The 55492-nt window shown below is 59.5% G+C and carries 60 protein-coding genes and 1 tRNA gene (2 of these 61 cut by a window edge); 28 read left to right on the forward strand and 33 right to left on the reverse strand.

Annotation, left to right across the window (positions count from 1 at the left end; all coding sequences use genetic code 11):
- Positions 1-230 carry the beginning of a M3 family metallopeptidase gene (locus FHT92_RS20445; protein ID WP_183828779.1) on the reverse strand. Its footprint begins 1858 nt before the window's first position, so the window shows 230 of its 2088 coding nt (coding positions 1-230); it begins with the start codon at positions 228-230; its stop codon lies beyond the left edge, outside the window.
- 204 nt (positions 231-434) lie between these two features.
- Between FHT92_RS20445 and FHT92_RS20450 the strand changes: the two genes are divergently transcribed.
- Positions 435-881 (forward strand): hypothetical protein, encoded by a 447-nt coding sequence (locus FHT92_RS20450; RefSeq protein WP_183828782.1) that lies wholly within the window; start codon positions 435-437, stop codon positions 879-881.
- On the opposite strand, the gene FHT92_RS20455 is transcribed toward FHT92_RS20450, so the two are convergent.
- Together FHT92_RS20455 and FHT92_RS20460 are read right to left on the reverse strand one after the other, a co-directional pair.
- A complete protein-coding gene (locus FHT92_RS20455; protein WP_183749451.1) occupies positions 882-1523 on the reverse strand; it encodes a LysE family translocator in 642 nt (213 codons plus the stop codon). It abuts the gene before it with no gap.
- 136 nt (positions 1524-1659) lie between these two features.
- The gene (locus FHT92_RS20460; protein ID WP_183749450.1) at positions 1660-2883 is read right to left on the reverse strand and encodes an argininosuccinate synthase; all 1224 of its coding nucleotides are present in this window, start codon (positions 2881-2883) and stop codon (positions 1660-1662) included.
- Positions 2884-3071: 188 nt separating this feature from the next.
- Between FHT92_RS20460 and FHT92_RS20465 the strand changes: the two genes are divergently transcribed.
- Entirely contained in the window at positions 3072-3923 is an 852-nt protein-coding gene (locus tag FHT92_RS20465) for an SDR family NAD(P)-dependent oxidoreductase (RefSeq protein ID WP_183828785.1), read from the forward strand.
- A gap of 84 nt (positions 3924-4007) precedes the next feature.
- Positions 4008-4649: a LysE family translocator gene (locus FHT92_RS20470; RefSeq protein WP_183749448.1), complete on the forward strand. Its 642-nt coding sequence runs from the start codon at positions 4008-4010 to the stop codon at positions 4647-4649.
- An 8-nt stretch (positions 4650-4657) separates the two neighbouring features.
- Here the strand turns inward: FHT92_RS20470 and FHT92_RS20475 are convergent, their stop codons facing one another.
- From FHT92_RS20475 to FHT92_RS20505, 7 genes are all read right to left on the reverse strand, one after another.
- Positions 4658-5452, reverse strand: coding sequence for an ABC transporter ATP-binding protein (locus FHT92_RS20475; protein WP_183828788.1), 795 nt, complete (start codon positions 5450-5452; stop codon positions 4658-4660).
- Complete coding sequence (locus tag FHT92_RS20480) at positions 5449-6327, reverse strand: ABC transporter permease (RefSeq protein ID WP_183749446.1); 879 nt, start codon at positions 6325-6327, stop codon at positions 5449-5451. The genes FHT92_RS20475 and FHT92_RS20480 overlap by 4 nt, the downstream gene beginning before the upstream one ends.
- A gap of 123 nt (positions 6328-6450) precedes the next feature.
- Positions 6451-7404, reverse strand: coding sequence for an ABC transporter substrate-binding protein (locus FHT92_RS20485; RefSeq protein ID WP_183749445.1), 954 nt, complete (start codon positions 7402-7404; stop codon positions 6451-6453).
- Between the two features lie 92 nt (positions 7405-7496).
- Positions 7497-8732, reverse strand: a complete 1236-nt coding sequence (rlmN, locus tag FHT92_RS20490; protein WP_183828791.1) for a 23S rRNA (adenine(2503)-C(2))-methyltransferase RlmN — start codon at positions 8730-8732, stop codon at positions 7497-7499.
- Between the two features lie 242 nt (positions 8733-8974).
- Positions 8975-9484, reverse strand: a complete 510-nt coding sequence (locus tag FHT92_RS20495) for an invasion associated locus B family protein (RefSeq protein ID WP_183749443.1) — start codon at positions 9482-9484, stop codon at positions 8975-8977.
- A 560-nt stretch (positions 9485-10044) separates the two neighbouring features.
- A complete protein-coding gene (locus FHT92_RS20500; protein WP_183749442.1) occupies positions 10045-10437 on the reverse strand; it encodes a YkvA family protein in 393 nt (130 codons plus the stop codon).
- A gap of 51 nt (positions 10438-10488) precedes the next feature.
- Entirely contained in the window at positions 10489-10794 is a 306-nt protein-coding gene (locus tag FHT92_RS20505) for a 4a-hydroxytetrahydrobiopterin dehydratase (protein WP_183749441.1), read from the reverse strand.
- A gap of 35 nt (positions 10795-10829) precedes the next feature.
- Here FHT92_RS20505 and FHT92_RS20510 point away from each other — a divergent pair, with 35 nt between their 5' ends.
- Positions 10830-11330, forward strand: coding sequence for a low molecular weight protein-tyrosine-phosphatase (locus FHT92_RS20510; protein ID WP_183828794.1), 501 nt, complete (start codon positions 10830-10832; stop codon positions 11328-11330).
- Here FHT92_RS20510 and thpR read toward each other — a convergent pair.
- Both thpR and FHT92_RS20520 read right to left on the reverse strand, forming a co-directional pair.
- Positions 11237-11830 (reverse strand): RNA 2',3'-cyclic phosphodiesterase, encoded by a 594-nt coding sequence (gene thpR, locus FHT92_RS20515; protein ID WP_183749439.1) that lies wholly within the window; start codon positions 11828-11830, stop codon positions 11237-11239. The genes FHT92_RS20510 and thpR overlap by 94 nt on opposite strands.
- Positions 11831-11898: 68 nt before the next feature.
- Positions 11899-12543 (reverse strand): arylesterase, encoded by a 645-nt coding sequence (locus tag FHT92_RS20520; protein WP_183828797.1) that lies wholly within the window; start codon positions 12541-12543, stop codon positions 11899-11901.
- Between the two features lie 71 nt (positions 12544-12614).
- Here FHT92_RS20520 and FHT92_RS20525 point away from each other — a divergent pair, with 71 nt between their 5' ends.
- The 4 genes from FHT92_RS20525 (at position 12615) to FHT92_RS20540 (ending at position 17438) form a co-directional block, all read left to right on the forward strand.
- Positions 12615-13322, forward strand: a complete 708-nt coding sequence (locus FHT92_RS20525; protein WP_183749437.1) for an ABC transporter ATP-binding protein — start codon at positions 12615-12617, stop codon at positions 13320-13322.
- The gene (locus FHT92_RS20530; protein WP_183828800.1) at positions 13319-15862 is read left to right on the forward strand and encodes an ABC transporter permease; all 2544 of its coding nucleotides are present in this window, start codon (positions 13319-13321) and stop codon (positions 15860-15862) included. Before FHT92_RS20525 ends, FHT92_RS20530 begins: the two co-directional genes overlap by 4 nt.
- A 179-nt stretch (positions 15863-16041) precedes the next feature.
- Positions 16042-16770, forward strand: a complete 729-nt coding sequence (locus tag FHT92_RS20535; RefSeq protein WP_183828803.1) for a Bax inhibitor-1/YccA family protein — start codon at positions 16042-16044, stop codon at positions 16768-16770.
- Between the two features lie 110 nt (positions 16771-16880).
- The gene (locus tag FHT92_RS20540) at positions 16881-17438 is read left to right on the forward strand and encodes a GNAT family N-acetyltransferase (RefSeq protein ID WP_183828806.1); all 558 of its coding nucleotides are present in this window, start codon (positions 16881-16883) and stop codon (positions 17436-17438) included.
- Between the two features lie 6 nt (positions 17439-17444).
- Here the strand turns inward: FHT92_RS20540 and FHT92_RS20545 are convergent, their stop codons facing one another.
- The 3 genes from FHT92_RS20545 to acnA all read right to left on the reverse strand — a co-directional run bounded on the left by FHT92_RS20545 (position 17445) and on the right by acnA (position 21790).
- Positions 17445-17846: a DUF2794 domain-containing protein gene (locus FHT92_RS20545; protein ID WP_183828809.1), complete on the reverse strand. Its 402-nt coding sequence runs from the start codon at positions 17844-17846 to the stop codon at positions 17445-17447.
- 273 nt (positions 17847-18119) lie between these two features.
- Complete coding sequence (locus FHT92_RS20550; RefSeq protein WP_183828812.1) at positions 18120-18860, reverse strand: DUF1223 domain-containing protein; 741 nt, start codon at positions 18858-18860, stop codon at positions 18120-18122.
- 239 nt (positions 18861-19099) lie between these two features.
- The gene (gene acnA / locus FHT92_RS20555; RefSeq protein ID WP_183749431.1) at positions 19100-21790 is read right to left on the reverse strand and encodes an aconitate hydratase AcnA; all 2691 of its coding nucleotides are present in this window, start codon (positions 21788-21790) and stop codon (positions 19100-19102) included.
- Between the two features lie 261 nt (positions 21791-22051).
- Between acnA and ccmA the strand changes: the two genes are divergently transcribed.
- The 5 genes from ccmA to FHT92_RS20580 are packed head-to-tail and all read left to right on the forward strand — an operon-like array spanning position 22052 to position 24937.
- On the forward strand, positions 22052-22693 hold the full coding sequence (gene ccmA, locus FHT92_RS20560; RefSeq protein WP_183749430.1) for a heme ABC exporter ATP-binding protein CcmA: 642 nt from the start codon (positions 22052-22054) through the stop codon (positions 22691-22693).
- Positions 22690-23349, forward strand: coding sequence for a heme exporter protein CcmB (ccmB, locus tag FHT92_RS20565; protein ID WP_183749429.1), 660 nt, complete (start codon positions 22690-22692; stop codon positions 23347-23349). Before ccmA ends, ccmB begins: the two co-directional genes overlap by 4 nt.
- Positions 23350-23397: 48 nt before the next feature.
- Positions 23398-24159, forward strand: coding sequence for a heme ABC transporter permease (locus tag FHT92_RS20570; protein ID WP_183749428.1), 762 nt, complete (start codon positions 23398-23400; stop codon positions 24157-24159).
- A 2-nt stretch (positions 24160-24161) separates the two neighbouring features.
- Positions 24162-24332 carry a heme exporter protein CcmD gene (ccmD, locus tag FHT92_RS20575; RefSeq protein WP_183828817.1) on the forward strand — a complete coding sequence of 57 codons (171 nt, stop codon included), beginning with the start codon at positions 24162-24164 and terminating at the stop codon, positions 24330-24332.
- The gene (locus FHT92_RS20580; protein ID WP_183828818.1) at positions 24329-24937 is read left to right on the forward strand and encodes a DsbE family thiol:disulfide interchange protein; all 609 of its coding nucleotides are present in this window, start codon (positions 24329-24331) and stop codon (positions 24935-24937) included. The genes ccmD and FHT92_RS20580 overlap by 4 nt, the downstream gene beginning before the upstream one ends.
- On the opposite strand, the gene FHT92_RS20585 is transcribed toward FHT92_RS20580, so the two are convergent.
- The 6 genes from FHT92_RS20585 to FHT92_RS20610 form a co-directional block, all read right to left on the reverse strand.
- Positions 24934-25521 (reverse strand): DUF2585 domain-containing protein, encoded by a 588-nt coding sequence (locus tag FHT92_RS20585; RefSeq protein ID WP_183828819.1) that lies wholly within the window; start codon positions 25519-25521, stop codon positions 24934-24936. The two genes, FHT92_RS20580 and FHT92_RS20585, sit on opposite strands and share 4 nt — an antisense overlap.
- On the reverse strand, positions 25518-26162 hold the full coding sequence (locus FHT92_RS20590) for a septation protein A (protein ID WP_183749424.1): 645 nt from the start codon (positions 26160-26162) through the stop codon (positions 25518-25520). Before FHT92_RS20590 ends, FHT92_RS20585 begins: the two co-directional genes overlap by 4 nt.
- 60 nt (positions 26163-26222) lie before the next feature.
- The gene (gene ftsY / locus FHT92_RS20595) at positions 26223-27782 is read right to left on the reverse strand and encodes a signal recognition particle-docking protein FtsY (protein ID WP_183828820.1); all 1560 of its coding nucleotides are present in this window, start codon (positions 27780-27782) and stop codon (positions 26223-26225) included.
- Between the two features lie 15 nt (positions 27783-27797).
- Positions 27798-29072: a tRNA (N(6)-L-threonylcarbamoyladenosine(37)-C(2))-methylthiotransferase MtaB gene (mtaB, locus tag FHT92_RS20600; protein ID WP_183828823.1), complete on the reverse strand. Its 1275-nt coding sequence runs from the start codon at positions 29070-29072 to the stop codon at positions 27798-27800.
- Complete coding sequence (gene dapF / locus FHT92_RS20605) at positions 29069-29971, reverse strand: diaminopimelate epimerase (protein ID WP_183749421.1); 903 nt, start codon at positions 29969-29971, stop codon at positions 29069-29071. Before dapF ends, mtaB begins: the two co-directional genes overlap by 4 nt.
- A 168-nt stretch (positions 29972-30139) precedes the next feature.
- The gene (locus FHT92_RS20610; RefSeq protein ID WP_183749420.1) at positions 30140-30364 is read right to left on the reverse strand and encodes a hypothetical protein; all 225 of its coding nucleotides are present in this window, start codon (positions 30362-30364) and stop codon (positions 30140-30142) included.
- 482 nt (positions 30365-30846) lie between these two features.
- Here FHT92_RS20610 and ffh point away from each other — a divergent pair, with 482 nt between their 5' ends.
- From ffh to leuC, 9 genes are all read left to right on the forward strand, one after another.
- Positions 30847-32430: a signal recognition particle protein gene (gene ffh / locus FHT92_RS20615; protein ID WP_183828825.1), complete on the forward strand. Its 1584-nt coding sequence runs from the start codon at positions 30847-30849 to the stop codon at positions 32428-32430.
- 16 nt (positions 32431-32446) lie between these two features.
- Complete coding sequence (locus FHT92_RS20620; protein WP_037101839.1) at positions 32447-32767, forward strand: chorismate mutase; 321 nt, start codon at positions 32447-32449, stop codon at positions 32765-32767.
- Between the two features lie 48 nt (positions 32768-32815).
- Positions 32816-33184 carry a 30S ribosomal protein S16 gene (gene rpsP, locus FHT92_RS20625; protein ID WP_183749418.1) on the forward strand — a complete coding sequence of 123 codons (369 nt, stop codon included), beginning with the start codon at positions 32816-32818 and terminating at the stop codon, positions 33182-33184.
- 125 nt (positions 33185-33309) lie between these two features.
- Positions 33310-33879 (forward strand): ribosome maturation factor RimM, encoded by a 570-nt coding sequence (rimM, locus tag FHT92_RS20630; protein ID WP_183828827.1) that lies wholly within the window; start codon positions 33310-33312, stop codon positions 33877-33879.
- A 5-nt stretch (positions 33880-33884) separates the two neighbouring features.
- A complete protein-coding gene (gene trmD, locus FHT92_RS20635) occupies positions 33885-34586 on the forward strand; it encodes a tRNA (guanosine(37)-N1)-methyltransferase TrmD (protein ID WP_183749416.1) in 702 nt (233 codons plus the stop codon).
- A 199-nt stretch (positions 34587-34785) separates the two neighbouring features.
- Entirely contained in the window at positions 34786-35322 is a 537-nt protein-coding gene (gene rplS, locus FHT92_RS20640) for a 50S ribosomal protein L19 (RefSeq protein ID WP_183749415.1), read from the forward strand.
- 146 nt (positions 35323-35468) lie between these two features.
- On the forward strand, positions 35469-36266 hold the full coding sequence (locus tag FHT92_RS20645; RefSeq protein WP_183828829.1) for a basic amino acid ABC transporter substrate-binding protein: 798 nt from the start codon (positions 35469-35471) through the stop codon (positions 36264-36266).
- Between the two features lie 18 nt (positions 36267-36284).
- Complete coding sequence (locus tag FHT92_RS20650; protein ID WP_183828831.1) at positions 36285-37103, forward strand: amino acid ABC transporter permease; 819 nt, start codon at positions 36285-36287, stop codon at positions 37101-37103.
- Between the two features lie 242 nt (positions 37104-37345).
- A complete protein-coding gene (gene leuC / locus FHT92_RS20655) occupies positions 37346-38755 on the forward strand; it encodes a 3-isopropylmalate dehydratase large subunit (protein WP_183828833.1) in 1410 nt (469 codons plus the stop codon).
- Between the two features lie 83 nt (positions 38756-38838).
- Here leuC and FHT92_RS20660 read toward each other — a convergent pair whose 3' ends face one another.
- Together FHT92_RS20660 and FHT92_RS20665 are read right to left on the reverse strand one after the other, a co-directional pair.
- A complete protein-coding gene (locus tag FHT92_RS20660) occupies positions 38839-39669 on the reverse strand; it encodes an aldo/keto reductase (RefSeq protein ID WP_183828835.1) in 831 nt (276 codons plus the stop codon).
- A 144-nt stretch (positions 39670-39813) separates the two neighbouring features.
- Positions 39814-40362 (reverse strand): L,D-transpeptidase, encoded by a 549-nt coding sequence (locus tag FHT92_RS20665; protein ID WP_183828837.1) that lies wholly within the window; start codon positions 40360-40362, stop codon positions 39814-39816.
- A 138-nt stretch (positions 40363-40500) separates the two neighbouring features.
- On the opposite strand from FHT92_RS20665, the gene FHT92_RS20670 reads away from it, so the two are divergent.
- Both FHT92_RS20670 and FHT92_RS20675 read left to right on the forward strand, forming a co-directional pair.
- Entirely contained in the window at positions 40501-41184 is a 684-nt protein-coding gene (locus tag FHT92_RS20670; RefSeq protein ID WP_183749409.1) for a response regulator transcription factor, read from the forward strand.
- Between the two features lies 1 nt (position 41185).
- Positions 41186-41641 carry a cyclic nucleotide-binding domain-containing protein gene (locus FHT92_RS20675; RefSeq protein WP_183749408.1) on the forward strand — a complete coding sequence of 152 codons (456 nt, stop codon included), beginning with the start codon at positions 41186-41188 and terminating at the stop codon, positions 41639-41641.
- A gap of 4 nt (positions 41642-41645) precedes the next feature.
- On the opposite strand, the gene FHT92_RS20680 is transcribed toward FHT92_RS20675, so the two are convergent.
- The 6 genes from FHT92_RS20680 to tesB all read right to left on the reverse strand — a co-directional run bounded on the left by FHT92_RS20680 (position 41646) and on the right by tesB (position 49192).
- Positions 41646-42449, reverse strand: coding sequence for an exodeoxyribonuclease III (locus tag FHT92_RS20680; RefSeq protein WP_183749407.1), 804 nt, complete (start codon positions 42447-42449; stop codon positions 41646-41648).
- A 99-nt stretch (positions 42450-42548) separates the two neighbouring features.
- Complete coding sequence (locus tag FHT92_RS20685) at positions 42549-43232, reverse strand: outer membrane lipoprotein carrier protein LolA (RefSeq protein ID WP_183749406.1); 684 nt, start codon at positions 43230-43232, stop codon at positions 42549-42551.
- 135 nt (positions 43233-43367) lie between these two features.
- Positions 43368-46043: a DNA translocase FtsK gene (locus FHT92_RS20690; protein WP_183828840.1), complete on the reverse strand. Its 2676-nt coding sequence runs from the start codon at positions 46041-46043 to the stop codon at positions 43368-43370.
- A 238-nt stretch (positions 46044-46281) separates the two neighbouring features.
- Positions 46282-47715, reverse strand: a complete 1434-nt coding sequence (locus FHT92_RS20695) for an ammonium transporter (protein ID WP_183749404.1) — start codon at positions 47713-47715, stop codon at positions 46282-46284.
- A 28-nt stretch (positions 47716-47743) separates the two neighbouring features.
- A complete protein-coding gene (locus FHT92_RS20700; protein ID WP_007814595.1) occupies positions 47744-48094 on the reverse strand; it encodes a P-II family nitrogen regulator in 351 nt (116 codons plus the stop codon).
- Between the two features lie 213 nt (positions 48095-48307).
- Positions 48308-49192, reverse strand: a complete 885-nt coding sequence (gene tesB, locus FHT92_RS20705) for an acyl-CoA thioesterase II (RefSeq protein ID WP_183828843.1) — start codon at positions 49190-49192, stop codon at positions 48308-48310.
- Between the two features lie 84 nt (positions 49193-49276).
- Between tesB and FHT92_RS20710 the strand changes: the two genes are divergently transcribed.
- Positions 49277-50491: a ubiquinone biosynthesis hydroxylase gene (locus tag FHT92_RS20710; RefSeq protein ID WP_183749402.1), complete on the forward strand. Its 1215-nt coding sequence runs from the start codon at positions 49277-49279 to the stop codon at positions 50489-50491.
- 8 nt (positions 50492-50499) lie between these two features.
- Here FHT92_RS20710 and FHT92_RS20715 read toward each other — a convergent pair whose 3' ends face one another.
- The 4 genes from FHT92_RS20715 to FHT92_RS20730 all read right to left on the reverse strand — a co-directional run bounded on the left by FHT92_RS20715 (position 50500) and on the right by FHT92_RS20730 (position 53008).
- Positions 50500-50688: a Trm112 family protein gene (locus FHT92_RS20715; protein ID WP_112545684.1), complete on the reverse strand. Its 189-nt coding sequence runs from the start codon at positions 50686-50688 to the stop codon at positions 50500-50502.
- 8 nt (positions 50689-50696) lie between these two features.
- Positions 50697-51368: an LON peptidase substrate-binding domain-containing protein gene (locus FHT92_RS20720; protein WP_183749401.1), complete on the reverse strand. Its 672-nt coding sequence runs from the start codon at positions 51366-51368 to the stop codon at positions 50697-50699.
- A gap of 102 nt (positions 51369-51470) precedes the next feature.
- Positions 51471-52442, reverse strand: coding sequence for a thioredoxin (gene trxA / locus FHT92_RS20725; RefSeq protein ID WP_183828846.1), 972 nt, complete (start codon positions 52440-52442; stop codon positions 51471-51473).
- 56 nt (positions 52443-52498) lie between these two features.
- On the reverse strand, positions 52499-53008 hold the full coding sequence (locus tag FHT92_RS20730; protein ID WP_183749399.1) for a prolyl-tRNA synthetase associated domain-containing protein: 510 nt from the start codon (positions 53006-53008) through the stop codon (positions 52499-52501).
- Positions 53009-53266: 258 nt separating this feature from the next.
- Between FHT92_RS20730 and FHT92_RS20735 the strand changes: the two genes are divergently transcribed.
- The 3 genes from FHT92_RS20735 to FHT92_RS20745 all read left to right on the forward strand — a co-directional run.
- Positions 53267-53341, forward strand: a tRNA-Gly gene (locus FHT92_RS20735).
- A gap of 391 nt (positions 53342-53732) precedes the next feature.
- Entirely contained in the window at positions 53733-54866 is a 1134-nt protein-coding gene (locus FHT92_RS20740) for an ROK family transcriptional regulator (protein WP_183828849.1), read from the forward strand.
- An 8-nt stretch (positions 54867-54874) separates the two neighbouring features.
- Positions 54875-55492: the beginning of a M81 family metallopeptidase gene (locus FHT92_RS20745; protein ID WP_183828852.1), read on the forward strand. The gene runs 825 nt beyond the window's last position; 618 of the gene's 1443 nt are visible here — the first part of the coding sequence; the start codon lies at positions 54875-54877; its stop codon lies off the right edge, out of view.

Consider the following 55492-nt stretch of genomic DNA (forward strand, 5'->3'; position numbering starts at 1 on the left):
GCGGAAACCCGCGACAGCTCATCGCCGGCGAGCTCAAGCGCGACGACAGTATTATCGAAACTCGGTTCCTCCTTGTTGCCGGCGATCGCGTCGATCTCTCTTTCGTGCGAGGCGAGTGCGGACTCGAAGGCAGCAGCGAAATCACCGTCAGCGATCGCGTCAAAACGCGGCAGACCATGAAGGCCATTCCAGTTGACAAGTGCCTGATTGAATTGAGTGGGAGAAGACATATGAAAGTCCTTTATGCCGGCCGGTCGATCGATAATATAGAGAGGCCCCAACGGAATTGATATGTGGGCGGCTGGGGCTTTTGTCCGCCCGGCTAAATCTTGTGGGCAAGAATTGATACGTAAAAATTAACCAATCGTTAACGATTGACGCGAATCAGCCCGAGGCGCTAGTTTTCTTCGATCTTCAAGTAAGAGGACATGCGCATGGAAATTTTTTCCCTGCGGTCTTCTCAGAGTTTGCTATTCAAAAATAATACAAACAATAACGCAAAAAGTCCGAAGACCGCTGATATTGTAATTGAGCCCAAGCCGACCATAGGCCAGGGATCATTCCAGATCCAGGATTTTGACAGCCGGGAGGCGATTGATTTTACAGCCGTCAGTGCGGGTGAATTGCGCAGCTATGCCCGCCAGGGCTTCGACAGCGGCTTGATCGATCAAAATACTTTCGCCGCAATATCCGAACCATTGCCTATGCACGCGATCGATCCGCTCGGAAACGTTATCGACCTGTCCAATGTGACTGACGGCACGAGCTTTAACTACCTCGACTATTACAAAAATCAACTTCAGATCGCCATGTCGATCGGCGACCCGAATGAGGTTCAAACGCTGAAGTCGGTCGTCAGCTTTCTCGCCGGCGAAAACTGATCAGGCCTTCCTCCAACCCAGCAGGCCGGGCGTGGCATGCCATAGCGCCTGGACGGCAAAGCCTATGAAAAGCACTCCGGAGCAGCGGACGATTAGCCGCTCATGTGCGCGGTAGAAACGGCGCACCACGCCGGCGCCAATGATGCCGATCAGGATGATGTCAGCGGTGACGAAGCCGACGAAGGAAACGCTGAGCAGCATCGGCAGGGCCTGAAAATCGAGCGCATTTGCCGATCCCGCAACCAGCGCCGTGAACGTGGCAAGCGCCACCGGATAGCCCTTCGGATTGGTGACGCCGAAAATCAACCCGCGGCGGAATGGTCGCTCCACTACCATCAGCGCCTGCCCCTCGGCCTTCGGCTTGGCATTGACGGCACTCCAGCCGATCCAGGCGAGATAGAAACCGCAGGCAAGCCCCAGCAGGTCGAACACGAAGGTGCCGATCGTCTTGGCACCGACGATCGCGATCAGCGCCAGCCCCGACCAGATAATATCGCCAACGAGATGGCCCATCATGAAGAAAGCGCCTGCCTTGCGCCCCTGCCCAGCGCCAATGCCGAGAAGCTGCAGGAAGGCCGGACCGGGAATGAGCACATAAAAAAGCGCTGCCAGGAAGGCGCCGAGAAGCAGGGATTGCGGCATGGAAATGCTCCGGTGATGACGGCTCAGCTTAGGCGATAGCTTTGTCGCGTCAAGACGTTACAACCTGCAATAAGCGCAACAAAAAAAGGCCCGCGCGGCAGAACCGGCGAGCCTTTCAATATCGGTCCGGCGTGATTTATTTCTTCAGGTTACGCTTGCCGAGCGTGCGAAGACGCAACGCGTTGAGCTTGATGAAGCCGGCGGCATCCTTCTGGTCGTAAGCGCCCTGGTCGTCTTCGAAGGTGACGAGCTTGTCGGAATAGAGCGACTTTTCGCTCTCGCGGCCGATGACCATGACATTGCCCTTGTAGAGCTTAAGCGTCACTTCGCCTTCGACATGCTCCTGGCTCTTGTCGATGAGGGCCTGCAGCATTTCGCGCTCCGGCGAGAACCAGAAGCCGTAATAGATAAGCTCGGCATAACGCGGCATCAGCTCATCCTTGAGGTGAGCAGCGCCGCGGTCGAGCGTGATCGACTCGATGGCGCGATGCGCCGCGAGCAGGATCGTGCCGCCGGGAGTCTCGTAAACGCCGCGCGATTTCATGCCGACGTAGCGGTTCTCGACAAGGTCGAGGCGGCCGATGCCGTTGTCGCGGCCGTAATTGTTGAGGGTCGCGAGCAGCGTGGCCGGCGACATCTCGACGCCGTTGATCGAGACGGCGTCGCCCCTGCGGAATCCCACCTTGATGATGGTCGCCTTGTCGGGGGCAGCCTCCGGCGAGATGGTGCGCATATGCACGTATTCAGGAGCCTCCTGCGCCGGATCTTCCAGGACCTTGCCCTCGGAAGAGGAGTGCAGCAGGTTAGCGTCGACGGAGAAGGGAGCCTCACCCTTCTTGTCCTTGGCGACCGGGATCTGGTGCTTCTCGGCGAATTCGAGCAGATCGGTACGGCTCTTGAAGGCCCAGTCGCGCCACGGCGCGATGATCTTGATATCGGGGTTCAGCGCATAGGCCGAAAGCTCGAAACGAACCTGGTCATTGCCCTTGCCGGTGGCGCCGTGGGCAATCGCGTCGGCACCCGTCTTCCGGGCGATATCGATGAGGTGCTTGGAAATCAACGGACGGGCAATCGACGTGCCGAGCAGGTAGACGCCTTCGTAGACGGCATTGGCACGGAACATCGGGAAGACGAAATCGCGCACGAATTCCTCGCGCACGTCCTCGATATAGATCTCCTTGATGCCGAGCAGCTCGGCCTTCTTGCGCGCCGGCTCCAGCTCTTCCCCCTGGCCGAGATCGGCTGTGAAGGTGACGACTTCAGCGCCGAGTTCGGTCTGCAGCCACTTCAGGATGATCGAGGTATCGAGACCGCCCGAATAGGCGAGCACGACTTTCTTCACGTCTTTGTATGATGCCATGATGATGAGGTCCGTTGCATGAAGGCCGCGGCACACCCGCAAAGCCCGGTATCTCGGCACTTTTAGCGAGATTGGCGCGTGACGCAAGGGCAAGGAGGGCAGCAAACGGCGCCTGAGGGTTTGACAGCGCAAACCGTGAGCCCATATTCGGCAGCGTCCGAACAATGCTCCGAGGAGAGGCCAGTCCCGTGACAAATATTCAAGACATTTTCAAGCAATCCAATGTTGCCGTCATCACCGGCGGTGCTTCCGGCATCGGCCTCGCCGCTGCAAAGCGTTTTGCCAAGGCTGGCTTGAGCGTCGTCATCGCCGATCTCGGTGGCGAAAAGCTCGCGGAAGCGCGCGCCGAGCTGGAGGGGATCGTCGGCCAGGAACATGTGATGGCTGTCGAGACCGACGTCTCGCAGAAGGAGCAGATCGAGGCTCTCGAGCGCGCTGTCATCCAGCGTTTCGGCCGCGTGCACGTATTGATGAACAATGCCGGCATCGGCCCGGAAACCTCTATTTTCAGCTCTCAGGCCAATTGGGACAATATCCTCGCCGTCAATCTTCTCGGCGTCATCAATGGCGTCAGAACCTTCGGCCCAGGCATGATCGCCCATAGCGAACCCGGCCTCATCATCAATACCGGCTCAAAGCAGGGCATCACCACGCCGCCCGGCAATCCCGCCTACAACATCTCGAAAGCCGGCGTGAAGGTTTTCACCGAAGCGCTTGAGCATGAACTGCGCAACACTGCACGCGCAGGCATTTCCGCGCATCTGCTGATACCCGGCTTCGTCTTTACCGGCCTAACCAAGGGCGATCACCAGGAAAAGCCTGCTGGCGCCTGGACGCCGGAACAGACGGTCGATTTTATGGTTGAAAGCTTGGAGCGCGGCGATTTCTACATCCTCTGCCCGGACAACGACGTCGCCCGCCCGGTGGACGAGCGCCGCATGGCCTGGGCAATCGGCGACATCATCGAAAATCGTCCGCCGCTGTCGCGCTGGCACAAGGACTACGCCGACAAGTTCAAGGCCTTCCTTGAACAGAATTAATCGGCGCCATCAGAAGGTTTGATTGGTAATTTTCTGAAAGCCGGATAAGAGGTCGTCGGACCTTTCCGGCTTTCAGAGTACACCATGGATTTCCTGCCGAGCCTTCCGACGCTTCTTGCCTTTGCTGCCGCGACCCTGTTGCTTGCGGCAACCCCCGGCCCTGACATGACGCTGTCGATCAGCCGCGCGCTTGCGCAGGGCAAGAAGGCAGCGCTTTTCGTGGTTGTCGGCACCAGCCTTGGCATCGTCGCGCACACAATGCTGGTCGCCTTCGGCATCTCGGCGCTGATTACCGCCTCGCCGACCGCCTTCCTAATCCTGAAGACGGGTGGCGCCGCCTATCTGTTCTGGCTGGCGATTCAGGCAATCCGCTTCGGCTCGAAACTGACGGTCGCCAAGGTCGAAGGTCCTAAGGGGACGATCTTTTCGAACATTTCCACGGGTTTTTGGGTCAACCTCTTAAACCCCAAGGTCATCATCTTCTTCATGACCTTTCTGCCGCAGTTCGTTAGCGCCAACGACCCGGCTGTCACGCACAAGCTGCTTTTCCTTGGCTTTTGCTTCATCGTGATCGGCATGCCAGTCAATGCAACCGTCGTCATGGCAGCCGACTGGCTGTCGAGCTGGCTGCAGAATAACAGGAAAGTACTGCGCGGCATGGATTATACTTTCGCCGGCGTCTTCTCGGTCTTCGCCGCTAAGATCCTGCTCACTCAGGCACGCTGACCGTTCGATCAGCCGATCAGCAGGGCATCGTCGTCGAGCGTCTGGCCACGCATCTTGCGGAACATGGCGATCAGGTCTTCGACCTGCAGGTTTTTCCTGTTGTCGCCGGCGACATCGAGCACGATCTCGCCACCGTGCAGCATGATCGTGCGGTGGCCATAATCCAGCGCCTGCCGCATGGAGTGCGTTACCATCATCGTCGTGAGCCTGCGTTCAGAAACGATCTTCTGTGTGAGATTCATGACGAACTCGGCCATACCAGGATCGAGCGCAGCCGTGTGCTCGTCGAGCAGCAACACTTCGGAGCCGGCGAGCGTCGCCATCACGAGCGAAACCGCCTGCCGCTGCCCACCAGACAAAAGGTCCATGCGGTCCTTCAGCCGGTTTTCCAGCCCGAGGTTCAGCTCGGCGATCCGTTCCCGGAAATAATCGCGCCTGCTGCCGCCGAGCGCCGGGGCAAGCCCGCGCTTTTCGCCGCGGCGGCCGGCAAGTGCAAGGTTCTCCTCAATCGACAGCGCGCCGCAGCTTCCTGTCAGCGGGTCCTGGAAGACGCGTGCCACCAGACCGGCACGCCCTGCAGTCGACTTGCGAGTCACATCCGTCTCCCCGATCAGCACGGAACCCTCGCTCGGCAGGACATCGCCAGCGAGCACGCCGAGCAACGTCGACTTACCGGCGCCATTGGAGCCGATGACGGTGACGAATGAGCCTTGCTCGATAGTCAGGCTGACGCCGTTCAGCGCCTGTTTCTGCAACGGCGTGCCACGCCCGAAAACAACCTTGATATCCTTGACGCTGATCATGATGCTGCACCTCCGCGAAGGCGGGGAAGAACGAGCGCGACGGTCACGAGAACCGCCGTCACGAAATTGAGGTCGGAAGCCTGTAGGCCGATGACATCACTCGACAGTGCCAGCTGGATGGCGATGCGGTAGATGATCGAACCGAATACGCATCCGACGAGCGCAATCAGCAGCCCGCGGCGCCCGAGCAGGGTCTCGCCGATGATGACGGCGGCAAGGCCGACGACGATCGTGCCGACACCCGAGGTCACGTCGGCAAATCCGTTTGTTTGCGCAAAGAGTGCGCCGCCAAGCGCCACAAGTGCATTGGAAATCGCCATGCCCAGATAGATCTGCCGGCTGGTATCGACACCCTGGGCGCGGGCCATGCGGGCATTGGCGCCTGTCGCACGCATCGCCAGCCCGGCATCGCTTTCAAGGAAGCGCCAGACGACGATGACGGCGATAACAACGAGAGTGCCGACGAACAGCGGCCGGACGTAGAAATCCCTGAGCCCCTGGCCAAAGAAGGGACTGATCATCGTATCGGCATTGATAAGCGCGACATTCGGCTTTCCCATCACCCGCAGATTGACGGAGAAGAGCGCGATCATCGTCAGGATCGAGGCGAGCAGGTTCAGGATCTTGAAGCGCACATTGAGGAGCGCCGTCACCATTCCGGCTCCGGCCCCTGCTGCCATCGCGATCAGCGCTGCGAGCCACGCATTGACGCCGGCGATGATCAGCACTGCGGTCACGGCTGCACCAAGCGGAAACGAGCCGTCCACCGTCAGATCCGGAAAATCGAGAACGCGGAAGGCGAGATAGACGCCGAGCGCGACGAAGGAATAAACCAGGCCGAGCTCGACGGCCCCCCAGAATGCAATTTGGCTCAAGGCTTTCAGCCCCTTTTTGTTTCCATTCCGCCCGTCGCGAAACGGGAGCCTTTTAATATGATCAGCCGCCCCCGTGCAAACGGGAGCGGCTGATCATGACTAAGGCCTTGGGACGACAGTCGATTATTCAATGACCTTGTTGGCGCGCGAAACGACGCTTTCCGGCAGAGTCACGCCCATCTTGGCTGCGGCAGCCTTGTTGATGACGAGATCGCTGCCGGCCGCAGTCTTCACCGCGATATCGCCGGGATTCTCACCCTTCAGCACGCGCACGACGATCTCTCCCGTCTGCTTGCCAACATCATAGTAGTTGAAGCCAAGCGCTGCGATCGAACCACGCGAAACGGAATCCGTATCGGCGGTGAAGAGCGGCAGCTTGCTTTCTTCGGCAACGGCAACCGCACCTTCCAGCGCCGAGATGATCGTGTTGTCGGTCGGAATATAGATCGCATCGGCGCGGCCGACGAGCGCACGAGCAGCGCCCTGCACTTCGGCTGACTTCGTTGCAGCCGATTCAACGATGGTGATGCCGGCCTTCTCAGCTTCAGCCTTCAGTGCCGCCAGCAGCGAGACCGAATTCGCCTCGCCGGAATTGTAGAGGTAGCCGATCGTCTTCACATCAGGCAGGATTTCCTTAATGAGCGCGATATGCTCGCCGACCGGCGACATGTCGGAAAGGCCCGTCACGTTGCCACCCGGCTTGTCCATGTTCTTGACGAGCTGTGCGCCGAGCGGATCGGACACGGCAGTGAAGACAACAGGGATATCGCGTGTTGAGGAAACGACGGCCTGGGCCGACGGCGTGGAGATCGGCACGATGACATTGGGTCCGTCACCAGCGAACTGGCGAGCGATCTGGGCTGCCGTTGCCGGATTGCCCTGCGCGGATTCGAAGACGAACTTGAGGTTCTCGCCTTCCTTGTAGCCGGCAGCGGCCAGCGCGTCGCGCACGCCGTTGCGGGCTGCATCGAGCGCCGGATGTTCGACAATTGCGGTTACGGCAACGGTGACATCGTCGGCCTTCGCCGGCAGCGTCAGGGCCAGAGCTGCGGCAAAAGCCAGAAGAATTGAACGCATGGGTGTCCTCCAGGATGATTTTGGGGCACTTTTAGGAAAAGCGTCCCCTTTAATCAATCGCGGAGAATTGTAGTGAAGATCAAACTTGCTGATCAATCATCGGCGCCGTGGTTGGCGATCATCATCGCCTCGAAGGCAAGACGCTCAGTCTTGCGCATGCGCTCGGATTCCGACTTGAGCTGACCGCAGGCCGCGAGAATGTCGCGTCCGCGCGGCGTGCGGATCGGCGACGCGTAACCTGCCGAATTGATGAAATCGGCAAACTTCTCTATCTGCGCCCAGTCGGAACATTGATAATTGGTGCCCGGCCATGGGTTGAAGGGAATGAGATTGATCTTCGCCGGCACGCCCTTCAGCAGCTGGATCAGCCCCTTGGCGTCTTCCAGGCTATCGTTGACGTCCTTCAGCATCACATATTCGAAAGTGATGCGCCGCGCGTTCGAAAGCCCTGGATAATTCCTGCAGGCCTCGATCAGCTCCTTCAACGGATATTTTTTGTTGATCGGCACGAGGATATCGCGCAGGTCGTCGCGCACCGCGTGCAGCGAGATTGCCAGCATGACGCCGATCTCCTCGCCTGTGCGCAGGATCTCGGGCACGACGCCGGAGGTGGAAAGCGTCACGCGACGCTTGGACAGTGACAGGCCGTCACCGTCAGTGGCGATCAGCAGGGCCTGCTTGACGGCATCAAAGTTATAGAGCGGCTCGCCCATGCCCATCATCACGATATTGCTGACCTTGCGGCCTTCGGAAGGGACGACGGCGCCGACAGGCACGTCGCGATCGGGGAAGTCACCCAGCCGGTCGCGGGCCAACAGAAGCTGGGAGAGGATTTCTTCGGCTGTCAGGTTGCGTACCAGACGCTGCGTTCCGGTATGACAGAAGGAACAGGTGAGCGTGCAGCCGACCTGGCTGGAAATGCAGAGCGTGCCGCGCCCTTCCTCGGGGATGTAGACGGCCTCGATCTCGACCGGCCGGCCGGCACCGCGCGGCGGAAAACGCAGCAGCCACTTGCGCGTGCCGTCATTGGAAATCTGTTCTTCGACGATTTCTGGCCGGGTAATGGTGAAATGCTGCTTCAGCATCTCGCGCATGTCCTTGGCGACATTCGTCATGTGATCGAAATCGGAGACGCCGCGCACATAGATCCAGTTCCAGAGCTGCGAGACGCGCATCTTGATCTGCTTGTCCGGCACGCCCTTTTCGCGCAGCGCCGCACCCATTTCCTCGCGCGTCAGACCGATCAGCGAGGGTTTTGGCGAAAGCTCAGTGCCGAGAGGCGCCCTCACACCGGGGTTGGCAACGGTCATCGCATCCATAACGGACATAATCTTCTAATCCCGAACTCAACATGGCAACCATCCCGGAAAGACGGAAGACTTACGGGCCGCTGACGCATGATTGCAGAAATGAATGGGCGGAGCGGCGATAAATCGCCATCCTTCCGCAGTTGCGCGCCGCTTTAGCATCATTTTCCCCCCACGTCACTAGACATGGAAGCGTCACTGTAGATGGAAACGACAAAGGCCGGCGAAAGGCCGGCCTTTGAAACATTGCTCGAAGTGCAAGCTTACTTGCAGCTTTCGATCTGCTTCAGCGCAGCAGAAATGCCCGACAGCGAATAGCTGTACGAGGTGCCAGTACCCTTGCGCGAGGTGGCGTTGACGGTCATCGAATGACCGGTCTTCATGGCTGCGACAAGCGCCGGCTCCTGAGCCGCATTCTCGACCCATCCAGCCTTGTCCTTGGTGAACATTACGAAGGTTTTGTTGTCAATCGTAACATTGATCTTCGAATTCTCCTTCACCGTATAGCCCATCATCGCCTGAGGCTCATAGGAGATGTTCTGACCCGGACGCTGGGAGACGATAAAGAAGTTGTCACCATGGTCGACGCTGGCCGGCTGCTTTGTGGTCGGCACCGAAAGCACATAGCATACGGTCGCATTGCCGGACTTGTAAGAATAGGCTCCCCATGCCTGGAACTGCTGGATGCGGGTCGGAGCCGCCTGCTGTGCTTCCGCCACTCCAGCCATGACGATGGTGAGGGCGAGAGCGGATACGATACTTTTTACGAACATGGAATTCCTGCCGGTTCTTGCGGTTCAAGGCCCGAAGCGATCATTGCGGGCGGCGCATAATCACGATCTGCTTTATTTTGACTTAATTCAGGTTACCAAATGGTCAACAATGGCTACGAATTGTTTCTGCCTGTTTCATTTTCGCCAACTGTCAACCTTTCGAACCTGACAGCGGCGCCTGTGCCGCGCTCTGTCGGGATGGGCTGAGCCATCGGTTCGGGTGAATTTAAGACACAAAGATTCAGGCAAGAGTTTGACCTTTCTCAAATCCTTCGCACCCCGTTAAGATGTGGAAATTCAGGACGAAATTTTGCCGCAGGGACTGCGCGAAGAGATGTGGACGTCGAAGAAAGACAGCATTTCACTGCTCTCGCAAAAAGGTTGCTGATCAGCGCGAGGAGTCCGCATTCTCTCTTCCGTTCGGCTACTTCGCGCCGCGCCTGAACTCCTGGCTGATACGCGACCGCAATGCGCAGAAAAAGGCAAGCTGCCCTTTTCGACACGATCAAGTCGCGTATGCGGCCTCAGCAAGCTCCGAAACCGCTGGAGGGGGAAGAACCCTAGATCGTTTTCATGCCGTCTTCGGTACGCTCAGCAAGAACGCGATCGGCCGCCTCGTAATGGCTTGCCCGGATATTGCCTCGTACCATCGCAAAGGCTGCCGATAAGACGGCTATGTCATCCGAAAAGCCGATTACGGCAAAGATATCGGGAACTATGTCGACCGGCATCACGAAATAGGCAAGTGCCGCCAACAACACACCACGCACCTTGGTCGGTGTCTGCGGATCAAGTGCGCAATAGAAGCCAGCGACCACATCACGAGAAAACGGAATCTGCCGTACGGCGCGACGAAAGGTCGGCCAGAATTTCTGCCTCACCGTCTTTTCACGGCGATCCTGCGTGTCCTCGTCGCCCGGCAGCAGGATTTCCCCGTATTTGACCTCGTCCATCCCGATATCCTTTGTGGTCGCCCCGAAAATATGGTGACGGCGTGAGCCGTTTCAATCGCCTCGCCGCGCCGCAGCCTTCTCCATGGCCCTTGCGAGCTTGAAATCCAACTCCGTCAAACCGCCGGCATCGTGCGTGTTGAGCTTCACCTCAACGCGGGAATAGACGTTGAACCATTCAGGATGATGGTTGAGTTTTTCGGCCGCAAGCGCCGATTCCGTCATGAAACCGAAGGCTTCCACGAAATTCGCGAATTTGAATGTCTTCGAAATCGAACCTGCCGCATCGTCGAGCGCCCAGCCCGTGAGTTCGCCGAGCAACTGGTTAATCGCCGGCCTTTCCAGCTTTTCCATTTTCATGCCATGTTCCTTTCATCCTTCAGTCGGATCCTCAGATGAAACGTATCAGCATCCTCTTTGTTTGCATGGGCAATATCTGCCGCTCTCCGCTTGCCGAGGGAATATTCCGCCATGTTGCTGACGAGGCAGGCCTTGGTGAGGCTTTCCATATCGATTCCGCCGGTCTCGGCGGCTGGCATCAGGGAGAACTGCCCGACCGGCGCTCGATCACCACCGCAAGCACGCATGGCATCGACATTAAAGGGCAGCGTGCCCGGAGGATATTGCCTGAAGATTTTGACGATTTCGATCTGATCCTTACGATGGACCGCTCGAATATCGCGGAACTGCGCCGACGTTCACCGCACGCGGACAACATCCATCTCTTCGGCGATTTCGCACTCGGCACCGGGGAAGATATTCCCGATCCCTATCATGGCGACCGGGAAGATTTCGAGTTCGTTTATGCCAGACTCTTCAGCGGCTGCAGCACGTTGGTCGAAAGGCTTGGCACCGTCAGTGGCTCGTGGAGCGGGAAGACTTCCTCGGTAAGGTAAGGTCCGCCGCCGACCGATTCGCGCGACGACAGAAGCACGAAGCGCGGCACGGTGAAGGTCGAAGTCTGGAAGTTGCCGCGGCCGGCGAGATAGTGAACGACGTCATCGACGCGCGAATATTTCAGCCGGGCAAGCGTGACATGAGGCGTGAACTTGCGCGGGTCCGGCGGCAGGCCGATGCGCTGGCAGATCCGCTCGATCTCGCCCTGCAGGGCATTCATTTCAGGTGAAGGAGAAACGCCGGCCCAGATCGAGTGCGGCTTCTTGGAGCCGAAGGAGCCGATGCCTTCAAGCCGGAGCTGGAATTCCGGCCGGTCGATCCGGTCGAGACGCTCGACAATTTCATCTGCGGTCCGGCCATCGACATCGCCGATGAAGCGAAGCGTGATGTGGTAGTTCTCCACATCGATCCATCGTGCTCCGGGAAGACCACCGCGCAACAATGACAGGCTCATCGCCGCATTGCGCGGAATTTCGAGGGCGGTAAAAAGTCTCGGCATAACGAGCACTCCCCGAATCTTTTGCAGGTGCTCACACGGAATCACGCATTACAGACCTGTGCAAGCCCCTATTTCTTCACAGAAGAAATCGTCCCAACGAATTTCGTGACTGCCGGTTCCATCTTTTCCACCATCACATCGACTCCCTTGGCGTTTGGATGCATACCGTCATCGAGCTTCAGACCGGCATCCAGCACCACGCCGTCGAGGAAAAATGGGTAGAGGTCAACGCCATGTTTTTCCGCGAGTTTCTGATAGATCGGGTTGAAGCGTTCGGCATAGTCCGAACCCATGTTCGGTGGCGCCATCATGCCGACAAGCAGCACTGCTATGCCCCGCCCACTTAACCGGCTTATCATCTGATCGAGATTCTTTTCACTCTGTTCCGGCGGGATGCCGCGAAGCGCATCATTGGCGCCGAGTTCGAGAATCACCCCATCGGTGTCATCGGGAACCGACCAGTCAATTCGCGTCAATCCGCCGGTTGTCGTGTCGCCTGATACGCCGGCATTGGTGATCGAAACATCGACCCCCTTGGCCTTCAGGGCAGCCTGCAGCTTCTCGGGAAAGCCATCGCCCTGCGGCAGCTGATAGCCTGCCATCAGGCTGTCGCCGAAACCGACCAGATGGATGGTGCGGGCCTGCGCAACTGTCGAGAAAGTCAGCGAGAAGACGATGACAGCGAAGTGAAGGGCGGCAACTTTAAATCTCATAATGCTTTCCCTAGATTGGCTAGGAGCCGTTATGCGGCCATCGGTTACGGAACTATATAGGGCGATTTCTGTTGGCCAAAACCATCATCGATCTGAAACACGCCGATTTGACGCTCGGCACTGCTGCGGCCTCCGTCCATGTGCTGAAGGACATCGATCTGGAGGTCAGTGCCGGCGAATCCGTCGGCATCGTCGGCCCTTCGGGTTCCGGCAAGTCCACGCTGCTGATGGTGCTTGCGGGTCTGGAAAAACTCGACAGCGGCGAGATCAACATCAATGACACGCCCCTGCATACTCTGAGCGAGGATCAGGTCGCCGATTTCCGCGGCCGCAATATCGGCATTGTCTTCCAATCCTTCCATCTGATCGCCAATATGACGGCGCTGGAAAATGTCGCCGTCCCCCTCGAACTCGCCAATATTCCAGATCCGTTCGAGATCGCCCGACGCGAACTGGCATCGGTCGGGCTCGCCGAGCGCCTGAACCATTATCCCGGCCAGCTCTCCGGCGGCGAGCAGCAGCGTGTTGCAATCGCCCGTGCGCTTGCCCCGTCACCTGCCTTGCTGATCGCCGACGAGCCAACCGGCAATCTCGATACCGATACCGGCCGCCAGATCGCCGACCTCCTGTTTTCCAAACAGGCCGAGCGCGGCATGACCCTGCTGCTCGTGACCCACGATATCAGCCTCGCCAATCGCTGCTCGCGCCAGATCCGCGTCCGCTCGGGGCGCATCGAGGGCGATAGCGCCATCCGCCAATCGGAGGCCGCGATTGCATGACGATCGTCACTCCGCGTATTTCGCTGGCTTTCCGCCTGGCCCTGCGCGAGCTGCGCGGCGGCCTGAAGGGCTTCTACATCTTCCTCGCCTGTATCGCGCTCGGCACTGCCGCAATCGCTGCCGTCAACTCGGTCTCGCAGTCGATCACCGATACAATCGCTTCGCAGGGGCAGGAACTCCTGGCCGGCGACGTCCGCTTCGAACTTAACAATCGCGAGGCAACGCCGGAGGAAATGAATTTCCTGCGCGGCCTCGGCGAGGTCTCCGTCTCCACTGGTCTGCGCTCCATGGCCCGCAAGCCGGATGGATCGGATCAGGCATTGGTCGAGGTCAAGGCCGTCGACGATGCATATCCGCTCTACGGCACTTTTGAAGCTGCGCCGAACTATCCGCTCCCCTCCCTCCTATCAGGCGAAGGCGGCACTTATGGTGCAGTCGTTGCCCCGCTGTTGCTGGAGCGGTTGGGATTGCAGATCGGCGACGAATTGCTGCTCGGCAACGTCAAGCTCAGCATCACGGGCACGGTCAAGACCGAGCCGGATGCGCTCTCGGAAGGTTTCGGTTTCGCTCCCCGTATGCTCGTCAGCCGAAACGCGCTACAGGCGTCCGGCCTGATACAGACCGGCAGCCTTGTGGAACACGTCTACAAGATCAAGCTGGAAGACCGCAGCATGATGAGCGGCATCCAGGCCCGCGCCACCAGGGAATTCCCTTCGGCCGGTTGGTCGGTCCGCACGAGCGATCGCGCCGCCCCATCGCTGACGGAAAACATCACCCGCTTTTCGCAATTCCTTACGCTGGTCGGCCTGACCGCGCTGATCGTCGGCGGCGTCGGCGTCGCCAACGCGGTTCGCGCCTTCCTTGATGCCAAACGCACGACGATTGCGACCTTCAAATGCCTGGGCGCCCCGGCAGCCGTCGTGGTCTGGATCTATCTCTTCCAGATCGCCATTATCGCAGCAGTCGGCATCCTGATCGGTCTTGTGCTCGGTGCCTTGTCACCGATGCTGGCCGCACAGTTCCTTGCCCAGTTCCTGCCGGTCTCAACCGATCCGACGCTCTATCCCGGCGCTCTATTGCTTGCAGCCCTCTTCGGCATGCTGACGATGCTTGCCTTTGCCATCCTGCCGCTCGGCCATGCGCGCGAAGTGCCTGCCACCGCTCTCTTCCGTGAGCAGGGTTTCGAGGCACGCCGCCTGCCCTCCTGGCCCTATGTGCTGCTCGCCATGCTCTTCATCGCAGCCCTTGCAGGGCTTGCCATTCTGACCGCCTATGATCGCTTTATTGCCGTGGTCTTCGTCGCCGCTATCATTTTCGCCTTCGTCATCCTGCGCCTCGTCGCGGTTTTGATCGCCTGGCTGGCGCGTAGAAGCCCGCGCGTCAATTCGCCGGCGCTCCGGCTGGCGATCGGCAATATCCATCGCCCCGGAGCACTGACGCCCTCAGTCGTCCTCTCGCTCGGTCTCGGCCTTGCCCTGCTGGTGACCCTCACGCTGATCGACGGCAACCTGCGCCAGCAATTGACCGGGCGCATGAACGAGGGTGCGCCGAACTTCTTCTTCGTCGATATCCAGAGCGCCGAGGTCGATGCCTTCCGCAACCTGATCCACACTCAGTCACCGAATGGCAAACTAATGGAAGTGCCGATGTTGCGCGGCCGTATCATTGCCTTCAATGGCCAGGACGTAACCAAGATGAATGTCCCGGCGGCGGGCCGCTGGGTGCTGAATGGCGACCGCGGCATTACCTACGAGGAAAGCCTGCCGGAGAATTCTGCCCTTACCGAAGGCCAGTGGTGGGGCAAAGACTATAGCGGCGAGCCGCTTGTCTCCTTCTCGGCGGAGGAGGCACGCGAGCTCGGCCTCAAGATCGGCGATACCGTGACCGTCAATGTTCTCGGCCGCAACATCACCGCCAAAATTGCCAATCTGCGGCGAGTCGAATGGGAATCGCTGTCGATCAATTTCGTCATGGTCTTCTCACCGAACACTTTCCGTGGCGCTCCGCATGCATGGTTGGCGACACTGACGGATCCCGCATCGACCGAGACTGAAGACGCCGCGATCCTGAAATCGGTGACCAACGCCTATCCGACGATCACGAGCGTGCGCGTCAAGGACGCGATCGATATCGTCAATCAACTGGTCGGCGAGCTTGCGACCGCGATCCGCGCTGCAGCCTCCGTTGCCCTCATCGCATCCGTTCTCGTGCTGGCCGGCGCACTCGCCGCCGGAAATCGGGCGCGCACGCATGATGCGGTGGTACTGAAAACGCTTGGCGCGACGAGGATCATGCTGATCCGTGCCTTCAGCTATGAATATCTCATCCTCGGTGTCGCCACCGCCATTTTCGCGCTCTTTGCCGGCGGCGTGGCCGCCTGGTTCATCGTCAGCCGCATCATGCACCTGCCCTCCAGCTTCATGCCCGATGTCGCCGGTCTCACCCTCGCTACAGCCCTCGTACTGACCGTTGGCATTGGCCTCATTGGCACTTGGCGCATTTTGGGACAGAAGGCAGCACCCGTTTTACGCGAGCTATAAAAGGGCGAGAGGCTCAAATCCCTTCACCTTACGGCGATTTAACCGAATGGCTGATTGCAAGGGCCTTGTTTGAAAAGGGCGAAAGCCTCATATTGTCAGCAGGCATGCTGGAGCTCCGCAGCGGCGCCCGGGTCGTGAACCCGACACCGTATTTCCATCGGAGCTTGTAAGAGGAAACTATGGCTGACCTTCGTAACTACCAAAGCCGCGCACAAACCGGCGAAGTGATTGATCAAGGCCTCCGCGCTTATATGCTCAAGGTCTACAACCTGATGGCGCTGGGTCTGGCGATCACTGGTTTGGCCGCCTATTTCGCATTCACCTTCGCCGTCCAGGACGGCCAGCTCACCCAGTTCGGCCAAGTCCTGTACCAGTCGCCCCTGCGCTGGGTCGTGATCCTTGCGCCTCTTGCGGCGGTCTTCTTCCTGAGCTTCCGCATCAACCGCATGAGCGTGGCTGCGGCTCAGACAACCTTCTGGATCTATGCTGCACTGGTCGGTCTCTCGCTGTCGTCGATCTTCCTGATCTACACGCAATCGAGCATCACGCAGACTTTCTTCGTGACGGCCGCCTCCTTCGGCGCGCTGTCGCTCTTCGGCTACACGACCAAGCGTGATCTGTCGGCGATGGGTTCGTTCCTGATCATGGGTCTCTTCGGCCTGATCATCGCTTCGCTGGTCAACATCTTCCTGGCTTCGTCCGCCCTTCAGTTCGCGATCTCCGTGATCGGTGTGCTGATCTTCGCAGGCCTGACCGCCTACGATACCCAGCGGATCAAGGAAATGTATTATGAAGCAGACGGTTATGACGTCGCAGGCCGCAAGGCCATTATGGGCGCGTTGACGCTCTACCTCGACTTCATCAACCTCTTCATGTTCCTGCTGCAGTTCATTGGCAACCGCAAATAAGCAGTCTGTACTGAAACACGAAAGGCGGCTTCGGCCGCCTTTTTTGTTGCAGGCTGTTCGCCGGAGTGCTTCAACATAGACCTTCATCCAACCGTGCCGATCGATCTGAAATGCTCCCTCTCCTGCGCGACGCCGTTCCTTCCGATCTTCCCGCCATCACTGAAATCTATCGCGAATCCGTGCTGAACGGCACTTCGAGCTACGAGATCGTGCCGCCGGCCGAGACGGAAATGTCGGCTCGCTACTCCGCTATTTGCAAGCAGGGCTATCCCTACATCGCCGCAACAGCCGAAGACGGAACGCTGCTTGGCTATGCCTACGCATCGGCATTCCGGACCCGTCCGGCCTATCGCTGGCTGGTCGAGGATTCGATTTATCTGGGTACGGGCGCGCGAGGTAAGGGCATCGGCAAGCTGCTCCTTGGAGAACTGATTTCGCGCTGCACCGTCTCGGGCTTCCGCCAGATGACCGCTGTCATCGGCGGTGCAAGCTCTGCTTCGATTGCCCTCCACCGTTCGCTGGGTTTCGAAGAGATCGGTCTGATGAAAGGTGCCGGCTACAAGCATGGCCGCTGGTTGGATACGATGCTGATGCAGCGCGCACTCGGCCAAGGAACGGAAACCCATCCCGATCCTGATGGCTATCCAGGCACGCTGTTCAAGGGATGATTTTGCCTACTTGTCGACGAGCTTCAGCGTCTTATTGAAAACTTTCAGCACCGGACCGAGTTCGTGGCCGCGCTTCAGGATCATGCCATTGACGTTTACGACCGAATAAGCGCCCTGTTTGGCGGCAAGCTTTGGATTCTTCTCGATGCGGAAGAGCGGCATTTCGCCTGAGCGCTTGAAGACGGAGAACACCGCCTTCTCCTTGGTGTGGTCGATGGCATAGTCTTTCCACTCGCCCTCACCCACCATGCGACCGTAAATCCATAGAATCTGGTCGAGTTCCCGCCGGTGAAATGTCACCGGTACCGGGTCTTTATTCTGTTTGTATTCCTTGAGATCAACGACGGTTGAAGAGCTATTGTCGACGGAGCGGCTTTCGCCGCGTCGCAAATCCGGCGTATCTGTCATCAGAATCCCAAGGCCTCCACATGTGACAGGAGAGTGACAGTTTGCCCGAGCCGCGGCAAATTGCAAGGGAAAGGGCTGTCATTCTGGGGACGAAACCGCCTTTCTCCGCCGTGCCGCATTTCAGTCAAAACAGCGCCTCATTTCCAAGAGAACTATAGGCTCCAGTTTGGCGCCAGCGCGCCAAAGGGCCCGGCGGAGCGTATCGACCTTAACCCCAGCCCCGAATACGCTTGGCCGGGCCGCCTGGCGTTCTTCCGTAAGCGGCTGAAATCATTAAATATTTTTCCCTGCCATGACAACCGTTGCGCCGAGGATCGCTCCCGGATCGCCGTTATCGGTCACAGATTGCAAGAGAATCGCAGATCCCTCGAGATCCGGTTTTTCCATCACGCTGGCCGGCAGAGTGATGGTCGTAGCCTTTCCATCCCACATCCCGACGGTCTCCACATCGGTCACACTGTGCAGGTAGGAAATCTTCTGGCCGCTGTTTTCGCCCTTCTCGACATTGATCGTTTTTTCCTTGTCGAAATAGACGATGACCACATTGGCCTTGCCCTGGCCGGCGCCCAGCTTGATCTCCAACTCATCGCCGCGCATGCGGGCGCTGACAGGCACGACCAGGCCTTTGCCCTCATCGGCATAGCCGTTTATCTTGCCGTTGATGCCGGCGAGGTCGGCGCCTGCGAGATGGTCACGGCCATTGACGATTGCCTGCGGCGTATAGACGTTGCTGCGGCCCATCATGCGGGCATAGCCGTACTGCCGCGCGGTATTTTCCTTTGAGCTCAGCGTGTCGGCCCAGCCGAGATAATTCCAGTAATCGACATGATAGGCGAGCGCGATGACGTTGCCCTGGCTGACGAGCTTGCGAAATGCGGCATCGGCCGGCGGACAGGAGGAGCAGCCTTGCGATGTGAACAGCTCAACGACGCCTTTCGGCGTACCGTCTGCAGCCAAGAGCGGACCTGCGAAAGCAAGTCCGGCGATCAGCGGGATCATAAAACGCGGGGGCATTCACCAGCACCTCTTTTCCAGGACCGGCAGCGGTCCTGAACCGCCGGCTCCGAGATATGAACGTACGAATAATCGTTCCGGGTCCAAACGGAAAGTCACGAAGGGGTGAGACGGAGCCGGAGCAGGGGCGACCGAGACACATCATCGTGAGCAGTGAAACAGCGCCCGTTTTCCGCAAAGAAAAACCGCCGGGAAACTGCTTCCCGGCGGCCATTATCATCAGGCAAATATCTTAACAATCAGGCTGCGAGATCGCGCAGAACGGTCTGCAGGATGCCGCCATTGTTCAGGTAGACCACCTCATCGAGCGTATCCACGCGCGACAGCAGTGGAACGTCCTTCACCGTGCCGTCGGCATAGGTGATCTTGGCGATCTTCCTTTCGCGCGGCTTGATATTCTCAAGACCTTCGATGGTGACGAGTTCGTCGCCCTTCAGGTCGAGGCTCTGCCAGGTCGTGCCCTCTTCGAAGACGAAGGGAATGACGCCCATACCGACCAGGTTAGAACGATGAATACGCTCGAAGCTCTGGGCGATGACTGCCTTGACGCCGAGCAGGTTCGTGCCCTTCGCAGCCCAGTCACGCGAGGAGCCATTGCCATATTCCACGCCCGCGAAGATAACGAGTGGAACGCCCTCGGCCTTGTACTGCATGGCCGCATCGTAGATCGAGGTCTCTTCCTTGGACGGGTAGTGGATGGTGTAGCCACCTTCCTTGCCGTTCGCACCGAGCATGAAGTTACGGATGCGGATATTGGCGAAGGTGCCGCGCATCATGACTTCGTGGTTGCCGCGGCGCGTTCCGTACTGGTTGAAGTCGGCAACCGCAACATCATGGCCAAGCAGGTAGGCGCCTGCCGGCGACGCGGCCTTGATCGAACCGGCCGGAGAAATGTGGTCGGTGGTGATCTTGTCGCCGAAGAGACCGAGAACACGGGCGCCTTTGATATCGGAAACGCCGGTGCCCTTCTTGCCCATGCCGACGAAGTACGGGGGGTTCTGGACATAGGTTGACTCGTCGTCCCAGGCATAGGTCTGGCCGGGGGGAACCTGAACGGCCTGCCAGTTTTCGTCACCCTTGAAGACGTCAGCGTACTTTGTTTCGTAGAGTTCGCGGGTGACGTACTTCAGGATGAATTCCTGAACTTCCTTTGAAGTCGGCCAGATATCCTTGAGATAAACCGGCTTGCCATTCTGGTCTTCGCCAATCGGCTCCTTGGTCAGATCCTTCTGAACCGTACCGGCAAGAGCATAGGCGACGACGAGCGGCGGCGAAGCGAGATAGTTCGCCTGGACGTCCGGCGAGATACGGCCTTCGAAGTTGCGGTTGCCCGAGAGAACGCCGGAAACGATGAGACCCTTATCGTTGATCGTCTTGGAGATCGGCGCCGGCAACGGACCGGAATTGCCGATGCAGGTCGTGCAGCCGAAGCCGACGAGGTTGAAGCCGAGCTTGTCGAGGTCGGCCTGCAGGCCGGACTTGGCGAGATATTCGCCGACGACTTGCGATCCCGGAGCAAGGGAGGTCTTGACCCAAGGCTTGGTCTTCAAACCCTTGGCAACAGCGTTGCGGGCAAGAAGGCCGGCGGCGATCAGCACCGATGGGTTAGAGGTGTTGGTGCAGGAGGTGATGGCGGCAATCGCCACGTCACCATGGCCGAGATCGAAATCCGTGCCTTCGACCGCATAGCGGTTCGAAAGCTGGCCGGGCTTCTTGTAGTCGGCATCCATCGAGCCGGCGAAACCGGAGGCGATGTTTTCGAGCGCGATGCGGCCTTCCGGACGCTTCGGGCCGGCCATCGACGGGACGACGTCGCCGAGGTCGAGTTCCAGCGTGTCGGTGAAGACGAGGTCGGAACCGTCACCTTCGCGCCACATGCCCTGAGCCTTCGAATAGGCTTCGACGAGCGCGATCCGGTCATGTGTGCGGCCGGACATGGTCAGGTAGTTTATGGTTTCGCCGTCGACCGGGAAGAAGCCGCAGGTCGCGCCGTATTCCGGACCCATGTTGCCGATCGTCGCGCGGTCCGCGAGCGGCATGTTATCCATGCCCGGACCGAAGAATTCGACGAACTTGGAGACGACGCCCTTCTTGCGCAGCATCTGCACGACGGTCAGAACGAGATCGGTCGCGGTGACGCCTTCCTTCAGCTTGCCGGTCAACTTGAAGCCGATGACCTCAGGCAGAAGCATCGAAACCGGCTGGCCGAGCATGGCGGCTTCAGCTTCGATACCGCCAACGCCCCAACCGAGAACGCCGAGGCCGTTGATCATCGTCGTGTGCGAATCCGTCCCGACGCAGGTGTCCGGATAGGCGATCGTTTCGCCATCCTCTTCCTTCGTCCAGACGGTCTGGCCGAGATATTCGAGATTGACCTGGTGACAGATGCCGGTGCCCGGAGGAACGACGCGGAAGTTCTTGAATGCCTGCTGGCCCCACTTCAGGAAGCGGTAACGCTCACCGTTGCGCTGATATTCCAGCTCGACGTTCTTGGCGAAAGCCTGCGGCGTGCCGAATTCGTCGACGATGACGGAGTGGTCGATGACGAGGTCGACGGGAACGAGCGGGTTGATCTTTTCCGGATCGCCACCGAGGGAAACCATCGCGTCGCGCATTGCAGCAAGGTCAACGACGGCGGGAACGCCGGTGAAGTCCTGCATCAGCACGCGCGCCGGGCGATAGGCGATTTCGTTCTCGACGGCGCCCTTATTGTTCAGCCATTCGGCGACAGCAAGGATGTGCTCCTTGGTAACCGACTGACCATCTTCGAAGCGCAGCAGGTTTTCCAGCAGCACCTTCATCGAATAGGGGAGCTTCGACACGCCGGGCAGGCCGTTTGCCTCAGCCTTCGGCAGGCTGTAGTAGACGTAGTCCTTTCCACCGACGGAAAGCGTGGACCGACAATTGAAACTGTCAAGAGATTTAGACACGAGAGACCCCGTTTCTGATAGCCAACACAGTCGTGCGAACGCCTATGCACTTAATGCACATCAGGATGCGGGTACGGCCATTTCCGCTGTCCGCACGTGAGGAGAAAACCCCAAGTTCGGCGCAAGGATGAAATTCACGCCGACCGCTGGCGTGGTTGCAGGTCTTATAGATAATTTCGTAAAGACTTGCCATAGCGACAAAGGTCAAAATCGGACATTTTTTGAGCTTGCCGATGGTGCCAATGAAGAAAGAACCGATGCATGCATCTCACCGCTGAAAATCTGGCAGCCCGGCGCGGTGAGGATCTGATTTTCGTTAACGTTTCCTTTAGCTTGCAGGCCGGCGAAGCCCTGATTCTGACGGGTAAAAACGGATCGGGAAAGTCCACTTTATTGCGCGTTATCGCCGGTCTTTTGCGGCCGGAAAAAGGCTCTGTCACAGTCTCCGATTCGGTCGATGCCGAGAGGCATCCGGCAGCCGTAGCCAGCCACTACCTTGGCCATCGTAATGCCATGAAGACTGAACTTACAGTTGCGGAGAATTTGGATTTCTGGAGGTCCTTCCTTGGACCTGGAAAAGCCGGCCTGAGCACTGAGGAAGCCGCCGAAGCCGTCGGCCTGCCCGGCATCACCCACCTGCCCTTCGGCTACCTCTCGGCCGGCCAACAGCGGCGCTTCGCCTTCGCCAAGCTTCTGGTCGCGCATCGCCCGGTCTGGATCCTGGACGAACCGACTGCCGCGCTGGATGCAAGTGCGGACAGGTTGTTTACGGAATTGATCGAAATGCATCTCAGGGAAGGCGGGATTGTCGTCGCCGCGACGCATCAGCCTCTTGGGTTGAAAGAGACCAGGGAACTGAGAATGACCGGTTTCACCGGGGTGGAGCAGGGGGTGTGGGGATGATCGCCCTTTTCCTGCGCGACCTGAGACTCTCCATTCGCGCCGGCGGCGGCGCGCTGATCGGCATACTCTTCTTCCTGACGGTCGTCGCAGTCATTCCCTTCGGTGTCGGACCCGATCTTGCGCTTCTCTCACGCATCGGGCCGGCTATCGTCTGGATCGGCGCGCTGCTCGCTGCCCTGCTCGGGCTTGACCGCCTGTTCCAGGCGGAGCGTGACGACGGTTCGCTCGATTTGATGCTGATGCAGGAAACGCCGCTGGTGCTGACTGTGCTCATCAAATGTGCCGCGCACTGGACGGCGACCAGCCTGCCGCTCGTCATCGCCTCCCCATTGCTCGGCCTCTTCATGAATATGAACGAAACGGCGATCGGCGCGACCATGCTGACGCTCCTTGTCGGCTCGCCGGCGATCACCTTCATTGGCGCTGTCGGTGCAGCCGTTGCCGTAGCACTGCCGCGTGGCGGCCTGCTGGTCTCGGTACTCATCCTGCCGCTGACGATCCCGGTGCTGATCTTCGGCGTCAGCGCCACCTATGCAGCGGTCGTGGGACCGTCGCCCTTCCTGCCGCCATTTCTGATCCTCATTGCCCTGACGCTCTTCTTCGCCGTCATCGGTCCGGCGGCAGCAGCCCTTGCGCTGAGAAACACGGCGGATTGATCGGTGCTTCGATTGCGGCTCCGGGCAGATCAAGGTAAGGAAGCGGATATGAGCGAAACGAGCCTTGCCATCAGCAAATTCAGCGATCTCGCCAACCCGACGCGGTTTCTGGCACTGGCATCGCGCGTCATTCCATGGCTGGCCGGCATCACGGCCCTCTGTTTTATCATCGGCCTCTATCTGAGCTTCTCGACCGAGGGCGACTACCAGCAGGGCGAGACGGTTCGCATTATGTATGTGCATGTGCCCGCCGCCTGGCTCTCCATGATGTGCTATACGATCATGAGCATTTCGGCGATCGGTACGCTCGTCTGGCGCCATCCGCTGGCAGATGTTTCGGCCAAGGCTGCAGCTCCGCTCGGCGCCGCCTTCACCCTGCTTGCGCTCGTCACCGGCTCGCTCTGGGGCAAGCCTATGTGGGGCACATGGTGGGTCTGGGACGCGCGGCTTACTTCCGTCTTCATTCTCTTCCTGATGTATCTCGGCCTGATCGCGCTGAACCGCGCCATGGACGATCCATCCAGGGCTGCGCGCGTTACGGCCATCCTGATCCTTGTCGGCTTCGTCAATATCCCAATCATCAAGTTCTCAGTCGACTGGTGGAACACGCTGCATCAATCGGCAAGCGTCCTGCGCCTCGATGGACCGGCGATCGATCCGGAATTCCTGCGCCCGCTGCTGATCATGGCAATCGCCTTCACCCTGCTCTTCTTCACGCTGCATCTGATGGCGATGAGAAACGAGATCTGGCGCCGCCGTATCGCCTCCCAGCGCCGTATGGCCGCCCGCATGGCGAGCCGGGAAGAATAGCGATGGGCAATTACGCTTTCTATGTCTACGGCTCCTACGGTTTCGCCGCTCTGGTAACGATTGCGGCAACACTCTGGACCTGGTCTGACGGACGCGCGCGTCAAAAGGAATTGGCCGCGCTCGAAGCCGCCGGCATCAGACGCCGTTCCGCCCGGCTGAAGGATAGCGAATGACTGAAGCTCAGCAAGACAACAGGCCGAAAAGCCGCGGCTTCAGCCGCTATGTTTTTGCCCTGATCCCGCTTGTCGTCTTCGGTGGCATTGCCGCGACGGCAGCGAAAATGCTCTACGACCAGGATTTCCATGGCAAGAATATCGCCGAAATCCCCTCCGCCTTGATCGGCACCAAGGCGCCATCGCTGAACCTGCCGCCACTCGAAGGCTCCAATCTGCCGGCACTGACGGATGAAGCGGTCAAGGGCAAGCTCACCCTCGTCAATGTCTTCGCCTCCTGGTGCATTCCCTGCCGCGATGAACATCCCCTTCTCAAGCAGCTTGCCGAGGACGGGCGGCTGAACATCGTCGCGATCAACTATAAGGACAAGAACGAGAACGCCCTGCGTTTCCTCGGTGAGCTCGGCAATCCCTATCACGCCATCGGCGTCGATCCGGACGGCAAGGCGGCGATCGACTGGGGCGTCTACGGCATTCCGGAAAGCTATCTCGTCTCGTCCGATGGGACGATCATCTACAAGCGTGTTGGCCCCTTCGACGACACTAGCCTGAAGGAGGGTCTTTTTCCAGCAATGGAAAAAGCGCTCGGCAAGCCGGCTTCCTAAACTCCGCCCTGCCAGATCTTGATCGCCTCGACAGGCCAGATCAGCATCAGCACATTCAGCGTCAGATTGTCCCGGATAACGTAACCGGTGAAAATCTCGAAGAAGATGGCAATGGCAACCGTAACCGCCACGGGCGCTCTCGAGGCGAAGAAGAAGCCGACCGCCATGAAGATCGCGTCCATCGCCGAATTGATGATGCTGTCGCCGTAATAGTCGAGCGAGATCGTCGCCGTGCGGTAGCGATCGATGATCAGGGGAGAATTTTCCAGAAGCTCCCAGCCGGATTCGATGAGAACAGCCAACAGCAGGCGCGCCGCAAACGGCTTGCCGCGAAGCACGAGATGCGCCAGCCCGTAGAACAGGAAGCCGTGGATGATATGCGATGGCGTATACCAGTCGGACAGATGTTGGGAATTGCCGCTGGAATTGACCGTTCCTTCCCACAGCTTGATGTAGCCGCAAGTGCAGATCGGCACCCGGCCCATCAGATATTCGGCAACGATCTGGACGACCAGCACCGCAAGACAGGCAGAAAACCAGAAGATCTGATGCCGCGCTCGGTCGGCGCTCTCGATAGCAGTCACTTCTCGCTTTCAGCCTCGGTGGAAATGCTGTGCTTCAGCACCAGCGGCATCTGCGCCATGGTGAAGATAATGGTGATCGGCATCGTGCCCCAGACCTTGAAGGCGATCCAGAAATTATCCGAGAAATTGCGCCAGACCACCTCGTTCAGTACTGCGAGGAACAGGAAGAAGATGCCCCATCGGATCGTCAGCTTGCGCCAGCCTTCGGCATCGAGCTGGAAGGCGGCGTTGAAGACATAGCCGAGTAAAGACTTGCCGAAGGCGAGACCGCCAAGCAGGGTAAAGCCGAAAAGCGCGTTGACGATTGTCGGCTTCATTTTGATGAAGGTTTCATTCTGCAGCCAGATCGACAGCGAGCCGAAGATCAGCACGACGATCCCCGAAACGAACGGCATGATCGGCAGATGGCCAAGCATGATCTTGGAAACCACCAGCGAGAGAATGGTTGCGCCCATGAACAGCCCTGTCGCCACGAAGAGGGGACCGCCGAGCTCAGCCAACGCCGGAAAACGGGCGACGAGCCATTCACCACGCAGATTGGCAAAGAAAAAGACCAGAAGCGGCCCGAGTTCCAGCGCCAGTTTCAGAAGCGGATGATGCCGGTCTGCGGCGCTGGGAGTAATATCGCTTTCAGTCGTCATGCTTCTTCAAACCTGCTTTTTTTGCAATGCATGCAAGCCATCAACGGCTAATCTGTGGCATCATTGGCTGATACCGGCAATGGCCTGCGCAAAATCCTCGGCCTCGAACGGTTCGAGATCGTCGACCCCTTCCCCAACGCCAATGAAATAGACCGGCAGCTTATGCTTGGCGGAGATCGCCACCAGGATGCCGCCGCGCGCCGTGCCGTCAAGCTTGGTCATGATCAGCCCGCTGACGCCGGCAACATTGCGGAAGATCTCAACCTGATTGAGCGCATTCTGTCCGGTTGTTGCATCGAGTGTCTGGAGCACGGTATGCGGCGCATCGGGATCGAGCTTGCCGAGCACGCGCACGATCTTTTCCAGTTCGGCCATCAGCTCTGCCTTGTTCTGCAGTCGGCCGGCCGTATCGATGATCAGCACATCGCATTTCCTGGCCTTCGCCTGTTCGAAGGCGTCATAGGCAAGACCCGCCGCATCCGCACCCAGCTTAGTGCCGATGAATTCGGATTTGGTGCGATCGGCCCAGATCTTCAGCTGCTCGATGGCGGCTGCGCGGAATGTATCGCCGGCCGCCAGCATGACCTTGAGGCCGGAACCGGACAGCTTGGCCGCAAGCTTGCCGATAGTCGTTGTCTTGCCGGTACCGTTGACGCCGACGACGAGGATGACGTGCGGCTTGTGCGAGAGATCGAGCTGCAGCGGCTTGGCGACCGGCTTCAGCACCTTGGCGATTTCAGCCGCCATGATGCGGCTGACATCCTCACCGGTCACATCCTTGCCGTAACGTTCGGAAGCGAGCGTATCAGTCACGCGCATTGCCGTCTCGACGCCGAGATCGGCCTGAATGAGCAGATCTTCGAGATCCTGCAACGTCTCATCGTCGAGCTTGCGCTTGGTGAAGAGCGCAGCGATCTGGCCGGTGAGCTGCGAGGATGTGCGCGCCAGACCATTGCGCAGGCGCTGGAACCAGGAAAGTCTCGGCTGGGGCGCCACCATAGGTTCAGGTTCGGCTTGCGGTCCGGTGGCAAAGCCTCTGGGAAGGATGGGATTCGGCGGCGATTCGGCGGGGGTGACATCCCCCTCTGTCCTGCCGGACATCTCCCCCACAAGGGGGGAGATTGGGAAGGATTGAGAACCTTGCTCCACCTCCACCGGAATATTCTGCGCCTCCTCCGCCGGAATCTCCTCTGGAAATACTTCCGTAGGCTCGACTCTGCCTTCCTCTCTCACGGCAGCGTCATCCTCCAAACGATCTCCCCCCTTGTGGGGGAGATGTCCCGAAGGGACAGAGGGGGGTGCTACCGCAGCGTCATCTGCATTCGCTTCCGCCTCGGCTTCCAACAGCGACAGGGGAACCACGCCCATGTCGCCCAGATCATCGACGGTCGGGAGCAATTCCGGCTGAGCTTCAACCGGTTCTTGCTCGGCGAGAGCTTCATCGATATCCGCCGCCGGCCCGCCAGCCGTATCCATTTCCTCGGCAAGAACAGGATCGGCCGCAATTGGCAGATCTTCGTCGCGCGAGCGCGGCTCCAGCTCCCGTTCAGCAGCCTCTGGCACAGGCTCTTCCGCCGGCTTGCCGAAGGTGAAGACCTTTTTGATGAAACTGAGCGCCATGAGCTGTCCGTGAAGTCAGGCCGCCGCGGCAGCCGTCAATTGCATGTGGAGATGCTTGCCGTTGTGGCCTGATATCGTCGCTTCGACGATATCGCGCGGGCGAAGGCCGGGCACGGCAACAAGCGTGAAGTTTTCCGTGTGGGCAAGACCGTTATTTTCTACCAGCAGCCATTGCCGCGTTCCGACCATCTTGTCCAGATGGCGCTGGTACAGCATCTGTCCAGTGGCGCGGAGGCGAGCGGCACGTTCCTTGATGAGCAAGCGATCGAGCTGCGGCATGCGCGCGGCAGGCGTGCCGGGCCGTGGACTGTAGGGGAAGACGTGCAGATGCGCGATGTCGGCTTCCTCGGCAAGGCGCATTGCGTTCCCGAACATCTCTTCGGTCTCCGTCGGGAAGCCGGCGATCATGTCTGCACCAAAGCTGATCTCCGGCCGCAGCCGGCGCACGTCTTCGATGAAACGCAGAGCATCGGCACGCAAATGACGGCGTTTCATGCGCTTGAGAATCATATCGTCGCCGTGTTGCAGGGAAAGATGCAGATGCGGCATGAAGCGCGGTTCGTCCGCGATGAGGTCCATGAGATGGCGGTCGGCCTCGATACTGTCGATCGAAGATAGCCGCAGCCTGCGTATGTCGGGAATCTGCTTGAGCAGCGTCTTTGCGAGCAGCCCAAGCGTCGGCTCGCCGGGAAGATCTGAGCCATAGCTCGTAGCATCGACGCCGGTCAGCACGATTTCGCGATAGCCGCCTGCCACGAGACTGTGCGCCTGTTCGACCACCGCCCCCATCGGCACGGAACGCGAATTGCCGCGGCCATAGGGGATGATGCAGAAGGTGCAGCGGTGGTCGCAGCCGTTCTGCACCTGGATGAAGGCGCGCACGTGGCCATCGATATGCTTGACCATCTGCGGCGCGGTGTGGCGAACGCTCATGATGTCGTTGACACGCAGCTTCTCTTCCGCCGAAACGCCGAAATCGGGAAGCGCGCGATAGGAGGCGGCCTTCAGCTTCTCTTCATTGCCGAGCACGGCATCGACCTCGGCCATTTCTGCGAAGGTCTGCTTTTCCGTCTGGGCTGCACAGCCGGTGACGATGATGCGGGCATGCGGATTGTCGCGGCGCGCACGGCGGATCGCCTGCCGGGCCTGGCGCACGGCCTCGCCGGTCACGGCACAGGTATTGACCAGAATGGCATTGTTGAGCCCGGCCGCTTCGGCCTGCGATCTCATGACTTCGGATTCATAGGTATTGAGACGGCAGCCGAAGGTAATGACCTCGACGCCGCTCACCGCGCTTCCGCCCCACGTTCGGCATCGCGGGACCATGTGCCGGTCGAAGGATCGAGCGCACCGGACCATTCCCATTCGGCAGGGCCGGTCATGACGACATGGTCGTCTTCGCGCCAGTCGATGACCAGCGGCTGGCGGATCGGGCTGGAGGCGACATCGATCGTCACCTTGCGGCCGGTGCGGCCGGTGCGCGCGGCACTGACGGCAGAGGCGCAGGCGGCCGAACCGCAGGCAAGCGTCAGGCCTGCTCCGCGCTCCCAGGTGCGCGTCCGCAGCGCCGAATCCGAGATGACCTGCGCCAGCGTGATATTCGCCTTTTCCGGGAACATCGGATGGTTTTCGAGCAACGGCCCGAAACGTTCGAGATCGAAGCTCATCGGATCGCGGTCGACCCAGAAGATCGCATGCGGATTACCCATCGACATGGCCGAAGGCGAATGCAGCACCGGATTGTCGATCGGCCCGATCTGCAGCTCGATGCGGCTCGTATCGTGAAATTCTTCCGCAAGCGGAATACGGTTCCATTCGAAAACCGGTTGTCCCATATCGACGGAGATCGTGCCGTCCTCATGCTCGACTGCGTTCAGGATGCCGGCGACCGTCTGGAAGGTGAAGGCCTTCTTGCCGGTCTCGGCGGCAAGCGCCTGCACGACGCAGCGCGTACCATTGCCGCAGGCCTGTGCCTTCGAACCATCGGAATTGAGGATGTCGATGTAGGCGTCGGTTCCCTGCGCCTTCGGATCATGGATGGCCATGATCTGATCGAACTGCGTTTCTGCATCCGTATTGAGTGCGACCGCCGCCTGCGGCGTCACCTTGTCGGTCCGCCCGCGCATGTCGATAACCAGGATCTTGTTGCCAAGCCCGTTCATCTTCGCGAATTCGACCGTGTTACTCATCTGACTATTTCCGCTGCGTTTTGGCTGTATATGGCGGAAATGCTCGGGGATTACCAGTGGGTGAGCACCAAGCGAGCCTCGTCCTCTTTCTTACGCATAAAGGCTAGGCCCGCGAAATCAGAACGGGTACGGCACCGTCAGCCTTTGCAAACCAGGCGAAATACGGATCTACCGCACCGTGCCTTCAGAATTGAGAGACGCCGCGTGGGCTTCGACGATAGCAGCGGTAATGACCTTTCTGAGCTCATAGACCAGCAACCGAGACCGTTTGCGATCCAGGTCCTGTGCCGCCTTCGCCAAATTCAGGCCTTCGCGCAGAACTATATTATGGGCACGCGCCAGCGCCCAGCTTTCTATGTCTGGATTTATCATTTGATATCTCCGCCGATTCATTCGGCATCAAGGATATTCACGAATCATTTTACAGAATTTACTTAAGTGGAAAGTAGAATCAGAAGCGGAATATTTTGCAACTGGCATTTCGCGCGAATTCGGCTTACCGATCAAAATATTCAACTAAACATCGACGAATTTTAAAGCGATTATGTTAGTATGTATATATACTTCCGTCGCGCGACCGGCTGCATAGCGGAATATCCCCGCACCAGTCCTGCCGCACGACGTCGGAAAAGCCTGCCACGACGCCGTTGAACGCATTCGCCTTGACTTTCCCGCAGCTTTCCTGTTTATCGCGCCAAATCCGCGACGAGTAACAGACTCCGAGCCGCCGACTGGAACACTGGATTCCGGAGGTCAACACCCGACAGCGCGCTGCGCCCTCGGGTGCTTTTTGGCTTTGCGTCTTGTTTTCGTCAAGGAAAAGCACGACGTTTCGATCATTCCAAAACTCCCCGAAACGTAGCAAGGAAGAGCTGATGTTTGAGAACCTCCAGGACCGTCTTGGTTCCATCCTGAATGGACTGACAGGCCGTGGCGCGCTTTCGGAAAGTGATGTTTCCGCGGCGTTGCGGGAGGTTCGCCGTGCGCTTCTGGAAGCCGACGTTTCGCTTGAAGTCGTCCGCTCCTTTACCGACCGCGTCCGCGAAAAGGCCGTCGGCGCCGAGATCCTGAAGTCGATCAAGCCCGGCCAGATGGTCGTCAAGATCGTCCATGACGAGCTGATCGAAATGCTTGGGGGCGAAGGCGTCGGTGTCGACCTTCATGCAGCCGCCCCGGTCGTCATCATGATGGTCGGTCTGCAAGGCTCCGGCAAGACGACGACCACGGCAAAGATCGCCAACCGGCTGACGACGCGCGAGAAGAAAAAGGTGCTGATGGCATCGCTCGACACGCGCCGTCCGGCCGCGCAGGAGCAGCTTCGCCAGCTCGGCGCCCAGGCAAATATCGACACGCTACCGATCATCGCCGGCCAGTCTCCGACCGATATCGCCGCCCGCGCCGTCCAGGCCGCCAGGCTCGGCGGCCATGATGTCGTCATCCTCGATACCGCCGGCCGTACCCATATCGATGAACCCCTGATGGTCGAAATGGCCGACATCAAGAAGAAGTCGAACCCGCACGAAATCCTGTTGGTCGCCGATAGCTTGACCGGTCAGGACGCCGTCAACCTCGCCCGCAATTTCGATGAACGCGTCGGCATCACCGGCCTCGTGCTGACCCGTATGGACGGCGATGGCCGCGGTGGCGCTGCCCTTTCCATGCGCGCCGTCACCGGCAAGCCGATCAAGCTGATAGGCGTCGGCGAACGGATGGGCGAGCTGGAAGAATTCCACCCCCGCCGCATTGCAGACCGCATCCTCGGCATGGGTGACATCGTCTCGCTCGTCGAAAAGGCTGCCGAGAACATCGACGCCGAAAAAGCGGCCGCCATGGCCGCCAAAATGGCCAGGGGCAAGTTCGACCTGAACGACCTCGCCGACCAGTTGCGTCAGATGCAGAAGATGGGTGGCATGGGCGGCATTATGGGCCTGATGCCCGGCATGGCCGGCATGAAGGACAAGATGGCCGCCGCCGGCCTGGACGACAAGCTGTTCGGCCGCCAGATCGCCATCATCCAGTCGATGACCAAGGCCGAGCGCGCCAATCCTGATATGCTCAAGCATTCGCGCAAGAAGCGCATCGCCGCCGGCTCCGGCACCGATGCCGCTGCCATCAACAAGCTTCTGAAGATGCATCGGCAGATGGCCGACATGATGAAGATGATGGGCGGCAAGGGCAAAGGCGGCATGATGAAGCAGATGATGGGCGGCCTTGCCGGCAAGATGGGGTTGGGGGGCCTCGGCGGCATGGGCGGCATGCCTGACCTCTCGAATATCGACCCGAAGCAGCTGGAAGCCCTGCAGAAGCAGGCGGAAGCGGCAGGTCTCGGAAAGCCGGGTGGGGGTATGCCCGGTCTAGGCGGGGGCTTGCCGGGCGGATTGCCTGGTCTTGGCGGCGCAAAACTGCCGGGCCTCGGTGGTGGTTTCCCGGGCCTGCCCGGATTGCCCAAGAAGAAGTGAAAGGATCGCCTGCCCCATGATTGATCCAGACGTCAAAGCCCAGCTTTCGAGCTACCGCCAGTCGATCGACAATATCGATGCGGCGCTCGTCCACATTCTAGCCGAACGCTTTCGCTGCACCAAAGAGGTCGGCGTGCTGAAGGCTAAGTACAAGTTGCCGCCGGCCGATCCGGCGCGCGAGGAATACCAGATCGCTCGTCTTCGTCAGCTTGCCGAAGATGCGCATCTGGACCCGGATTTCGCCGAGAAGTTCTTGAACTTCGTCATCAAGGAAGTCATCCGGCATCATGAGCAGATCGCTGCGGACCACGCTGAACAGAGCGCCGCAGCCCGATAACCATACCGCCCCACGAAGCGGTCAAGAAAAGCCTAAGGAGTAAAGAACATGGCACTGAAAATTCGTCTCGCACGCGGTGGTTCCAAGAAGCGCCCGTATTACCACGTCGTTCTCGCCGATGCCCGCAGCCCGCGTGACGGCCGCTTCCTCGAGAATCTCGGTTCCTGGAACCCGATGCTCGCCAAGGGCGACGAGAAGCGCGTTCAGCTGAACGGCGAGCGCATCAAGCACTGGCTCGACCAGGGCGCTCTGCCGACCGACCGCGTCCTGCGCTTCCTCGACGAAGCCGGCATTTCCAAGCGCGAAACCCGCAACAATCCGGAAAAGGCAAAGCCGGGCAAGAAGGCTCAGGAACGCGCTGCCGAGAAGGCGCAGAAGGCTGCCGACGCCGCCGAAGCTGCTGCTTCCGCCGAATAATCAGTTTGACCCAATCCGGACGGGCGGCATGGCGACATGCCGCCCGTTTTCGTTTCCATTCCCGCGCACTTCGTTTATGAGAGGCGTGATCTCAGCTTCTTGCCTGCGTTCGAATGAAGGAACCCATGACCAAGCTTGAAAACCCGGTGCTGATGGCAACCATCGGCGGCGCGCAGGGCATTCGCGGCGAGGTGCGTGTAAAGGCCTATACGGCCGATCCGACCGCGCTCGGTGATTACGGCCATCTGCACAGCATGGATGGACGCGTTTTCGAAGTTCTCGAACTGCGCGAAATGAAGAATATGGTCGTCGTCCGCTTCCGCGGCGTCAACGACCGAAATGCCGCCGAGGCGTTGAACGGCCTGGAACTCTACATCGAACGCGACAACCTCTCGGATGAGGAGTTGGAGGACGACGAGTTCTTCTATGCCGATCTGGAAGGGCTCGAAGCCTTCGACGATCAGGGGATCAGTTACGGCACGGTGACCGGAGTCTTCGATTTCGGCGCCGGCGATCTTCTGGAACTCAAAGGCCCCGGCAAGCGTCCGGTGTTGATCCCCTTTTCGGAGGCCTCCGTGCTGGAAATCGATCTTGAAGCCGGCAAACTGCTCATTGATCCGCTTGCGGCCGGTCTCGTCGACAATCCCGATGACCTGAAGGGGCTCGCACCCGGCAAGCCTAAGAAAAAGAAGTAGGCGCCATGGCTTTCCGGGCGACGGTGCTGACACTCTACCCGGAAATGTTTCCGGGCCATCTGGATTTTTCGCTCGCTGGCAAGGCGGCGGAGCGTGGACAATGGTCGCTCGATACCGTGCAGATCCGTGATTTTGCGACGGATAAACACCGAACCGTCGATGATACGCCCGCCGGCGGCGGCGCCGGTATGGTGCTGAAACCCGATGTGCTCGCCCGGGCCATCGACAGCGCTTCTGAAAATGACAACCGCCCGCGCCTGCTGATGAGCCCGCGTGGCAAGCCGCTGACGCAGGAGCGCGTGCGGCAGCTTGCGGCCGGCGACGGAGTGATCATCGTCTGCGGCCGTTTCGAAGGAGTCGACCAGCGTGTGATCGAGGCACGTGAACTCGAGGAAGTCTCGATCGGCGATTACGTACTGTCAGGCGGCGAGCCGGCAGCGTTGATCCTGCTCGACGCGATCGTCCGCATCCTGCCGGGCGTCATGGGCAACGACCTCTCCGGTCTGCATGAAAGCTTCGAAGGCGGACTTCTGGAACATCCGCATTATACCCGCCCTCAGGAGTGGGAAGGCCGGGAGATTCCGGCGATCCTCACTTCGGGCAATCATGGCGCCATCGAGAAATGGCGCCATGATCAGGCCGTCTCCCTGACGAAGGAAAGGCGGCCAGACTTGATTGGGGCGCAGAAGCCCGAAAAAGCGGGCTGATTTCATAAATTTGTCGTCCAAGGGATGACAGGTGGAAGTCTTTCGTGTAATGGCCCACGCGGAAATGGGGTTTAACCCCGTCTGCCAGCAAACAAAGAATGGCGAACCCGCTCCCGCCCGCAAAGGCAAACTCCGGAGGCATCGACCGAAGGACAGTGTGAGCGCTCTGGCTGTTTCAGAAGAACCAAAGGTTAAGACGATGAACATCATTCAGCAGCTTGAGGCCGAACAGGCCGCCAAGATCGAAGCCAAGCGCACCCTTCCCGAGTTCTCTCCGGGCGACACCGTCCGCGTCAACGTGAAGGTTACGGAAGGCAACCGTACCCGCGTTCAGGCCTACGAAGGCGTCTGCATCGCCCGCTCCGGCGGCGGCCTGCAGGAGAACTTCACGGTCCGCAAGATCTCCTACGGCGAAGGCGTCGAGCGCGTATTCCCGGTTTACTCCCCGCTGATCGAAAGCGTTGAAGTCGTTCGCCGCGGTAAGGTCCGTCGCGCCAAGCTCTACTACCTGCGCGACCGTCGCGGCAAGTCGGCCCGTATCGTTGAAGATACCGGCGTCCGCGCCCGCAAGCTCAACGATGCCGAGCGTCAGGCCGTTGCCGAGGAAAAGGCACGTATCGAGGCTGAAAAGGTTGCAGCAGCGCAGGCTCTCGCCGCCGAAAAGGCAGCAGCGGAAGCCGCTGAAGCAAAGGCCGCCGCAGAAGCTGCAGCCGCTGCTGAAGGCTCGGCTGAATAAGCACCTCGCGAAAGCGAAATCATTGCAGGGGAAAGGCGGTCTTTGGGCCGCCTTTTCTTTTTTGCGCCGATCGGCGATGCCTGCAGCCTTGCCATATCGGCGTCTTCCATGACAATTCTGCCGTTCAAAGATTGGGGAGCCATATCATGTTCTTTCGCCGCACCGTACTTGCCGGCCTGACCGCCGCAATGCTTTCGCCTCTCGCAGCTTTCGCCGCCGGCCTGCCGGACCTGGGCGGCAAGACCGTCGTCGTGGTGACGGAAAACGCCTATCCGCCTCTGCAATTCGTCGATCCCAAATCCGGCAAGGCGATCGGCTGGGAATATGATGCTATGAACGAGATCGCCAAGCGGCTGAACTTCAAGGTCGAGTACCAGAACACCAGCTGGGACGCGATGATCCAGGCTGTATCCGATGGCCAGTACAACATCGGCATGACCGGCATCACCATCAAGGATGATCGGAAGCAGAAGGTCGACTTTTCCGACCCTTACATGCGCTCGCAGCAGTTCATGCTGGTTCGTGGCGATGAGAAGCGGTTCGCTGACGCCAAGAGTTTCAATGCCTTCAACGATGGCCTGATCGGCGCCCAGCCCGGCACCTCTCCTTTCTATACCGCTGTCTATGAAATACTCGATGGCAACGAGCAGAACCCGCGCATCAAACTCTTCGAGACCTTCGGCGCAACCGTGCAGGCCCTGAAGACCGGCGATGTCGATCTTGTCCTCACCGACAGCGTCGCTGCCAAGGGTTATGTCGATTCCTCCAATGGCGCGTTGAAGGTCGTCGGCGAACCGCTTGGCACAGAGGATTTCGGCTTCATCTTCCCGAAGGGTTCCGATCTCGTCGCTCCGGTCAATGCCGCCATAGCCGAGCTGAAGGCGGATGGCACCTTTGATGCGCTGAATAAGAAGTGGTTCCTCGACTACAAGATGGGCGAGTAACCCCTCGAGCGATCGCAGATGGCATTACCACCATCCCCGCGACACGAGAAGGACGACCGTCCCTGGTGGCTGGTCGTCCTTGTTCTGATCGGCATCCTTCTCGCCGTCGTCATCATCACCAACGACATCTACGCGCAGGTCTTCCGGACTGTCGTGAATGGTGCCGGCATTACCGTGTTCGTGACACTCGTCGCCTTTGTGCTGGCGACAGTGCTGGGCCTCGGCATCGCCCTGCTCGGCCTTTCCGACAGCATCGTGCTGCGACAGATCGCCCGTTTCTACATCGAGATCATCCGGGGCATTCCGATCCTCGTGCTGCTCTTCTATATCGCCTTCGTCGGCGCGCCGGGCGTTGTTGCAGCCTATAATTTCCTGATCACACCCCTGGTGAAGGCCGGTATTGCCGAGCCGATCCTCGTGCGAGACCTGTCGCTGATGTGGCGCGCCATCATCGCCCTGATGATCGGCTATTCCTCCTTCATCGCCGAAATCTTCCGCGCCGGTTTTCAGTCAGTCGATCTCGGCCAGATCGAGGCGGCCAAGTCGCTCGGCCTGTCGCGCTACCGCCGTTTCCGGCTCGTCGTCTTCCCGCAGGCGATCCGGGTCATCTTCCCGCCGCTCTCGAATGACTTCGTCTCCATGGTGAAGGATTCTTCCCTCGTCTCCGTCCTCGGCGTGGCCGACATCACGCAAATGGGCAAGGTTTACGCGTCCGGCTCCTTCCGCTTCTTCGAGACCTATTCGATCGTCACCTATATCTACCTGATTCTGACGATCGGCCTGTCGCTGGCGCTGCGGCGGATCGAGAAGAAGATGAAGCAGATGCCGCGGCGTTAGAGCTTTATGATTCGAATTGCCGTTTCGATCAAAAATCGCTATATCCAGCGCCATGGAATCCAAGTTCAGATGCACTGGCGCGCATATTTTCGTGCTGCAGGATCATTATCGCCTGCCAGCGCGGTTCTTCGCATGCGTCTCCGGTGCGCTCAACAGCCGACTTCGTTGACCGAATGACGGCCGGCGGAGCCTGATCCGCTATTTTCCCATTTTCCAAAGCTTCCAAAAACGGACTTACCGCCATGAGCGCACCGCGTACCCTCTACGACAAGATCTGGGACGACCACCTGGTCGACGAACAGGCAGACGGCACCTGTCTTCTCTATATTGACCGTCACCTGGTCCATGAAGTCACCTCGCCGCAGGCTTTCGAAGGCCTGCGCATGTCCGGCCGCAAAGTTCGCGCGCCGGAAAAAACGCTTGCCGTCGTCGACCACAACGTTCCGACCTCCGCTGACCGCCATCTTGGCATCAAGAACGAAGAAAGCCGCATCCAGGTCGAGCAGCTCGCCAAGAATGCCGCTGAGTTCAACGTCGAATATTATTCCGAGAACGACAAGCGTCAGGGCATCGTCCACATCATCGGGCCGGAACAGGGCTTCACCCTGCCCGGCATGACGATCGTTTGCGGCGACAGCCACACCTCCACACACGGCGCCTTCGGCTCGCTCGCCCACGGTATCGGCACTTCTGAGGTCGAGCACGTTCTCGCGACCCAGACGCTGATCCAGAAGAAGGCGAAGAACATGCTGGTGCAGGTCGACGGCCAGCTGCCGTCAGGCGTCACTGCCAAGGACATCGTTCTCGCCATCATCGGCGAGATCGGCACCGCCGGCGGTACCGGCTACGTCATCGAATATGCCGGTGAAGCCATTCGCTCGCTGTCGATGGAAGGCCGCATGACGATCTGTAACATGTCCATCGAAGGAGGTGCTCGCGCCGGTCTGATTGCGCCCGACGAGATCACGTTTGAATATATCAAGGGTAAGCCGCGCGCGCCGAAGGGCGAAGCGCTGGAACAGGCGATCGCCTACTGGAAGACGCTGAAATCCGACGAGGGCGCTCATTTCGACCGTATCGTCAAGCTGAACGCGGCCGAACTGCCGCCGATCGTCTCATGGGGTTCCTCGCCGGAAGACGTCGTCTCCGTTCAGGGTATCGTACCGAACCCGGATGAGATCCAGGACGAGACGAAGCGTGCCTCCAAGTGGCGTGCGCTCGACTATATGGGCCTGAAGCCGGGAACGAAGATGACCGACATTTCTGTCGATCGCGTCTTCATCGGTTCCTGCACCAACGGCCGTATCGAAGACCTGCGCGCCGCCGCCAAGGTCGTCGAGGGCAAGACCGTCGCCTCGACGGTAAATGCCATGATCGTACCGGGCTCCGGTCTCGTGAAGGAACAGGCGGAAGCTGAAGGCCTCGACAAGATCTTCAAGGCTGCCGGCTTCGACTGGCGCGAGCCAGGTTGCTCCATGTGCCTTGCCATGAACGACGACCGCCTGAAGCCGGGCGAGCGTTGCGCCTCGACCTCGAACCGCAACTTCGAGGGACGTCAGGGCTTCAAGGGCCGCACCCATCTCGTCTCGCCGGCCATGGCGGCCGCAGCCGCGATTGCCGGTCACTTCGTCGATATCCGCGAGTGGAACTGATCTTTCTCGGACATCCGAGATGATTAAAGCCCGGCGCGCGAGCGTCGGGCTTTTTAGTTGGGCAAATACTGAGAAGACGGCGCTTAGAACGTCGCCGTGTACGGATCCGGACCCATGCGAGCGTCGGCGCTATCGAGCTTGGCGATCGCGGCCATGTCTTCACCATCAAGCTTGAAATCGAAGACGTTGAAATTCTCCTCGATGCGCGAGGGCGTCACCGACTTCGGAATGACGACGAGGCCGGTATCGATGTGCCAGCGAATGATCACCTGCGCCGGCGTCTTGCCGTGCTTGGCAGCAATCTGACCGATGACCGGGTTGGAGATGAAACGGCCCTGACCGAGCGGGCTCCAGGATTCCGTGACGATGTTCAGCCTTTTATGCGCTTCCTGCGCCGCCTTCTGCTGAAAATCCGGATGCAACTCGATCTGGTTGATGACAGGAACCACACCCGTGTCGCCGATGATGTGGTCGAGATGGTCCGGATAGAAATTCGACACGCCGATGGAGCGCGCGCGCCCTTCTTCGCGCAGACGCACGAAAGCTTTCCATGTTTCACGATAGAGACCGCGATGCGGCGACGGCCAGTGGATGAGGTAAAGATCGATATAGTCACTGCCGAGCTTCTTCAGGCTGACCTCGAAGGCCCGCAATGCATTTTCATAGCCCTGGTCGGTGTTGCGTAGTTTTGTGGTGACGAAGATATCCTTTCGGTCGACGCCAGAGGAACGGATGCCTTCACCGACGCCCTCTTCATTGTCATAGCCTGACGCCGTGTCGATATGACGATAGCCGGCGGCAAGTGCGGTGCGCACGGTCGGAGCTGCGATATCCTGCGGCGTCTGCCAGACGCCGAGACCCACCTGGGGGATGGAATGTCCGTCATGGAAAGTGATGATGGGCTGAGTGGTCACAGTATATCTCCGGAAGTTCAGGGGATTGCCAAAGACGCGAATTGAACGGGGATGAATTGAAGCCGCCAAGCGGTTTTCCCCGGGACGCTTTGCCCCCCGCATGCCGGTCGAAAATCCATATAGGACACGTGGTCAGCAATACAATCAGGTAACTTGAACGATCGTTCCCTTTCTGAGGAAGGGCAGGATGCGGCGCATATCGCGAGCACTGATCGCGACACAGCCGGCGGTCGGTTCGTATTCCGGCAGAGCAAGATGGAAGAAGATCGCTGAGCCGCGATTACGTGCCCGGGACGTCACGTTCCAGTCGAGCACCAGGCAGATATCGTAGAGCCCGTCCTTACGCTTCATCTCCTCATGGCTTGGCTTGAACGGCGCCTTCACCAACCTGTTATAGTTTGGATCATCCGGTTGATCGCACCACATCATATCGGTGCGGATGCGCTTGATAAGCAGCTCCGAAGCGAGACGGCCGTTTCGCTCGCCGCGCCGGAAACCATAGAGCAGCCGCATGGCCGCAATCGGCGTAGCCCCGTCGCCTTCACGCTTGATCACGGTCCGGCCGTTGCGGCCAATGGCGGCGGGCAAGGTCAGGGGGCCAAAACGGATGATAGCCCTGCTCTTTTTGCCCGGCGCGGCACGCACAACGAGCGTCGGAAGCCTGCCATTCCCCTCTCGCCTTGCTTTTTCCATTTTTCTCGCATGTTCTTGAATTGCCTTGGGCTTCGATTGAAACCATATGAAACCCCGAGCGGCAACAGCAGACCGCCAATCCTTGCCAAATGTGGAATTTGGCGTAGGAGTATCTGACAAACGCAAGGACGCACCCGCATGACCGCACGCACCATTCTTCTGGTGGATGACGACGACGACCTTCGCCAGACGCTGACGGAGCAGTTGTCTTTGTATGAGGAATTCACGGTTCTGCAGGAAGCGACCGCGGCTAAGGGCGTCCAGTCCGCCCGCTCCAATCCGGTCGACCTGCTGATCATGGACGTCGGCCTGCCGGATATGGATGGCCGCGAGGCGGTAAAGCTGTTGCGCAAGGGTGGCTTCAAGGCGCCGATCATCATGCTGACCGGTCATGACACGGATTCGGACACGATCCTCGGCCTTGAGGCTGGCGCTAACGACTACGTGACAAAGCCTTTCCGCTTCGCCGTGCTCTTGGCTCGCATCCGCGTGCAGCTTCGCCAGCACGAGCAGAGCGAAGATGCCACTTTTACCGTCGGCCCCTATCTCTTCAAGCCGAGCCAGAAGCTGCTGACCACTGACAACGGCCAGAAGATCCGCCTTACCGAAAAGGAAGCGGCGATCATCCGCTATCTTTACCGCGCCGAACAGAAGGTCGTGACTCGCGACGTACTGCTGGAAGAGGTCTGGGGTTACAATTCCGGCGTGACCACTCACACGCTGGAAACACACGTTTACCGCCTGCGCCAGAAGATCGAGCGGGATCCGTCCAACGCCGAGATTCTCGTGACGGAGAACGGCGGCTACAAGATTATTCCGTAGAATGTCTCTTTCCGACGATATTCATCTGCTGTCGCAGCTTCCGCTCTTCAAGGACATGAACGACGACCAATTGCGCCTGATTGCCTTTGGCGCCGACCGTCGCGTGATTGCGGCCGGGCAGATCTTGTTCCGTCAGGGCTCGCCTGCTGAGAGCGCCTATGTAATCACCAGCGGCAGCCTCGAACTCAGCGTGACAGGCTCAGATGGCATCGGGCAGACTCAAGCCATTGCCGAATCCGGATCGCTGATATCGGAACTCGCATTGGTGACACAGGTGGAGCGTAAATTCACGGCGGTTGCGCGCGAGGATACCGGCATCCTCCGCATCACGCGAACCCTGTTCCATCGGCTGATCGAGGAATTTCCCTCGGCAGCGCGTATCATCGAAAATCGCATCCGCGACAACATCGCCGAACTGGCGGCGCAGGCTGCGAGTCAGTTTCACCGCTTCAACTGAACCTTCAGAAATTGAAATGTGCGGTTACGGGCACGTGGTCGGACGGCCGGTCCCAGCCACGCGCCTCCTTCAGCACCTCGATACGCTGCAGATGCGGACCAAGATCGGGCGACGACCAGATATGGTCGAGGCGCCGGCCCTTGTCGGCAGCTTCCCAATCCTTCGCCCGGTAGCTCCACCACGTATAGAGCTTCTCATTGGCGGGTACATGCTGACGCATGAGATCGTGCCAGCCGCCGCGCTTCATCACCTCGATAAGTCCGTCGGTTTCGACCGGCGTATGGCTGACGATCTTTAAAAGCTGCTTATGCGACCAGACATCATGCTCCAGCGGCGCGATATTGAGATCGCCGACGAGGATGGCTGAGGTGTCACGCTCGGCGCTCGCCTTGAGGCTCTTCATCTCCTCGATGAAATCGAGCTTGTGGCCGAATTTTGGATTGATCGTGCGGTCCGGCTCGTCACCGCCGGCAGGAACGTAGAAATTATGCAGGCGGATGCGCCGGTTGCCGCGCTCGAAGACCGCCGAAATGTGGCGTGCGTCGCCGACATTGCAGTAGTCCTGCCGGTGATCCTCAGTCAGCGGCACGCGGGATGCGATGGCAACCCCGTGATAGCCCTTCTGGCCGTGGATGATGATGTGCTCGTAGCCCATGGCGCGCAGCGGTGCCAGCGGGAAGAGGTCGTTCGGAACTTTGGTTTCCTGCAGGCAGAGGATATCCGGCCTGTGTTTCAACACGAGCTGCTCGACGATCGGCATGCGCAGCCGCACCGAATTGATATTCCAGGTGGTGATGGAGAAGCTCATGCCATGCCCTTTCAGATCCCTCTGAAAAGGCTTTAGAGCAAAGGCGTCAGCGAGAAAACCGGCCGCGGGCAAAAGCGGCCGGCGATCAACCGAAAAGCATCAGTCGCGGTTTGCCGACGTGCCCTTGATATCCTCGTAGGGCACACGGAAGACGCGCTCGTCGAAGGCAACGCCGGTCTTCACGTTGAAGATCATGACCGACGTGTCCTTGCCCTGATTGTCGGTGATCGTCCACTGGCGCAGATCATAAGTCTTCGGGTCGAACATCATTGTGATGGTCGAATTGCCGAACACCGTATTGTTGCCGAGCGAGATCGTTGTCAGATCGGACTCTTGCTTCACGCCCTTCACCATGCCGGCGGAAAGGTCGATACGCGGCGCAAGCAGCAGGCTGAGCGGCGTCTTGGAAAGCGGATAGAGATCCCAGGTCTTCAGCTTCACATTGCCGATCGCGACGTTTCTCCCGTCGGCAATGACGCGCATCGGCGACGGATCGTCATAGTTGAAGCGCAGCTTGCCAGGACGTTCGATGAAAAACTTGCCCCCGGTCTGTTCGCCACGGGGGCCAAACTGCACGAACTCGCCCTGCATGGTGGCGACGCCGGAGAAATGATCGGCAATCGCCTGTGCCGTAGCGTTGTTGCCAGCGGGCGCTGCCGCCTGTGCGACCTGAGCGAGAGCGGGAAACGGAACGGCGCTTGCAGCGGCCGCAGCGGCAAAGACACCGAGGACGGTGCGACGGCTTACCGGCAGGCCGGAAAAGATGGATGCGGAGTTGGTCATGTGAACCTCCTGTATGCGATCTGCATGCCGCTGAAAGGCGGCGTCTTCAAGGCGCCGCTATCGCCCGGTGAAAGGTAACGGATTACATGCCCCGAGGTTTCCATTGGTTGGGCCGCGCCATCAAATTTTCCTTGCTTAACGGTCGAGGATATCCCCGTCCGTCGGCACGAGAATTTCCCGTTTGCCGGCGTGGTTAGCCGGGCCGATGATGCCCTCCTGCTCCATGCGCTCGATCAGCGAAGCAGCACGGTTGTAGCCGATTCCGAGCCTGCGCTGGACATAAGAGGTCGATGCCTTGCCGTCTCGCAGAACGATGGCGACTGCCTGATCATAGGGATCCTCTGAATCGGCGAGATTTGCCGTGCCAGCCGGACCGCCACCATAATCACCATCCTCGTCGTCATCGGCAGTGATGGCATCGAGATATTGCGGCGAGCCCTGCGTCTTGAGATAGGAGACGATCTCTTCGACCTCAACGTCGGAAACGAAGGGGCCGTGGACGCGCTGAATGCGGCCGCCACCGGCCATATAAAGCATGTCGCCCATGCCGAGCAGTTGTTCAGCACCCTGCTCGCCGAGGATCGTGCGGCTGTCGATCTTGGACGTAACCTGGAAGGAAATGCGCGTCGGGAAATTCGCCTTGATCGTGCCGGTGATAACGTCGACCGATGGACGCTGCGTTGCCATGATGACATGGATGCCGGCCGCGCGCGCCATCTGTGCGAGACGCTGCACGGCGCCTTCGATGTCCTTGCCGGCGACCATCATCAGGTCGGCCATTTCGTCGATGATGACGACGATGTAAGGCATCGGCTGAAGATCGAATTCCTCGGTTTCGTAGACCGCTTCGCCCGTCTGCCGATCGAAGCCGGTCTGCACCGTGCGCGAGATCGTATCTCCCTTGGCAAGTGCCTGCTCGACGCGCGTATTGAAGCCGTCGATGTTGCGAACGCCGATCTTCGACATCTTCTTGTAGCGCTCTTCCATCTCGCGGACGGTCCATTTAAGCGCGACGACGGCCTTCTTCGGATCGGTGACGACAGGGGAGAGAAGATGCGGAATGCCATCATAGACGGAGAGTTCGAGCATCTTCGGATCGATCATGATCAAACGGCACTGCTCCGGCGTCATGCGGTAGAGCAGCGACAGGATCATGGTGTTGATGGCAACGGACTTACCCGAACCGGTGGTACCCGCGACGAGCAGATGCGGCATCTTCGCAAGATCGGCGATCACAGCCTCACCGCCGATCGTCTTGCCGAGTGCCATGGCAAGCTTCGCCTTGGAGCTTTCGAAATCACGTGAGGCGATGAGTTCGCGCAGATAGACGGTTTCGCGCGTCTGGTTTGGTAGCTCGATGCCGATCGCATTGCGGCCCGGCACGACGGCGACGCGGGCGGCAATCGCGCTCATCGAGCGGGCGATGTCGTCGGCAAGACCGATGACGCGGGATGACTTGATGCCGGGTGCCGGCTCCAGTTCATAGAGTGTGACGACAGGACCAGGGCGGACATGGATGATCTCGCCCTTGACGCCGAAATCCTCCAGCACGCCTTCCAGCATGCGGGCATTCTGCTCCAGCGCATCTGCCGAAAGCGTGGAATCGCGCACCACGTTCTTCGGTTCCGCAAGCAGATGCATGGAGGGAAGCTGGAAACCTTCCGGCCGGATGAACGAACCTTGCGCCTCGCGTTCGACGCGGGCGCCGGGCTTCGGACGAGCTGAAGCAGGAATGACGCGCGGCTCGGGTTTACCGGCCAATTTTGCTGGAGCGCGGATCATCCAGTCGTCATCATCGTCATCGGGTAGGATATCGGCCGGACGCGGCGGCATGTCCGTATCAAACGGCGGCTCGTCGTCCTCGTCCTCATCATCGTTGAGCGAGATGGAAGGCGCCGAAACGACCCGACGGCTCGATGGGCCACGCGGCTCCATGGAAGGATCCATGCGCTCGCCACGCGCTGCGGGCTTGGCGCGCACCGGCTCGTTCAGCGTACCGAATTCGTCATCGTTGAAGTCATAGGGCGATTCGAAATCGCTCTGACGGCGCTTGCGCGGCCCCATGCCGAAAAGCCGCCGGAAACGCGCCTGGTTCATATACCAGGCGTGTGTCATGGCGCCGCTAAAGGCCATCCAGCGGGACCCATCGTCCTCATCGTCCTCATCGCCGACGACACGCACCTTGCTGCGCGTATCGGCATAATCCTCTTCTTCGTTTTCCTCCTCATCGAGCTCGCTACGGCCGACAATGCCGGCTGCAAAGAGCATCATCCATGCGGTCGGGACAGCGAAGATGCAGCCGACGGCGGTCGCGAAAACACCAGTCGGATAGGCGCCGACAAAGAGTGCGGGAAAACGCAGGATCATGTCGCCGATAACACCGCCGATACCGTTCGGGATCGGCCACGTGAGCGGTGGCGGGAAACAGCCGATGACGGCGGAGGAGAGTATGGTGCCCACGAGCCAGGCGCCGGCGCGCGCCGGAATGCGGCTGATGCGACGGCCGGAAATCAAGGCCAGCGCCCAGGCGACGATCGGCAGCATCGAAACGACGCTTGCGAGCCCCAGGAACTGCATGGCGACGTCAGCAAAGGCAGCACCGCTATAACCGAGTATGTTGGTCGGCAGGTTACCAGTGGCGTAGGAATAGCTGGGATCGGTGACGTTCCATGTCGCAAGCGCCGCAACCGCGAGCGCCAAGAGCAGGAAGACCGCAAAGCCGGTAAGAGCCTGGATCTGCCGCAGCATGAATGCCGAGAAGGAGAACCGGTCAGGACGGCCGTCCATCGCCGGCGACGTGCTTCTTGCCATATGTCAAACCCGTCCAATGCCTGGGGGCACGCGAATCGCCAATGCTTCGCCGCGCCAAATGCGTCCGCTCTACCTAATCAAAGTAGGGTTAAAGCGATGTTAACCATGCATATGCCGGATCGCTAAAAAGAAAAGGGCCCGAACCTTGTGAGGTCCGGGCCAAGAGCGGCTTATGGTTAGATAGGCCGCGACGGGCCGTTCAGCGGCGCCCTTGTGCAAGGCGCCGCAAACCCTGTGATTAGGCGTGGTAGGCCGCTTCGCCGTGCGTTGCGAGGTCGAGACCTTCGCGCTCGGCTTCGACCGAAACGCGCAGGCCGATGATGACATCGACGATCTTGTAGAGGATTGCGGAGCCGATACCCGACCACAGGAGTGTCGTGAGCACGCCCTTGGCCTGGGCCAGGACCTGCGTTGCTGTGCCGGCATAGGAGGCAGCGAAATCAGCCGTCGAGTAGTCGACGATACCGGCGCCGCCGAGGGCCGGGTTGACGAGGATACCGGTGCCGATGGCGCCGAAGATACCGCCAACGCAATGGACGCCGAAGACATCGAGCGAGTCGTCATAATTGAACTTGTTCTTCACGACGTCGACGAAGAAGTAGCAGACTGGCGAGACGAGGAGACCGAGAACGATCGAACCCATCGGGCCGGCGAAACCGGCTGCCGGAGTGACGGCGACGAGACCGGCAACGGCACCAGAAGCAGCACCGAGCATGGAAGCCTTGCCGCGAGCGAAGCTTTCCACGATGCACCAGGAAACAGCAGCAGCAGCCGTTGCAACGAAGGTGTTGATCATGGCGAGCGATGCATAGCCGTTGGCTTCGAGGTTGGAGCCGGCGTTGAAGCCGAACCAGCCGACCCACAGGAGCGAGGCACCAACCATGGTCAGCGTCATGGAGTGCGGAGCCATGATTTCCTTCTTATAGCCCGTGCGCTTGCCGAGCATGATGGCGCCGATCAGGCCGGCGATACCGGCATTGATGTGAACGACCGTGCCGCCAGCGAAGTCGATCGCGCCATAGGAGAAGATCAGGCCTGCCGGAGACGTGTAGGAGCTCGGACCGCCCCAGAACCAGACCATGTGCGCCATCGGGAAGTAGACGAAGGTGACCCACAGCACGACGAAGAGCATGACGGCCGAGAACTTGATACGCTCGGCGAACGCGCCGACGATCAGGGCCGGCGTGATGCAGGCGAAGGTCATCTGGAAGCAGATGAAGGTGAGTTCCGGAATGGCTACACCCTTCGTGAAGGTTTCAGCCAGCGAAGACGGTGTGACGCCGGCGAGGAAAGCCTTGGAGAAGCCACCGACGAAGCTGTTCAACGAGCCGCCATCGGTGAAGGCGAGCGAATAGCCGTATGTGACCCAGATGATCATGACGACAGCCGTGATCATGAAGACCTGCATCAGAACCGACAGCATGTTCTTGGCGCGGACGAGACCACCGTAGAACAGCGCAAGGCCCGGGATGGTCATCAGCAGAACGAGCACCGTGGAGACGAGCATCCACGTATTGTCGCCCTTATCCATCGTCATGGCCGGAGCAGCAGCGGCTGCAGCATCGGCGGCGGCCGGGGCGGCTTCCTGCGCGAAAGCGACGACCGGCGCCAGGAGGGCGGCCGAAAGGGCGCCTATCCGTGCGATGTTAGAGGAAAACTTCGAAATTGACATTGGAAATGGCTCCTTGATCTGCCGTTCTTTACAGCGCTTCTGAATCGGTCTCGCCCGTACGGATGCGCACGGCATGGTCGATCGAGTAGACGAAGATTTTGCCGTCACCGATCTGGCCGGTCTTGGCAGATGCTGCGATGGCTTCGACCGCCTTGTCGACGATCTCGGATGCGACCGCGATTTCGATCTTGAGCTTCGGCAGGAAGCTGACCGCATATTCAGTGCCGCGATAGATTTCAGTGTGCCCCTTCTGACGACCGTAGCCCTTTACTTCGGTCACAGTCAGGCCCTGAATGCCGATCGCCGTGAGGGCTTCGCGGACCTCATCGAGCTTGAACGGCTTGATAATGGCCATCACAATTTTCATCTGGTTTCCCATCCTTCGTTATCCTCGGCGCGGAGCCGACTCTCCTTGCCGCTGACGGTTTCCTGACCAGCGACCGGCGATAGACATTCAAAGGACGTGCCAGATTCGTGCCAACTCTATAAGTTATTGAAATATAAGGACTATAATTGAAGGCGCCAATAAACAGGCAAATGATTGGTCAATAAGCGCACAAATAACGCGCAAATTTATAAATATGCACATTATTTATTCATTTGCCTTTTTCCGAATCAACCCCTCCTGCGCCACCGACGCGATCAGGACACCGGATCGACTAAACAGGCTACCGCGGGTCAATCCCCGGGCGCCTGAAGCCGACGGACTGTCCTGCGTATAGAGCAGCCAGTCGTCGAGCTTGTCGGAACGATGGAACCACATGGAGTGGTCGAGGCTTGCAACCTGCAGGTTCTGGTCGAAAATGGATGTTCCGTGGGCATGCAGCGATGCATCGAGCAGCGTCATGTCCGAGAGATAGGCAAGCACGGCGGCCTGATAAAGCCTGCTGTCCGGCACAGGACCGGCAGCACGAACCCAGACATCCTGCCGAGGTTCGAGCTTCTCACTCGTAAAATAGTGCTTGAGCGAGACCGGGCGGATCTCGATCGGCCGTTCGCGTTCCCAATATTTGCGCACCGCCTCCGGAGCATGGGCGAGATACTGCTCCTTGATCTGCTGTTCGCCGAGCAGCGTTTCCGGCATCGGCACGGGCGGCATGGGGACCTGATGGTCGAAGCCCGGCTCCTCGACCTGGAACGAGGCCGAGAGCGCGAAGATCGCCTTGCCGTGCTGGATCGCGACGGCCCGGCGTGTGTTGAAGCTCGATCCGTCTCGAATGCGCTCGACCTGATAGATGATTGGCACCGAGGGGTCGCCGGGGCGCATGAAATAGGCGTGCAGGGAGTGAATGAAGCGATCGTCCGTCACCGTGCGCTGCGCCGCCATCAACGCCTGAGCAATCACCTGCCCGCCGAATACGCGCTGCCAACCGGCCCGCGGACTGCGGCCGCGAAAGATATCGACCTCGATCGGCTCGATATCGAGCGTCGAAATCAATGTTTCCATGGCGGTCGGCTTATCCGTTTGTTCCGTCATTTGTTCAGCTCCCGGCGGTAGGAAGTGGTAATCTGATGCTCTATATAGATCGCATCTGATCATAGAAAGTAACAGGAGCGGACGATGCTGGACATGCTGATTGCAGGAGGAGGTTATGTCGGCCTGTCCGTGGCCGTGGCGGTCAAACAGGCTGCCCCGCATCTCAATATCGCCGTCGTCGAGGCAGCACCCGAGCAGGCCTGGAAAAAGGATATGCGCGCTTCCGCCATTATCGCGGCTGCGACGAAGATGCTCGAAGTCTTCGGCATCTGGGATGAGATCGAGCCGGAGGCCCAGCCGATCACCAAGATGATCGTGACCGATTCCAAGATGTCCGATCCTGTTCGCCCGATCTTCCTGACCTTCGACGGCGAAGTTGCCGATGGCCGGCCCTTTGCCCACATGATCCCGAATGTTGCTATGGTCGGCGCGCTGCGCGGCGCCTGCGAGCGGCTCGGTATCGATATCCGCCATGGCCTGAGCGCCGCTGGCCTGAAGACGGATGATACCTATATCGAAGTCAGCCTGTCCGACGGCAGCACGCTGCAATCGCGCCTGCTGGTTGCCTGCGATGGCGTGCGCTCCAGACTTCGCGATTTCGCCGGCATCAAGACTGTCACCTGGGATTACGGTCAGTCCGGCATCGTGACGACCGTCGAGCACGAGCGCCCGCACCACGGCTGCGCCGAAGAACATTTCCTGCCGTCCGGCCCCTTCGCCATCCTGCCGCTGCGCAACAACCGCTCGTCGCTCGTCTGGACCGAGCGGACGAATGACGCCAACCGTCTGGTTGCGGCTGACGATCTGGTTTTCGAGGAGGAACTTGAACGCCGCTTCGGCCACAAACTCGGCGCTCTCAAGCTGGTGGGCGACAAGCGCGCCTTCCCGCTCGGCCTCACACTTGCGCGTTCCTTCGTCGCCCCGCGCTTTGCGCTGGCCGGCGATGCCGCACACGGCATCCATCCGATTTCCGGCCAGGGCCTCAATCTCGGCTTCAAGGATGTGGCGGCACTTGCCGAAACCATCGTCGAGGCCGATCGCCTTGGGCTCGATATCGGCGCCATCAATATTCTGGAGCGCTACCAGAGCTGGCGTCGTTTCGATACCTTCCGCATGGGCGTCACGACAGATGTGCTGAACCGGCTGTTTTCCAACGACATGGCACCGATCCGCATCGCCCGCGATTTCGGCCTCGGCATCGTCGATCGCCTGCCCGGCCTAAAATCCTTCTTTATCGGCCAGGCGGCCGGAACGACCGCCAAGGACAATCCGCGGCTGCTCGCAGGCGAAACAATCTGAATTGCTCTTCAGTCTTCGAGGCTGCGCGCTTCCGAAACGAGCATGATCGGAATGCCGTCCCTGATCGGATAGGCAAGACGCGCCTTTTCCGAGACCAACTCGTTGTGCTCGCGGTCATATGAAAGCCGCCCTTTAGTGAGCGGGCAGACGAGAAGTTCGAGAAGCTTGGGATCGACGCGGCTCAGTTTTTCATCCATCGCGCCCTCTACTGCAATACGGTATCGGAATCGCCGAAAACGCGGGCAAGCACAATTTCGGTGATGGCGATCAGGGTTTCCGCCCTCGTCTTGAGGTCGGGCGCTTCGAGCAGCGCCTGTTTTTCGGCTGGACCGAAAGGCGACATCATCGCGAGCGAATTGACGAGGGTGAGATTGCTCGCCCGCTCCACGCTCTCCCAGTCTGCCTCGAGTTTGTTGGCGTCAAGATAGGCCTTGAAAGCTGTTAGCAACGCGCCGCGGTCGACGGCATCTTCCTCGTTCTCGGCGGAAAGATCGGAAATGAATGGCGCGATGCGAAAGCTGCGGAACGGCTGGCCATGCGATCTTTCTTCCAGCAGCCGGAAACGGCACACACCCGTAAGCGAGACGATATAACGTCCGTCACCGGTTTCGGCATAGGAGGTAATCCGGCCGAGGCAACCGACAGCCGCAAGCTCAGGAGCATGCGTCTTGTCTTCATGCTCGCCGTGCGCCGGCTGCACCATGCCGATCAGACGGTTTCCGCTCAGTGCAGCATCGAACATCGCTAGATAACGCGGCTCGAAGATATTGAGCGGCAACTGTCCGGCAGGCAGGAGAAGTGCACCTGTCAGGGGAAAAACTGCGATCTCATCCGGTAGATCCCCGGGCTTCAGATATCTCGCATTGCCGACTTGCATGAAGACTAGTCCCGCACTCTTTCGGCGGGCGCATCTATGGCGCCCGTCCTCACGACGAATGTGGTGCCCTTGCGTAAAAACGCAAGGGCGGATGCGGCAAACTCAGGAAAAGAGGATCGAGGAAAGCTTGCGGCGAGCCGAAACAGTCGCCGGATCCTTGAAGCCCCAGACCTCGAAGAATTGCAGGAGCTGGCGGCGCGCACCGTCATCATCGAAGGCACGATCCTTGCGCATGATGGTGAGCAGGTGTTCGGCTGCCTCCTCACGCTTGCCCTCGACATTGAGGATCTTGGCGAGCTTCAGGCGGGCTTCGTGATGATCGGGGTTCGATGCCAGCTCACGTTCCAGGGCGATGGGATCGCCGAGCTTGCGGGCTTCTTCGATCTGGTCGAGCTTCTTCAGGATCGCCTGGATGCCGGCATCCTTGGCAAGCTCTTCCGGCAGCTCGCTCAGCATCTGGCGGGCCTCACCGTGCTGATCGGCTGCGATCAAGCATTCAGCCATGCCGGCAAGCGCCTTGGCATTTTCCGGATCGGCCTGCATGATTGCGCCGTAAAGCTGGCCCGCTTCATTGGTATTGCCGGCAGCAAGAAGTTCGCCCGCTTCCGCCAGAACGGCCTCGATCTCGGCAGCCTGGTCGGCGCCGGCGGGACCTGCGAGGCGATCGACGAACTGGCGAACCTGGCTTTCCGGCACAGCACCCATGAAACCGTCAGCCGGACGCCCGTTGACGAAGGCGATGACGGCTGGAATGGACTGGATGCCGAGCTGGCCGGCGATCGAGGGATGATCGTCGATGTTCATCTTGACCAGCTTGACGCGGCCCTGACCTTCATTGACGACCTTTTCCAGAATCGGCGTCAGCTGCTTGCACGGGCCGCACCACGGCGCCCAGAAATCGACCAGAACCGGCTGATTGCGCGACTCCTCGAGGACGTCCTTCGCGAAATTTGCCGTCGTGGTGTCCTTGATATGACTGCCGCCCGCCGCAGGCTGGGATACTGCGCCATAGCTTGCCGTTGCCGACATCTGATTGCCGAAGGAACCGTTGTAAGGATTGTCGCTGCCGCTCATAGGTATCTCCCGCCGCGCCGATCTGCCGGCGTCTCTGATAGCGCTAAAATCGTATGTCAGGACGTCACTTTCAAGACAAGCGGCTTATGCCCGGTCGCTTCCATGAATCGTATCAGATCGGCGCTGGCGATTGAAGTCGTCGCATCGTTAGAAAGCGGATGGCAGTTGATGACGTCATCGCGCATCAGATCCGCATCGAGCACGAAGGTGACATTATTCCCGGTATCGTTGATCGCGCCGAGCGCGGTGACGGCTCCCGGAATGACCCCAAGATATTCCATCAGCTTCTCGGGCCTGCCGAAAGAGACGCGGCCGGAAGCGCCGATGAGAGTATGGACCTGCTTGAGGTCGACGAGGGCATTTTCCTCGACTGTCAGCAGGAAGTAACGATCTTTCTTGTCCTTCACGAACAGGTTCTTGGTATGCCCGCCTGGAATCTCGTCCCGCAACGCTACCGATTCGGCTACTGTGAAGACGGGCGCATGGTCCTTGGTACTGTGGGCGATGCCGATGCCATCGAGAAAGGCGAGAAGATCCTGGCGAGTCTTGGGCTTGTTTTCGGTCATCGTCATTCCATCAGACAAGAGAAAGGCAGATTGGACTGTCTGCTTACGTCCGCCTCGTGCGCTTGGCAATCGTCAGGACCGACGCCTTGCCCTGCATTCGCGGCGTTTCCGAAGCCGGTTTTCCACCGTCGGAACTTTTCTTCGTTTTTCCGTCATTTCCCTGTTGCATTTGAAAATCGTTTGGGCGATATAGCGCCCGTCGCCGCAAGGTGGCACCCACGGTCCGCTACTTACTACCCCGGACCGTTGCGGATTTGAGCGGGTGTAGCTCAGGGGTAGAGCACAACCTTGCCAAGGTTGGGGTCGAGGGTTCGAATCCCTTCGCCCGCTCCAGTTTCTCAATTGTCCAACCGATACGCGAAACACGCAGCAAGCTGCGCATCGCATCTCTTTTTATTTCCGCGGATCGCGCAGGCCGTCGCAGAAAATGTGAAGCCGAGCATGCTGACCATGATCGCGAGCCGCGGGAAGAGCGACATGTAGATAGTGAGGCCGAGATAATTGCGGCCATCGCTCCTCATTGCGCTCCATTGAGCGAAACCCACAACATGACCGTCAGCGAGGAAGCGAGGCCGAAAACGGCGGAAACAGCGTTCCGGAGACCGATTCTTGAAGTCGGCCTCCGGTCAGCTTTGATCAATTTTGCAATTTATTTCAGTTGATTGGTTCATTTTGTGAACTTATTGTCGGGTAGAACAGTACATCGGCAGATCAGGAACTTTGCATGTTCAATTCGTCGCAGCGCGAACTCCTGCGGGTCATAAGCGAGTCTGGCCCCTTAAGTCGGACCGATCTTGCTGCCGCGATCGGGCTCAGCAAAGCGGCGATGAGTGGCATTGCCCGCGAGCTGATCGATCGCGGCGTGCTGCACGAGACGGAGACCGTCTACGGCCAGGGTCGGCCCTCCGTGCTGCTCGACCTGAAGCCGGAATGCGCCTTCTTCATAGGTATCTCGCTTCTGGAAGATCCGGCACCGATGATCCTCAGCGATCTGAACGGCAATATCATCGCCCGTCAGCAACTGCCCTATTCCAGGGATCCCAAGGTCATTGCCAATGCCATTGCTTATGGCCTGCCGGAAATCTTGAAGGGCCATCCGCAGGCGAGCTCGAAGCTTGCCGGCATCGGCGTGGCATTGTCCGGCTTCGTCGATGAAAAACAGGCGACCTGCGTGCAGTCCACTCTGCTTGGCTGGCAGGATGTGCCGCTCGCCGAACTTATCCGTCAGGCAAGCGGCGTCGATACCTTCATCGAAAACGACGCCAAGGCCGTCGCCGTCAGCGAGAAGCTGTTCGGCATAGCTCGCGACACGCCCAATTTCTCGGTCGTTTCGTTGGGAGACGGTATCGGCTGCGCCCATGTCATCGACGGCAGGCTCTATCGCGGCAATCATGGCGGTGCGGGCGAAATCGCCCACGCGACGATTGAGCCGGGTGGGGCACCCTGCCGCTGCGGCAAGCGCGGCTGCCTGGATACCATCGCCTCCATGAAGGCGATCAAGGAGATGGCGCGGGCCGCCGGCCTGAAATGCACCTCGCTGCCCGAGCTGGAAGAGGAAGCTTCGCTCGGCACGGTCGAGGCCGTCGCCATCATCCACAAGGCCGGCGCAGCCCTCGGTCTTGCGATCTCGCACCTGATCCAAATGAACGACCCCGGCATGATCCTTGTCACTCATGTCGAAGGTTCCTTCGAAGGCTTGTTCGGCACGGTCGTGCAACAGGCGGTCGAAGCCAATGTTCTTCCGCGTTATGCCGGCCAAACCCCGATACGCACCCGCCGCGTCGATAGCGACGTCTGGGCGCGGGGCGCTGCCAGCATTGCCGCGCACAATTTTCTGATTGGTCCCAATATAAGCTGAGGTCTCCCATGCGCATCGCCGTCGGTGGCATTCACATCGAATGCAGCACGTACAATCCCATCCTGAACGAGGAGGCAGACTTCCGGGTAGTACGCGGCGAGGAACTGTTGGCAGCCCCCTATTTCGCCTTTCTGAAGGATTACGACGCCGAATTCCTGCCGACGATCCATGCCCGCGCCATTGCCGGCGGGCCGGTCGCGCGGCACACCTATGAGGCCTTCAAAGCCGAATTCCTGGAACGCCTGAAGCCATTGCTGCCGCTCGACGGCCTCTATCTCGCCATGCATGGCGCAATGTATGTCGAAGGCATGGAGGATGCGGAAGGCGACTGGATCGGTGCGGCCCGCGCGCTTATCGGTGATCACTGCATGGTCTCGGCCAGTTATGACCTGCATGGCAACGTCACCCAGCGCATCATCGATGCGCTAGACATGTACTCCACCTATCGCACGGCGCCGCATATCGATGTCGAGGAGACCATGCGCCGCTCTGTCTCCATGCTGGTGAAAAGCCTGAAGACTGGCGTGAAGCCAATCCTGCTCTGGGCGCCGATCCCGGTCGTCCTGCCGGGCGAACGTACCAGCACCGTCGATGAACCGGCAAAGAGCCTTTACGCCGAACTGCCC

The sequence above is a fragment of the Rhizobium sp. BK377 genome (assembly GCF_014193935.1).
GTDB lineage: Bacteria > Pseudomonadota > Alphaproteobacteria > Rhizobiales > Rhizobiaceae > Rhizobium.

Bases quoted from the DNA above. Each gene is read 5' to 3' on its own strand.
- FHT92_RS20450 (WP_183828782.1), top strand. From the start codon at position 435: ATGGAAATTTTTTCCCTGCGGTCTTCTCAGAGTTTGCTATTCAAAAAT.
- FHT92_RS20455 (WP_183749451.1), bottom strand. From the start codon at position 1,523: ATGCCGCAATCCCTGCTTCTCGGCGCCTTCCTGGCAGCGCTTTTTTAT.
- FHT92_RS20460 (WP_183749450.1), bottom strand. From the start codon at position 2,883: ATGGCATCATACAAAGACGTGAAGAAAGTCGTGCTCGCCTATTCGGGC.
- FHT92_RS20470 (WP_183749448.1), top strand. From the start codon at position 4,008: ATGGATTTCCTGCCGAGCCTTCCGACGCTTCTTGCCTTTGCTGCCGCG.
- FHT92_RS20475 (WP_183828788.1), bottom strand. From the start codon at position 5,452: ATGATCAGCGTCAAGGATATCAAGGTTGTTTTCGGGCGTGGCACGCCG.
- FHT92_RS20485 (WP_183749445.1), bottom strand. From the start codon at position 7,404: ATGCGTTCAATTCTTCTGGCTTTTGCCGCAGCTCTGGCCCTGACGCTG.
- rlmN (WP_183828791.1), bottom strand. From the start codon at position 8,732: ATGTCCGTTATGGATGCGATGACCGTTGCCAACCCCGGTGTGAGGGCG.
- FHT92_RS20495 (WP_183749443.1), bottom strand. From the start codon at position 9,484: ATGTTCGTAAAAAGTATCGTATCCGCTCTCGCCCTCACCATCGTCATG.
- FHT92_RS20500 (WP_183749442.1), bottom strand. From the start codon at position 10,437: ATGGACGAGGTCAAATACGGGGAAATCCTGCTGCCGGGCGACGAGGAC.
- FHT92_RS20505 (WP_183749441.1), bottom strand. From the start codon at position 10,794: ATGAAAATGGAAAAGCTGGAAAGGCCGGCGATTAACCAGTTGCTCGGC.
- FHT92_RS20510 (WP_183828794.1), top strand. From the start codon at position 10,830: ATGAAACGTATCAGCATCCTCTTTGTTTGCATGGGCAATATCTGCCGC.
- thpR (WP_183749439.1), bottom strand. From the start codon at position 11,830: ATGCCGAGACTTTTTACCGCCCTCGAAATTCCGCGCAATGCGGCGATG.
- FHT92_RS20520 (WP_183828797.1), bottom strand. From the start codon at position 12,543: ATGAGATTTAAAGTTGCCGCCCTTCACTTCGCTGTCATCGTCTTCTCG.
- FHT92_RS20530 (WP_183828800.1), top strand. From the start codon at position 13,319: ATGACGATCGTCACTCCGCGTATTTCGCTGGCTTTCCGCCTGGCCCTG.
- FHT92_RS20535 (WP_183828803.1), top strand. From the start codon at position 16,042: ATGGCTGACCTTCGTAACTACCAAAGCCGCGCACAAACCGGCGAAGTG.
- FHT92_RS20540 (WP_183828806.1), top strand. From the start codon at position 16,881: ATGCTCCCTCTCCTGCGCGACGCCGTTCCTTCCGATCTTCCCGCCATC.
- FHT92_RS20545 (WP_183828809.1), bottom strand. From the start codon at position 17,846: ATGACAGATACGCCGGATTTGCGACGCGGCGAAAGCCGCTCCGTCGAC.
- FHT92_RS20550 (WP_183828812.1), bottom strand. From the start codon at position 18,860: ATGCCCCCGCGTTTTATGATCCCGCTGATCGCCGGACTTGCTTTCGCA.
- ccmA (WP_183749430.1), top strand. From the start codon at position 22,052: ATGCATCTCACCGCTGAAAATCTGGCAGCCCGGCGCGGTGAGGATCTG.
- ccmB (WP_183749429.1), top strand. From the start codon at position 22,690: ATGATCGCCCTTTTCCTGCGCGACCTGAGACTCTCCATTCGCGCCGGC.
- FHT92_RS20570 (WP_183749428.1), top strand. From the start codon at position 23,398: ATGAGCGAAACGAGCCTTGCCATCAGCAAATTCAGCGATCTCGCCAAC.
- ccmD (WP_183828817.1), top strand. From the start codon at position 24,162: ATGGGCAATTACGCTTTCTATGTCTACGGCTCCTACGGTTTCGCCGCT.
- FHT92_RS20580 (WP_183828818.1), top strand. From the start codon at position 24,329: ATGACTGAAGCTCAGCAAGACAACAGGCCGAAAAGCCGCGGCTTCAGC.
- FHT92_RS20590 (WP_183749424.1), bottom strand. From the start codon at position 26,162: ATGACGACTGAAAGCGATATTACTCCCAGCGCCGCAGACCGGCATCAT.
- ftsY (WP_183828820.1), bottom strand. From the start codon at position 27,782: ATGGCGCTCAGTTTCATCAAAAAGGTCTTCACCTTCGGCAAGCCGGCG.
- dapF (WP_183749421.1), bottom strand. From the start codon at position 29,971: ATGAGTAACACGGTCGAATTCGCGAAGATGAACGGGCTTGGCAACAAG.
- FHT92_RS20610 (WP_183749420.1), bottom strand. From the start codon at position 30,364: ATGAATCGGCGGAGATATCAAATGATAAATCCAGACATAGAAAGCTGG.
- ffh (WP_183828825.1), top strand. From the start codon at position 30,847: ATGTTTGAGAACCTCCAGGACCGTCTTGGTTCCATCCTGAATGGACTG.
- FHT92_RS20620 (WP_037101839.1), top strand. From the start codon at position 32,447: ATGATTGATCCAGACGTCAAAGCCCAGCTTTCGAGCTACCGCCAGTCG.
- rpsP (WP_183749418.1), top strand. From the start codon at position 32,816: ATGGCACTGAAAATTCGTCTCGCACGCGGTGGTTCCAAGAAGCGCCCG.
- rimM (WP_183828827.1), top strand. From the start codon at position 33,310: ATGACCAAGCTTGAAAACCCGGTGCTGATGGCAACCATCGGCGGCGCG.
- trmD (WP_183749416.1), top strand. From the start codon at position 33,885: ATGGCTTTCCGGGCGACGGTGCTGACACTCTACCCGGAAATGTTTCCG.
- rplS (WP_183749415.1), top strand. From the start codon at position 34,786: ATGAACATCATTCAGCAGCTTGAGGCCGAACAGGCCGCCAAGATCGAA.
- FHT92_RS20645 (WP_183828829.1), top strand. From the start codon at position 35,469: ATGTTCTTTCGCCGCACCGTACTTGCCGGCCTGACCGCCGCAATGCTT.
- FHT92_RS20650 (WP_183828831.1), top strand. From the start codon at position 36,285: ATGGCATTACCACCATCCCCGCGACACGAGAAGGACGACCGTCCCTGG.
- leuC (WP_183828833.1), top strand. From the start codon at position 37,346: ATGAGCGCACCGCGTACCCTCTACGACAAGATCTGGGACGACCACCTG.
- FHT92_RS20665 (WP_183828837.1), bottom strand. From the start codon at position 40,362: ATGGAAAAAGCAAGGCGAGAGGGGAATGGCAGGCTTCCGACGCTCGTT.
- FHT92_RS20670 (WP_183749409.1), top strand. From the start codon at position 40,501: ATGACCGCACGCACCATTCTTCTGGTGGATGACGACGACGACCTTCGC.
- FHT92_RS20675 (WP_183749408.1), top strand. From the start codon at position 41,186: ATGTCTCTTTCCGACGATATTCATCTGCTGTCGCAGCTTCCGCTCTTC.
- FHT92_RS20680 (WP_183749407.1), bottom strand. From the start codon at position 42,449: ATGAGCTTCTCCATCACCACCTGGAATATCAATTCGGTGCGGCTGCGC.
- FHT92_RS20685 (WP_183749406.1), bottom strand. From the start codon at position 43,232: ATGACCAACTCCGCATCCATCTTTTCCGGCCTGCCGGTAAGCCGTCGC.
- FHT92_RS20690 (WP_183828840.1), bottom strand. From the start codon at position 46,043: ATGGCAAGAAGCACGTCGCCGGCGATGGACGGCCGTCCTGACCGGTTC.
- FHT92_RS20695 (WP_183749404.1), bottom strand. From the start codon at position 47,715: ATGTCAATTTCGAAGTTTTCCTCTAACATCGCACGGATAGGCGCCCTT.
- FHT92_RS20700 (WP_007814595.1), bottom strand. From the start codon at position 48,094: ATGGGAAACCAGATGAAAATTGTGATGGCCATTATCAAGCCGTTCAAG.
- tesB (WP_183828843.1), bottom strand. From the start codon at position 49,192: ATGACGGAACAAACGGATAAGCCGACCGCCATGGAAACATTGATTTCG.
- FHT92_RS20710 (WP_183749402.1), top strand. From the start codon at position 49,277: ATGCTGGACATGCTGATTGCAGGAGGAGGTTATGTCGGCCTGTCCGTG.
- FHT92_RS20715 (WP_112545684.1), bottom strand. From the start codon at position 50,688: ATGGATGAAAAACTGAGCCGCGTCGATCCCAAGCTTCTCGAACTTCTC.
- FHT92_RS20720 (WP_183749401.1), bottom strand. From the start codon at position 51,368: ATGCAAGTCGGCAATGCGAGATATCTGAAGCCCGGGGATCTACCGGAT.
- trxA (WP_183828846.1), bottom strand. From the start codon at position 52,442: ATGAGCGGCAGCGACAATCCTTACAACGGTTCCTTCGGCAATCAGATG.
- FHT92_RS20730 (WP_183749399.1), bottom strand. From the start codon at position 53,008: ATGACCGAAAACAAGCCCAAGACTCGCCAGGATCTTCTCGCCTTTCTC.
- FHT92_RS20740 (WP_183828849.1), top strand. From the start codon at position 53,733: ATGTTCAATTCGTCGCAGCGCGAACTCCTGCGGGTCATAAGCGAGTCT.